This is a genomic window from Inquilinus sp. CA228 (assembly GCF_052078665.1).
In the GTDB taxonomy this organism is placed as follows: Bacteria; Pseudomonadota; Alphaproteobacteria; order DSM-16000; family Inquilinaceae; genus Inquilinus.
In genome coordinates this window covers 1-57029 of sequence record NZ_JBQJIK010000048.1, presented here as the reverse complement: position 1 = coordinate 57029, position 57029 = coordinate 1, and the positions used below count along the sequence as shown (strand labels likewise).

Annotated in this window: 48 protein-coding genes and 1 other RNA gene (1 of these 49 running past the window's edge); 41 read left to right on the top strand and 8 right to left on the bottom strand. The window is 70.2% G+C overall.

Annotated features, from left to right (window positions below; genetic code table 11):
• From ACTOWL_RS23170 to ftsZ, 22 genes are all read left to right on the top strand, one after another.
• Positions 1–537 carry the 3' portion of a DMT family transporter gene (locus ACTOWL_RS23170; protein WP_441323639.1) on the top strand. The gene continues 342 nt to the left of window position 1, outside the view, so the window shows 537 of its 879 coding nt (coding positions 343–879); its start codon lies beyond the left edge, outside the window; its stop codon occupies positions 535–537.
• 10 nt (positions 538–547) lie between these two features.
• On the top strand, positions 548–982 hold the full coding sequence (locus ACTOWL_RS23165) for a TIGR01244 family sulfur transferase (RefSeq protein WP_441323638.1): 435 nt from the start codon (positions 548–550) through the stop codon (positions 980–982).
• Positions 983–986: 4 nt separating this feature from the next.
• Positions 987–2441, top strand: a complete 1455-nt coding sequence (gene pdxR / locus ACTOWL_RS23160) for a MocR-like pyridoxine biosynthesis transcription factor PdxR (RefSeq protein WP_441323637.1) — start codon at positions 987–989, stop codon at positions 2439–2441.
• A gap of 90 nt (positions 2442–2531) precedes the next feature.
• A complete protein-coding gene (locus ACTOWL_RS23155; protein WP_441323636.1) occupies positions 2532–3248 on the top strand; it encodes a pyridoxamine 5'-phosphate oxidase family protein in 717 nt (238 codons plus the stop codon).
• 14 nt (positions 3249–3262) lie between these two features.
• On the top strand, positions 3263–3979 hold the full coding sequence (locus ACTOWL_RS23150) for a GNAT family N-acetyltransferase (protein WP_441323635.1): 717 nt from the start codon (positions 3263–3265) through the stop codon (positions 3977–3979).
• A gap of 76 nt (positions 3980–4055) precedes the next feature.
• Positions 4056–4463, top strand: an RNA gene (rnpB, locus tag ACTOWL_RS23145) — RNase P RNA component class A.
• A 339-nt stretch (positions 4464–4802) separates the two neighbouring features.
• A complete protein-coding gene (locus ACTOWL_RS23140) occupies positions 4803–5300 on the top strand; it encodes a division/cell wall cluster transcriptional repressor MraZ (protein ID WP_441323634.1) in 498 nt (165 codons plus the stop codon).
• On the top strand, positions 5297–6274 hold the full coding sequence (gene rsmH, locus ACTOWL_RS23135) for a 16S rRNA (cytosine(1402)-N(4))-methyltransferase RsmH (protein ID WP_441323633.1): 978 nt from the start codon (positions 5297–5299) through the stop codon (positions 6272–6274). The genes ACTOWL_RS23140 and rsmH overlap by 4 nt, the downstream gene beginning before the upstream one ends.
• Entirely contained in the window at positions 6271–6993 is a 723-nt protein-coding gene (gene ftsL / locus ACTOWL_RS23130) for a cell division protein FtsL (RefSeq protein ID WP_441323632.1), read from the top strand. Before rsmH ends, ftsL begins: the two co-directional genes overlap by 4 nt.
• Complete coding sequence (locus ACTOWL_RS23125) at positions 6990–8735, top strand: peptidoglycan D,D-transpeptidase FtsI family protein (protein WP_441323631.1); 1746 nt, start codon at positions 6990–6992, stop codon at positions 8733–8735. The genes ftsL and ACTOWL_RS23125 overlap by 4 nt, the downstream gene beginning before the upstream one ends.
• A 3-nt stretch (positions 8736–8738) precedes the next feature.
• Entirely contained in the window at positions 8739–10490 is a 1752-nt protein-coding gene (locus tag ACTOWL_RS23120) for a peptidoglycan D,D-transpeptidase FtsI family protein (RefSeq protein WP_441323630.1), read from the top strand.
• Positions 10487–11938, top strand: a complete 1452-nt coding sequence (locus ACTOWL_RS23115) for a UDP-N-acetylmuramoyl-L-alanyl-D-glutamate--2,6-diaminopimelate ligase (RefSeq protein WP_441323629.1) — start codon at positions 10487–10489, stop codon at positions 11936–11938. Before ACTOWL_RS23120 ends, ACTOWL_RS23115 begins: the two co-directional genes overlap by 4 nt.
• Entirely contained in the window at positions 11935–13401 is a 1467-nt protein-coding gene (locus ACTOWL_RS23110) for a UDP-N-acetylmuramoylalanyl-D-glutamyl-2,6-diaminopimelate--D-alanyl-D-alanine ligase (protein WP_441323628.1), read from the top strand. Before ACTOWL_RS23115 ends, ACTOWL_RS23110 begins: the two co-directional genes overlap by 4 nt.
• A 28-nt stretch (positions 13402–13429) precedes the next feature.
• Positions 13430–14515, top strand: coding sequence for a phospho-N-acetylmuramoyl-pentapeptide-transferase (mraY, locus tag ACTOWL_RS23105; RefSeq protein WP_441323627.1), 1086 nt, complete (start codon positions 13430–13432; stop codon positions 14513–14515).
• Positions 14516–14519: 4 nt separating this feature from the next.
• On the top strand, positions 14520–15917 hold the full coding sequence (murD, locus tag ACTOWL_RS23100; RefSeq protein ID WP_441323626.1) for a UDP-N-acetylmuramoyl-L-alanine--D-glutamate ligase: 1398 nt from the start codon (positions 14520–14522) through the stop codon (positions 15915–15917).
• A complete protein-coding gene (locus tag ACTOWL_RS23095; RefSeq protein ID WP_441323625.1) occupies positions 15918–17042 on the top strand; it encodes an FtsW/RodA/SpoVE family cell cycle protein in 1125 nt (374 codons plus the stop codon). It begins immediately after the preceding gene.
• The gene (murG, locus tag ACTOWL_RS23090) at positions 17039–18169 is read left to right on the top strand and encodes an undecaprenyldiphospho-muramoylpentapeptide beta-N-acetylglucosaminyltransferase (protein ID WP_441323624.1); all 1131 of its coding nucleotides are present in this window, start codon (positions 17039–17041) and stop codon (positions 18167–18169) included. Before ACTOWL_RS23095 ends, murG begins: the two co-directional genes overlap by 4 nt.
• A 16-nt stretch (positions 18170–18185) precedes the next feature.
• On the top strand, positions 18186–19622 hold the full coding sequence (gene murC, locus ACTOWL_RS23085) for a UDP-N-acetylmuramate--L-alanine ligase (protein ID WP_441323623.1): 1437 nt from the start codon (positions 18186–18188) through the stop codon (positions 19620–19622).
• Positions 19619–20533: a D-alanine--D-alanine ligase gene (locus ACTOWL_RS23080; RefSeq protein WP_441323622.1), complete on the top strand. Its 915-nt coding sequence runs from the start codon at positions 19619–19621 to the stop codon at positions 20531–20533. Before murC ends, ACTOWL_RS23080 begins: the two co-directional genes overlap by 4 nt.
• Positions 20521–21387, top strand: coding sequence for a cell division protein FtsQ/DivIB (locus ACTOWL_RS23075; protein WP_441323621.1), 867 nt, complete (start codon positions 20521–20523; stop codon positions 21385–21387). The genes ACTOWL_RS23080 and ACTOWL_RS23075 overlap by 13 nt, the downstream gene beginning before the upstream one ends.
• A 36-nt stretch (positions 21388–21423) precedes the next feature.
• The gene (ftsA, locus tag ACTOWL_RS23070; RefSeq protein WP_441323620.1) at positions 21424–22686 is read left to right on the top strand and encodes a cell division protein FtsA; all 1263 of its coding nucleotides are present in this window, start codon (positions 21424–21426) and stop codon (positions 22684–22686) included.
• Positions 22687–22796: 110 nt separating this feature from the next.
• Positions 22797–24446, top strand: a complete 1650-nt coding sequence (gene ftsZ / locus ACTOWL_RS23065; protein ID WP_441323619.1) for a cell division protein FtsZ — start codon at positions 22797–22799, stop codon at positions 24444–24446.
• A 108-nt stretch (positions 24447–24554) separates the two neighbouring features.
• On the opposite strand, the gene ACTOWL_RS23060 is transcribed toward ftsZ, so the two are convergent.
• Positions 24555–25676 (bottom strand): helix-turn-helix transcriptional regulator, encoded by a 1122-nt coding sequence (locus ACTOWL_RS23060; RefSeq protein ID WP_441323618.1) that lies wholly within the window; start codon positions 25674–25676, stop codon positions 24555–24557.
• 692 nt (positions 25677–26368) lie between these two features.
• On the opposite strand from ACTOWL_RS23060, the gene ACTOWL_RS23055 reads away from it, so the two are divergent.
• From ACTOWL_RS23055 to ligA, 6 genes are all read left to right on the top strand, one after another.
• Positions 26369–29398 (top strand): beta strand repeat-containing protein, encoded by a 3030-nt coding sequence (locus tag ACTOWL_RS23055; RefSeq protein ID WP_441323617.1) that lies wholly within the window; start codon positions 26369–26371, stop codon positions 29396–29398.
• Between the two features lie 115 nt (positions 29399–29513).
• A complete protein-coding gene (locus tag ACTOWL_RS23050) occupies positions 29514–29642 on the top strand; it encodes a hypothetical protein (RefSeq protein ID WP_441323616.1) in 129 nt (42 codons plus the stop codon).
• A gap of 171 nt (positions 29643–29813) precedes the next feature.
• Positions 29814–30779, top strand: a complete 966-nt coding sequence (gene lpxC, locus ACTOWL_RS23045) for a UDP-3-O-acyl-N-acetylglucosamine deacetylase (RefSeq protein ID WP_441323615.1) — start codon at positions 29814–29816, stop codon at positions 30777–30779.
• Positions 30780–30918: 139 nt separating this feature from the next.
• Positions 30919–31749: an outer membrane protein assembly factor BamD gene (locus ACTOWL_RS23040; RefSeq protein WP_441323614.1), complete on the top strand. Its 831-nt coding sequence runs from the start codon at positions 30919–30921 to the stop codon at positions 31747–31749.
• A gap of 4 nt (positions 31750–31753) precedes the next feature.
• Positions 31754–33433, top strand: a complete 1680-nt coding sequence (gene recN, locus ACTOWL_RS23035; RefSeq protein ID WP_441323613.1) for a DNA repair protein RecN — start codon at positions 31754–31756, stop codon at positions 33431–33433.
• Entirely contained in the window at positions 33430–35574 is a 2145-nt protein-coding gene (gene ligA, locus ACTOWL_RS23030; protein WP_441323612.1) for an NAD-dependent DNA ligase LigA, read from the top strand. Before recN ends, ligA begins: the two co-directional genes overlap by 4 nt.
• 59 nt (positions 35575–35633) lie before the next feature.
• On the opposite strand, the gene ACTOWL_RS23025 is transcribed toward ligA, so the two are convergent.
• Positions 35634–38471: a M10 family metallopeptidase C-terminal domain-containing protein gene (locus ACTOWL_RS23025; RefSeq protein WP_441323611.1), complete on the bottom strand. Its 2838-nt coding sequence runs from the start codon at positions 38469–38471 to the stop codon at positions 35634–35636.
• Positions 38472–39049: 578 nt separating this feature from the next.
• Between ACTOWL_RS23025 and ACTOWL_RS23020 the strand changes: the two genes are divergently transcribed.
• Complete coding sequence (locus ACTOWL_RS23020; protein ID WP_441323610.1) at positions 39050–39502, top strand: hypothetical protein; 453 nt, start codon at positions 39050–39052, stop codon at positions 39500–39502.
• 3 nt (positions 39503–39505) lie between these two features.
• Here the strand turns inward: ACTOWL_RS23020 and dinB are convergent, their stop codons facing one another.
• On the bottom strand, positions 39506–40765 hold the full coding sequence (dinB, locus tag ACTOWL_RS23015; RefSeq protein ID WP_441323609.1) for a DNA polymerase IV: 1260 nt from the start codon (positions 40763–40765) through the stop codon (positions 39506–39508).
• Positions 40766–40914: 149 nt separating this feature from the next.
• Between dinB and ACTOWL_RS23010 the strand changes: the two genes are divergently transcribed.
• Positions 40915–41523 carry a hypothetical protein gene (locus ACTOWL_RS23010; protein WP_441323608.1) on the top strand — a complete coding sequence of 203 codons (609 nt, stop codon included), beginning with the start codon at positions 40915–40917 and terminating at the stop codon, positions 41521–41523.
• 15 nt (positions 41524–41538) lie between these two features.
• Here ACTOWL_RS23010 and ACTOWL_RS23005 read toward each other — a convergent pair whose 3' ends face one another.
• A complete protein-coding gene (locus ACTOWL_RS23005; RefSeq protein WP_441323607.1) occupies positions 41539–42264 on the bottom strand; it encodes a GntR family transcriptional regulator in 726 nt (241 codons plus the stop codon).
• A gap of 252 nt (positions 42265–42516) precedes the next feature.
• Between ACTOWL_RS23005 and ACTOWL_RS23000 the strand changes: the two genes are divergently transcribed.
• The 5 genes from ACTOWL_RS23000 to ACTOWL_RS22980 are packed head-to-tail and all read left to right on the top strand — an operon-like array spanning position 42517 to position 47497.
• Complete coding sequence (locus ACTOWL_RS23000) at positions 42517–43548, top strand: ABC transporter ATP-binding protein (protein WP_441323606.1); 1032 nt, start codon at positions 42517–42519, stop codon at positions 43546–43548.
• A 12-nt stretch (positions 43549–43560) separates the two neighbouring features.
• Positions 43561–44850, top strand: a complete 1290-nt coding sequence (locus tag ACTOWL_RS22995; protein WP_441323605.1) for an ABC transporter substrate-binding protein — start codon at positions 43561–43563, stop codon at positions 44848–44850.
• A gap of 60 nt (positions 44851–44910) precedes the next feature.
• A complete protein-coding gene (locus ACTOWL_RS22990; RefSeq protein ID WP_441323604.1) occupies positions 44911–45843 on the top strand; it encodes an ABC transporter permease in 933 nt (310 codons plus the stop codon).
• Positions 45843–46745, top strand: coding sequence for an ABC transporter permease (locus ACTOWL_RS22985; RefSeq protein ID WP_441323603.1), 903 nt, complete (start codon positions 45843–45845; stop codon positions 46743–46745). Before ACTOWL_RS22990 ends, ACTOWL_RS22985 begins: the two co-directional genes overlap by 1 nt.
• Positions 46742–47497 carry an aspartate/glutamate racemase family protein gene (locus tag ACTOWL_RS22980; protein WP_441323602.1) on the top strand — a complete coding sequence of 252 codons (756 nt, stop codon included), beginning with the start codon at positions 46742–46744 and terminating at the stop codon, positions 47495–47497. The genes ACTOWL_RS22985 and ACTOWL_RS22980 overlap by 4 nt, the downstream gene beginning before the upstream one ends.
• A 177-nt stretch (positions 47498–47674) precedes the next feature.
• Here ACTOWL_RS22980 and ACTOWL_RS22975 read toward each other — a convergent pair whose 3' ends face one another.
• On the bottom strand, positions 47675–47920 hold the full coding sequence (locus ACTOWL_RS22975) for a type II toxin-antitoxin system ParD family antitoxin (RefSeq protein ID WP_441323601.1): 246 nt from the start codon (positions 47918–47920) through the stop codon (positions 47675–47677).
• A gap of 59 nt (positions 47921–47979) precedes the next feature.
• A complete protein-coding gene (locus tag ACTOWL_RS22970) occupies positions 47980–48585 on the bottom strand; it encodes a DUF1349 domain-containing protein (protein WP_441323600.1) in 606 nt (201 codons plus the stop codon).
• Between the two features lie 214 nt (positions 48586–48799).
• On the opposite strand from ACTOWL_RS22970, the gene ACTOWL_RS22965 reads away from it, so the two are divergent.
• The 5 genes from ACTOWL_RS22965 (at position 48800) to murA (ending at position 54135) form a co-directional block, all read left to right on the top strand.
• A complete protein-coding gene (locus tag ACTOWL_RS22965) occupies positions 48800–49774 on the top strand; it encodes a Bug family tripartite tricarboxylate transporter substrate binding protein (RefSeq protein WP_441323599.1) in 975 nt (324 codons plus the stop codon).
• A 4-nt stretch (positions 49775–49778) separates the two neighbouring features.
• Entirely contained in the window at positions 49779–50225 is a 447-nt protein-coding gene (locus ACTOWL_RS22960) for a tripartite tricarboxylate transporter TctB family protein (RefSeq protein WP_441323598.1), read from the top strand.
• Between the two features lie 19 nt (positions 50226–50244).
• Complete coding sequence (locus tag ACTOWL_RS22955; RefSeq protein WP_441323597.1) at positions 50245–51744, top strand: tripartite tricarboxylate transporter permease; 1500 nt, start codon at positions 50245–50247, stop codon at positions 51742–51744.
• A 61-nt stretch (positions 51745–51805) separates the two neighbouring features.
• Positions 51806–52555 carry a metallophosphoesterase family protein gene (locus tag ACTOWL_RS22950; protein WP_441323596.1) on the top strand — a complete coding sequence of 250 codons (750 nt, stop codon included), beginning with the start codon at positions 51806–51808 and terminating at the stop codon, positions 52553–52555.
• A 248-nt stretch (positions 52556–52803) separates the two neighbouring features.
• Positions 52804–54135, top strand: a complete 1332-nt coding sequence (gene murA, locus ACTOWL_RS22945) for a UDP-N-acetylglucosamine 1-carboxyvinyltransferase (protein WP_441323595.1) — start codon at positions 52804–52806, stop codon at positions 54133–54135.
• Positions 54136–54182: 47 nt separating this feature from the next.
• Here the strand turns inward: murA and ACTOWL_RS22940 are convergent, their stop codons facing one another.
• Both ACTOWL_RS22940 and ACTOWL_RS22935 read right to left on the bottom strand, forming a co-directional pair.
• Complete coding sequence (locus ACTOWL_RS22940) at positions 54183–54605, bottom strand: hypothetical protein (protein ID WP_441323594.1); 423 nt, start codon at positions 54603–54605, stop codon at positions 54183–54185.
• An 84-nt stretch (positions 54606–54689) separates the two neighbouring features.
• Complete coding sequence (locus ACTOWL_RS22935; protein ID WP_441323593.1) at positions 54690–55529, bottom strand: phytanoyl-CoA dioxygenase family protein; 840 nt, start codon at positions 55527–55529, stop codon at positions 54690–54692.
• Positions 55530–55649: 120 nt separating this feature from the next.
• Between ACTOWL_RS22935 and ACTOWL_RS22930 the strand changes: the two genes are divergently transcribed.
• Positions 55650–56888, top strand: coding sequence for an MFS transporter (locus ACTOWL_RS22930; RefSeq protein ID WP_441323592.1), 1239 nt, complete (start codon positions 55650–55652; stop codon positions 56886–56888).
• The last annotated feature ends 141 nt before the right edge of the window (positions 56889–57029 follow it).

Genomic DNA, 57029 nt, shown 5'->3' with positions numbered 1-57029 from the left:
CGCCGCGCGCTCGGCATGGCGGTGGCGATCGGCGGCGTCGCCATCCTGGCGGGCGAGCCGCGGCACAGCTCGGCCTTGTGGGCGATCGGGCTGATCGTGGTGGCGGCGATCGTCTGGGCCGGCGCCAACATCCAGATGAAGCGGATGACGGATCTCGATCCCTCCACCATCAATGGCTGGATGTCGCTGTTCGCCGCGCCGATGCTGCTCGTCGCCTCGCTGCTGATCGAGGACGGCCAGTGGCAGGCGGTCACCCGGGCCAGCGGGTGGGCGTGGATGGCGGTCGCCTTCCAGGCGGTGGTCGTGGTGATCTTCTCCTACGCCATCTGGTACCGCCTGCTGCGCACCTATTCCGTGAACCAGACCATGCCCTATACCCTGCTGGTGCCGGTGTTCGGGGTGCTGTCGGGCGTGCTGTTCCTGGACGAACCGCCGAGCTGGAATCTGCTGCTCGGCGGCATCGCCACGCTGATCGGCGTCGGCATCATCATCCTGCGTCGGCCGAAGGCGGTCGAAGCCCAGGCGCAGGTCACGTGAGAGGAAGATCATGGCCAAGCTGACGGAGATCGCGCCCGACCTGTATGCGGCGGCGCAGGTGGACCGCGCGGCGATCGCGGAGATCGCGGCCTCGGGCGCCCGCACCCTGATCAACAACCGGCCGGACGGCGAGGAGCCGGGCCAGCTGCCGGCCGAGCAGGCGCGGGCCGAGGCCGAGCGGCTGGGCCTGACCTATATCCACATCCCGGTCACCTCCTCCTCGATCGCGCCGGGCGATGTCGAGGCGATGCAGCAGGCCCTCGCGTCAGCGCCGAAGCCGGTGGTGATGCATTGCCGCAGCGGCACCCGCTCGACCCTGCTCTGGGCCGCGGGCGAGGTTCTGGCCGGGCGGGGCGACGCCGGCGCCCTAGTCGCCGAGGCGGCGGAGAAGGGCTTCCAGATCGCCTCCCTGCCCGACCTGGTGGCTCGGCTGCGCCAGGGTTGACCCGATGGCGGGCCGGCCGCCGGTCAAGGACCGCCCGGTCTCCTGGATCGACCTGATCGATCTCGGGCTCGACCCGGACGACAGCCGGCCGCTGTTCCAGCAGCTGCACCTGGCGCTGCGCGACCTGATCGCCCGCCGGGTGGTGCCGGCCGGCACGCGGCTGCCCGCCACCCGGATCCTGGCCGGCCGGCTCGGCGTGTCGCGCACCACCGTGGTCGCCGCCTATGACCAGCTGCAGGCCGAGGGCGTGGTCGCCGGCCGGGTCGGCGCCGGCACCTATGTCGCCGCCGGGATCGAGGCGGAGGACCAGCCGGCGGCGCCGGCCGAACGCCCCGGACCGGCTGCAGCGGCCCCCGCCTGGCGCGGCGAGTCCGTGCCCTTCGCCGCCGGCTTCTGCGGCATGCACCCGGCCACCGAGCGCGCCTGGGGCCGGCTGGTGCAATTGCATCTGCGCGGCATCGGCGTGCGCCAGCGCGGCTATGGCGACCCGATGGGGCACCGGCCGCTGCGCGAGGCCCTGGCCGAGTACCTCCGGGTGTCGCGCTCCGTCGCCTGCGACGCCGACCGCATCGCCATCGTCTCCGGCAGCCAGCAGGGGCTGGACCTGGTGCTGCGCGCCGTGGCGCAGGCCGGCGACCCCGCCTGGATCGAGGATCCGTGCTACCCGGCGGCGCTGGCCTGCCTGCGCCAGCACCGGCTGCGGATCGCCCCGGTGCCGGTCGACGATCAGGGGCTGGACGTTGCCGCCGGCATGGCGCTGGAGCCCGAGGCGCGGGTGCTCTACTGCACCCCGACGCACCACTACCCGCTCGGCGTGGCGATGAGCCTGCCGCGGCGGCTGGTGCTGCTCGACTGGGCGCGCGACGGGCGCTGGGTGATCGAGGACGACTACGACAGCGAGTTCCGCTTCTCCGGTCGGCCGCTCTCGGCGCTGCAGGGCTTGGACCGGCATGGCCGCGTCATCTATATCGGCACCCTCAGCAAGGTGCTGTTCCCGGGGCTGCGCGTCGGCTACGTGGTGCTGCCGCCGGAGCTGGTCGACCGCTTCGCCGTGATCCGCAACGCCGCCGACCGCTTCCCGTCGACCATCCTCGACGACGTCCTGGTCGACTTCATCAACGAAGGCCACTTCACCCGCCACATCCGCCGCATGCGCCAGGAATATGCCGAGCGGCGCGAGCGGCTGACCGCGGCGCTCGCGGCGGAGGCGGGCGACGACCTGACCGTCGCCCCGATCGACCGCGGCATGTATCTCGTCGCCGACCTGCGGCCGGGGCTGGACGATGTCGCGGTGGCCGAGGCGGCGCGTCGGCGCGGCCTGGTGGTCCGACCGCTGTCGCCGATGCACATCGCGGCGCCGCCGCGCCGGGCGCTGATCCTCGGCTTCACCGGCTTCCCGCCCCAGGCCCTCGACGCCGCCGCCCGGACGCTCGGGGCGGTGCTGCGCGGGTTTCGCTAGCGATTGGTCGGGCCGGCCGTTTGAAATTGGACCTTTCAAGTTGCCGGAAAACACGGCATCGAGAAGGCCAATGCCGTTCCGAGGATCGCCATGACCGAGATTCCGTCCGCCCGCGCCAAGCTGAAGCGCCTGGCCAAGCGTGGCGCCTATGACCGCGCCACGGTCCATGCCGTGCTCGACGCCAGCGTGGTCTGCCACATCGCCTATGTCCTCGACGGCCAGCCCTACTGCACCCCGACCGCCTATTGGCGCGAGGGCGACCGGCTGTACTGGCACGGCTCCTCGGTCAGCCGGATGCTGCAGGGGCAGGGCGTGGGCCTGCCGGTCTGCCTCACTGCCACCCATATCGACGGGCTGGTCCTCGCCCGCTCCGGCTTCAACTGCTCGATGAACTACCGCGCGGTGATGGTGTTCGGCACCGCTTCGAAGGTCGAGGACGAGGCGCACAAGCGCGAGGCGCTCGACGCCTATGTCGAGCGGCTGTTCCCCGGCCGGGTGGCGGAGATGCGGCGCCCGACGGTGAAGGAGGTGCGGGCCACCACGCTGATCGGGATGGAGATCGAGGAGGCCAGCGTGAAGATCCGCAGCGGCCCGCCGCATGACGACGAGGACGATCTGGCCGCCGGCATCTGGGCCGGGGTGATCCCGATCGCCGAGACCATCGGCGCGCTGCAGCCCTGCCCGCTGCTGCCGGCCGGCATCGCCCCGGGCGTGGCGACCGATCCCTATGCACGTGGCGCCCGCTTCGACGATATCCTGCGGGCCAATGTCCGGGGCGCCCTGGCCCCGGCCGAAGCCGGCGAGTGACGCGGAGACCGATGATGGCCGACCTCACCAACCCCCTGGGCCAGCCGATCGGCGCCCCCGTTCCCGGCTGGGAGAAGCGGCCGCTGCCGCCGCGCACGCCGATGGAGGGCCGAATTTGCCGGCTCGAGCCGCTCGACCCCGCCCGCCACGCCGAGGAGCTGTTCGAGGCGATGGGCCGCGACCAGGACGGCCGCAACTGGACCTATCTCGGCATCGGTCCGTTCGCCGAGTTCGGCGATTTCCGCGCCTGGCTGGACAAGATGGCGGCCGGCACCGACCCGCTGTTCCACACGGTGATCGACCGCGCCACCGGCCGGGCGGTCGGCGTCGCCTCCTATCTCCGCATCGACCCGGCGAACGGGGCGATCGAGGTCGGGCACATCCACTTCTCGCCGCTGCTGCAGCGCACGCCGATGGCGACCGAGGCGATGTTCCTGATGATGCGCCGGGTGTTCGACGAGCTCGGCTACCGCCGCTACGAATGGAAATGCGACAGCCTGAACGCGCCGTCGCGCGCCGCGGCCGCCCGCCTCGGCTTCCAGTATGAGGGGCTGTTCCGCCAGGCCGTGGTCTACAAGGGCCGCAACCGCGACACCGCTTGGTTCTCGATCATCGACAGCGATTGGCCGCGGCTGCGCGCCGCCTTCGAGCGCTGGCTGAGCCCTGCGAATTTCGACGCCGAGGGCCGGCAGAGGGAGAGCCTGTCGGCGCTGACCAGGCCGGCAGCCTGATCCTCCGTCACCAATCTGTCATGGGACGGCATGGGCCGCCTTGCGGTCCGGCCGCCGGCTCCCTATACCAACGCCGGCAGATGGCCGGATGGCCGCTCTGCCGGGTTTCGGCCCGGCGGGGAGGAAAGTCCGGGCTCCACGGAAACACGGTGCCGGGTAACGCCCGGCGGGGGCGACCCTAGGGACAGTGCCACAGAAAGCAAACCGCCCGGCTCCGGCCGGGTAAGGGTGAAAGGGTGCGGTAAGAGCGCACCGCGCGGCCGGCAACGGTCGCGGCACGGTAAACCCCACCGGGAGCAAGACCGAATAGGGGCGGGGCGACCCATGGGAAACCATGGGTCGACAGGCGTTTCCGCCTGCCGCCCGGGTTGGTCGCGCGAGGCGACGGGCGACCGTCGTCCCAGAGGAATGGCCATCCCCCGGCCCGCCGTCCGCAAGGATACGGGGCTGGGGACAGAACCCGGCTTACAGGCCATCTGCCGCCTTTTCCCAGCTTCACCGCCGAGCGGCCGGACAGCGTCCGGGCCGCATTCCCTTGTCTCAGAATGAGAACAAAAGAAAAACAATCCCAAGATCGGAGTCGAAAGAAGCACGCCAACTTCGGTTTTGTTCCGATGACAGTCGAGGAGTCCCGTCAAAGCGGCCAAAAAGCCACGGATCACAGAAAATCCATTGATTTCCCATGATTTGACCAGCCCGTCCCATTGCGTTCCACCCTTGCCCATGATATCCCATGAACTCCCATCGGATGGGGTCGATCGTCCACTTCCGGGGTGTGGGCGACGGGGGTGTTGAGGCGGCGGATGCGCCGCTGGGGGGATTGATGGCTCGGTTCACGGGCACCTACGTCAACAAGGTCGACAAGAAGGGGCGGGTCAGCGTGCCCGCTCCCTTCCGCACGACCTTGGAGGCGCTGGCGCCGGTGGTGAAGCCGGATGGGCCTGCGGCGAAGCCGGTGCTGATCGTGAACCTGAAGCCCACCCCCGACCGCCGGGCCCTGGACGGGGTGACCGAGGCCTACATGGACGAGGTCCAGCGCCGGCTCGACGCGATGGACTTGTACTCGCCGGAGCGCGAGGCCCTGGAAATCCGCGAATTCTCCGAGACCGAGCACCTGCAGATCGACTCGGACGGGCGGATCATCCTGCCGCGGCAGATGATGGAGCTGGCGGGCATCACCGAGAACGTCGCCTTCATGGGCATGGGCAGCCGCTTCCAGATCTGGGAGCCGGAGGCGCTGAAGGCGCATCAGCAGGCCCGGCTGGCGGCGTCGCGCGACATGACGCTGGCCCGTGCCGGCGCCAACGGAGGCGCGGCATGAGCGGCGCCCACATCCCGGTCCTGCTGAACGAGATCGTGGCGGCGGTGGCGCCGCGTGACGGCGACCTGATCGTCGACGGCACCTTCGGCCGCGGCGGCTATGCCCGCGGCCTGCTGGCGGCGGCCGACTGTCGGGTGGTCGGCATCGACCGCGACCCCGAGGCGGTGGCGGAGGGGCGCCGCCTGGAGGCCGAGCAGCCGGGCCGGTTCCGCATCGTCGAGGGCCGCTTCGGCGCCATGGATGCGCTGGTCGGCGAGCAGGCGGACGGGGTGGTGCTGGATCTCGGCGTGTCGTCGCCGCAGCTCGACGACCCGGCGCGCGGCTTCTCCTTCCGCGCCGACGGGCCGCTGGACATGCGCATGGGACGAGATGGGCAGAGCGCCGCCGACGTCGTCAACGCCATGGCCGAGGATGACCTGGCCAACGTGATCTACGATTTCGGCGAGGAGCGCCTGTCGCGCCGCGTCGCCCGCGCCATCGTCGCGGCCCGCAAGGAGGCGCGGATCGAGCGGACGCTGCAATTGGCCGAGATCGTGCGCCGGGTGGTGCCGCGGTCGAAGGACGGCATCGATCCGGCGACGCGCACCTTCCAGGCGCTGCGTCTGTGGGTGAATGAGGAATTGACGGAACTCGACCACGGCTTGAGCGGGGCCGAACGCCTGCTTCGGCCCGGGGGACGGCTCGCCGTGGTCACTTTCCACAGCCTGGAGGACCGCCGCGTCAAGCGCTTCCTGGCGGAGCGCAGCGGCGTCGGCGGCGGCGTGTCGCGCCATGTCGCGGCGCCCGTCGGCGGTGAGAGCCGGGCGCCGAGCTTCCGCCTGGCGGCCAAGCGGTCGGTCACGGCGGGCGAGACGGAGACCCGCAGCAACCCGCGCGCCCGGTCGGCGCGGCTGCGGGCGGCGATCCGGAGCGAGGCTCCCGCGTGGCCGCCAGTCGGTCATGGGGGCGGGGAGAGGGGGAGGGTGGCAGCATGATCCGCGTCGGAACGATGATCTGGCTCGGCCTCATCGGGGCGTCGAGCGCGTTCCTGTTCAAGACCAGCTACGAGGTGCAGTCGCTGGAAGGCGATCTGCGCGGCCTCAACCGGTCGATCCTGCGGGAACAGGATTCGATCCGGGTGATGCATGCCGAATGGGCGTTCCTGAACCAGCCGTCGCGCTTGCAGGCGCTGACGGACCAGTTTACGAAGCTGCGCCCGATCGCGCCGACGCAGATGGTCGCCAGCGCGGCGGACCTCCCGATGCCGCTGCCGTCGCTCGACGGCGAGCCGATGGCGCCGACGGCGTCGCTGGTCGCCCAGATCGATGCGCTGCCCAGCGTCGGGCCCGTGCCCCTGCCAGGCCACAGACCCGGCGAGGGCGGAATCCTCCTTGCCGCGGCCGCGCCGATGCCCGTCCAGATCCCAGCCGTTTCGCCCCAGGTCGCATCGCTCCCGGCCGCCGCCCCGGTGCAGATGGCCGTCGCCGAGGTCCGGCCGGCGCCGGCGGTGGCCCCGGCACCCGTTTCGGCCCCGCCCGTCGCAAGGGTCGCGACGGGCGACGTCCCGATCCGGCCGGTGGTGGCGCCGCGCCGGCCCGCCGCCGCATCGTTGGAGGCCGTGGCCCAGGCCCTGGCCCCGACCCGGGCCGCCGCGTCGGATGATCCGATCGGTGCCCTGCTCTCCGGCCTCGAGGCGCCACGGGGAATTCGATGACGGCTGACGCGCTGGATGGAACCCCGACCTCACCGCGGCAGACGGAGCCGGCCCTTCGGCCGGCTCAACGGCTTTCCGCGGCCATCGAGACGGGCCGCCAGCGCATCGTCATCAGCGCCCTTGTGTTCAGCGTCACCTTCGGCGCCATCGGCCTCAAGCTGGTCGACCTGATGGCCTTCGGCAGCGATGCCGACAGCGCCCTCGCCACCCATGCCCTGCCCGCCGCCGCGCCGGCCGCCGACCGGGCCGATCTGCGCGACCGTAACGGGCTGATCGTCGCCACCACGCTGCCCTCGGTGTCGCTCTATGCCGACCCGAAGCTGGTGCTGGACCCGATCGAGGCCTCGCTGCGCCTGGCCAAGGTGCTGCCCGATCTCGACCAGGCCAAGGTGCTGGCCGACCTGTCCTCGGACCGGCGCTTCGTCTGGCTGAGGCGCGGCCTGACCCCGGCCCAGCAATACGAGGTCAACCGCCTCGGCCTCCCCGGCCTGGCCTTCCAGAACGAGGAGCGCCGCTACTACCCAGCCGGCAACCTGACCTCGCATGTCGTCGGCTTCACCAACATCGACGCCCAGGGCATCGCCGGGCTGGAGAAGAGCCTCGACGACCGCCTGCAGAACGGCGAGTCGGTGGCGCTGTCGCTCGACCTGCGGCTGCAGGAGATGGTGCGCGACGAGCTGCAGGCAACGGTCGAGCAGTTCCACGCCCAGGGCGGCAACGCCCTGATCATGGACGTCAACACCGGCGAGGTCCTGGCGATGGTGTCGCTGCCGGACTTCAACCCGTACGAGCCGGGCGGCCCGTCCGAGGAGGCGATGTTCAACCGGAACACGCTCGGCGTGTACGAGCCCGGGTCGACGTTCAAGATCTTCAACACGGCGATGGCGCTGGAAAGCGGCACCTCGACCCTGACCAGCCTCTATGACGAGAGCCCGATCCATGTCGGGCGCTTCACCATCCACAATTTCCGCGGCGACCCCGAGTCGGGGATGCTCAGCGTCTACGAGATCTTCCGGCTGTCGCTCAACACCGGCTCGGTGCACATGGAGGAGGCCGCGGGCGTCGACCGGCAGAAGGAGTTCCTGACCCGGCTCGGCCTGACCAGGCCGGCCCCGATCGACCTGCCCGAGGTCGGCGCCCCGATGGTGCCGCATCCCTGGAGCAAGATCAGCGGCATGACCATCGCCTACGGCCACGGCATGGCGGTGTCGCCGCTGTCGCTGGTCACCGCGGTCAGCGCCATCGTCAACGGCGGCATCCTGCATTCGCCGACCCTGTTCAAGCGCGACCCGTCGCAGCCGGTGCCGGGCAAGCGCGTGATCTCGGCCGATCTGTCGCGGACGATGCGGATGCTGATGCGCGCCGTGGTCACCGGCGGCACCGCGACCAAGGCCGAGGTGCCCGGCTACTTCGTCGGCGGCAAGACCGGCACCGCCGACAAGGCGGCGCGCGGCGGCTACAACCGCCGGGCCCGGGTGACCGACTTCGTCGGCGTGTTTCCGATCTACGATCCGAAATACGTCGTCATGACCATGCTGGACGACCCGCAGCCGATCAAGGGCACCTACGGCTTCGCCAGCGCCGGCTGGAACTCGGCGCCGCTGGGCGGCCGGATCATCGCCCGGATGGGGCCGATGCTGGGGGTCGAGCCGGCGAACCCGAAGGACCCGGCGATCCTGCAGATGCTGGCGCCGCCGGCCAACGCGGTGGTCGCCAATGTCTCGGCCGGCAACGAGGACTGAGCGATGGCCATCGCCTCCGACCTCCCCCTCGCGCATCTCGGCCCCCGGGCCATCCAGGCCGAGGCCGGCCGCCCGGGCCGCGCCCTGTCCGCGGCGATCGAGACCGGCCGGCAGCGCGTGGTCGTCACCGCGCTGGTCTTCGGCATGGCCTTCGCCGGCATCGGGCTGGGTCTGGTCCGGCTGATGGCGTTCGCCGAAACCGGGGAGGGCGCGCCGGTCGCCATGGTCGGCCCCGCCGGCGACCGGGCCGATCTGCGCGACCGCAACGGGCTGATCCTGGCCACCACGCTGCCTTCGGTGTCGCTCTATGCCGACCCGAAGCTGGTGCTGGACCCGATCGAGGCCTCGCTGCGGCTGAGCAAGGTGCTGCCGGATCTGAATGCCGACAAGGTGCTGGCCGACCTGTCGTCGGACCGGCGCTTCGTCTGGCTGAAGCGCGGCCTGACCCCGGCCCAGCAATATGAGATCAACCGCCTCGGCATCCCGGGCCTGGCCTTCCAGAACGAGGAGCGCCGCTACTATCCCTCCGGGGGGCTGACGTCGCATGTCGTCGGCTTCACCAACATCGACGCTCAGGGCATCTCCGGGCTGGAGAAGAGCCTCGACGAGCGCCTGCAGAACGGCGAGTCGGTGGTGCTGTCGCTCGACCTGCGGCTGCAGGAGATGGTGCGGAACGAACTGCAGTCGACGATCGCCAAGTTCAGGGCGACCGCCGGTAACGTCGTCATCATGGACGTCAAGACCGGCGAGATCCTGTCGATGGTCTCGCTGCCAGACTTCAACCCCTACGAGCCGACCGCCGCGTCCGAGGACGCCCTGTTCAACCGGAACACGCTCGGCGTGTACGAGATGGGCTCCACCTTCAAGATCTTTAACACCGCGCTGGCGCTGGAAAGCGGCACTTCGACCCTGCAGACCACCTACGACCAGAGCCCGATCCGGGTCGGCCGCTTCACCATCCGCAATTTCCGGGCCGAGCCGCAATCCGGGCGGTGGAGCGTCTACGAGATCTTCCGGCAGTCGATGAACACCGGCTCGGTGCACATGTTCGAGGCGGCGGGACTCCAGCGGCAGAAGGAGTTCATGGCCCGGCTCGGCTTGACCAAGCCCTCGCCGCTCGAGCTGCCGGAGGTCGGAGCGCCGATGGTGCCGCAGCCCTGGAGCCAGGTCAGCGGCATGACCATCGCCTATGGTCACGGCATTGCGGTCACCCCGGTCCAGCTCGTCAGCGCGGTCGCCGCCGTGGTCAATGGTGGCACCCTCCATCCGCCGACGCTGTTCAGGCGCGACCCGTCCCAGCCGGTGCCGGGAAAACGGGTGCTGTCGCCGGAACTGTCCCGAACGATGCGGGCGCTGATGCGCGTCGTGACCGTCAGCGGCACCGCGACCAAGTCGGACGTGCCCGGCTATTTCGTCGGCGCCAAGACCGGCTCGGCCAACAAGGCGGTGCGCGGCGGCTACAACCGCAAGGCCGGCGTGACCGACTTCGTCGGCATCTTCCCGGCCTATGATCCGAAATACATCGTCATGACCATGCTGGAGGATGCCCAGGCGATCGAAGGCACTTACGGCTACAACACCGCAGGCTGGAACGCGGCGCCGCTGGGCGGCCGGATCATCGCCCGCATGGGGCCGATGATGGGGGTCGAGCCGAAGGATCCGAACGACCCGGCGATCCTGCGGGAACTGGCGGTGGAGCCGGCCGGCCGTGCCGCCCCGCAGGTCGCGGTGGCCGCGGAGGAGGAAGAGGGATGAGCGGCGGCACCTCGATCCTGCCCGCCGGGCTGAAGGGGCTGACCGCTGATTCCCGCGCGGTCCGGCCCGGCTTCCTGTTCGCGGCGCTGCCGGGCGCGCGCGCCGATGGCCGCGCCTTCATCGCCGACGCCCTGACCGCCGGCGCCGCCGCGATCCTGGCGCCGGAGGGCACGGTGCTGCCGCCGGGCGCCACGGCGGCGCTGATCACCGCCGCCAATCCGCGGCGCCGCCTGGCGCTGATGGCGGCGGAGTTCTACGGCCGGCAGCCGGCCACCATCGCCGCCGTCACCGGCACCAGCGGCAAGACCTCGACCGTCAACTTCGCCCGCCAGCTCTGGACCCTGCTGGGCCACCAGGCCGCCAGCCTGGGCACGCTCGGGGTGATGGCGCCGGGGCGCGAGCGCTACGGCTCGCTGACCACGCCGGACCCGGTGGCGCTGCATGCCGAGCTGGCCGACCTGGCCGCGGCCGGGGTGACCAAGCTGGCGCTGGAAGCATCGTCGCACGGGCTCGACCAGTTCCGGCTCGACGGGGTGCGGGTGACGCTGGCGGCCTTCACCAACTTCACCCAGGACCATCTCGACTACCACGCCACCATGGCGGAGTACCTGGCGGCCAAGGCGCGGCTGTTCGACCAGGTGCTGCAGCCCGGCGGCACCGCCGTGATCAATGCCGACGTGCCGGAGGCGGCAGGCCTCGTCGCCCGCACCCGCGCCGCCGGGCGCACCGCGCTGACCCTGGGCCGCGAGGGCCGAGAGTTCCGGCTGGACCTGGCCGAGCCGCTGCCGCATGGCATCGACCTGCGCTTCACCGCCGGCGGCCGGTCCTATCGGGCGGAGCTGCCGCTGGTCGGCGGCTTCCAGGCCTACAACGTGCTGACCGCCCTGGCGCTGGTGACGGCCGACGGCGCCGATCTCGACGCCGCCGCCGGGCTGCTGGAGCAGCTCAAGGGCATCCCGGGCCGGGTCGAGCTCGTGGCCAGCCATCCGAACGGCGCCCCGGTCTATGTCGACTACTCGCACAAGCCGGGGGCGCTGGAGACGGTGCTGGCCGCCCTGCGCCCGCACACCAGCGGCGCCCTGGTCGTGGTGTTCGGCTGCGGCGGCGATCGCGACCGCGCCAAGCGCCCGCTGATGGGCGAGATCGCGGCGCGCCTGGCCGACCGCGTGATCGTCACCGACGACAACCCGCGCAGCGAGAATCCGGCCGAGATCCGCCGCCAGGTGCTGGCCGGCTGCCCCGGCGCCGCCGAGATCGGCGACCGGGCCGAGGCGATCCGCGCCGCGGTGGAGGGGCTTGGCCCCGGTGATGTCCTGGTCGTGGCCGGAAAAGGCCATGAGACCGGCCAGATTATCGGCGATGACGTGCGACCGTTCGACGATGCGGAGCAGGCGCGCGCAGCCGTGACCGAAGTGAAGAGCGACCCGCGATGGAGACGAACGCCATGACCAACCCTGCGCTCTGGCCGGCCGCGGAGGCGGCCGCCGCAACCAATGGCATGCAGGTCGGCGAGTGGTCGGCGGCCGGCGTCTCGATCGACAGCCGCTCGGTCGTGGCGGGCGACCTGTTCGTGGCGCTGCGCGGGCCGAACTTCGACGGCCACGACTACGTCAAGGACGCCCTGGCCAAGGGCGCCGCGGCGGTCATGGTCGACCGAGTGCCGCAGGGCGTGCCGCATGACGCGCCGCTGCTGGTGGTCGAGGACACCCTGGACGGGCTGACCGACCTGGCGCGCTTCGCCCGCATGCGCAGCGAGGCGCGGGTCGTCGGGGTCACCGGCTCGGTCGGCAAGACCAGCACCAAGGAGGCGCTGAAGCTGGCCCTGTCGGCCACCGCGCCGGCCTATGCCTCGCAGGGCAACCTGAACAACCAGTGGGGCGCGCCGCTCAGCCTGTCGCGGATGCCGGAGCAGGTCGCCTATGGCGTGTTCGAGCTCGGCATGAACCATGCCGGCGAGATCGCGCCGCTGTCGCGCCTGGTCGAGCCGGATGTCGCCATCATCACCAATGTCGAGGCGGTGCACGCCGCCCATTTCGACTCGGTCGACGGCATCGCCGACGCCAAGGCGGAGATCTTCCGCGGCATGGGGCCGGAAAGCACGGCGATCCTGAACCGCGACAACCCGTTCTTCCCGCGGCTGGTGGCCCATGCCCGGACCCAGGGCGTCGGCCGGATCTGGAGCTTCGGCGAGCATGCCGAGGCCGATGCCCGGCTGGTCGACTGCTCGCTGCACACCGCGGCCAGCGCGGTCAACGCCGTGATCCTGGGCGAGCCGCTGCGCTACACCCTGTCGGCCCCGGGCAAGCACTGGGTGCTGAACAGCCTGTCGGTGCTGCTGGCGGCCAAGGCGATGGGCGCCAACATCGCCGGCGCCGCCCGGGCCATGGGCCGGATCACGCCGCTGCGCGGCCGCGGCGCCCGCGTCACCATCGAGCTGCAGCGCGGCGGCCAGGCCGGCAAGCTGGTGCTGATCGACGAGAGCTACAACGCCAGCCCGGTCTCGGTCGCCGCCAGCCTGGCCGTGCTGGGCGGGGTCGACAGCGGCCCGGACGGGCGCCGCATCGCCGTGCTCGGCGACATGCTGGAGCTCGGGCCCGACGCGCCGGCCCTGCACGCGGGCCTGAAGCAGCACGTGCTGGCCAACGACATCGACCTCGTCTTCACCTGCGGCTCGGACATGAAGCAGCTGCACGATGCCCTGCCGGAAGGCCGGCGCGGCGCCCACGCGGCCGACAGCGCCGCCCTGGCGCCGGTGCTGGCCGAGGCGGTGCGCCCGGGCGACTGCGTCATGGTCAAGGGCTCGCTCGGCAGCCGCATGGCCGTGCTCGTCGAGGCGCTGGAACATCTGCATGTGGCGCGCGAAAGCCGGGCCCCCCAGGCCTCGCCCAAGCGCGTCGCCAACGGCCTCTGACCCACGGCCTCTGAAAGGAACGGTCCCGGTGCTTCCGGCCCTCTTCGCCCCGCTCGCCGACCAGGCGCTGATCTTCAACCTGTTCCGGTACCTGACCTTCCGGACCGGGGCCGCGGTGATGACGGCGCTCGTCATCGCCTTCGTCATCGGCCCGGCGATGATCCGGTGGCTGAAGTCGCGGCAGGGGGCCGGGCAGCCGATCCGCGAGGACGGGCCGGAGGGCCATTTCAAGAAGCGCGGCACGCCGACCATGGGCGGGCTGATGATCCTGATCGCGATCGTGGTCTCGACCCTGCTCTGGGCCGATCTGCGCAACGCCTTCGTCTGGATCACCCTGCTGGTCACGGTCGGCTTCGGCCTGGTCGGCTTCGGCGACGACTACCTGAAGCTGACCAAGCGCAACCCCAAGGGCCTGTCCGGCAGGCTGAAGCTGGTGGTGCAGGCGGCGATCGCGCTGGTCGCGGTGTTCTGGTACCTGCAGGTGACGCCGGAGGTTCGCGAGACCGCGGTCGCGATCCCGTTCCTCAAGGATGTCATGGTCGAGCTCGGCATCCTGTTCTTCCCCTTCGCCATGCTGGTCATGGTCGGCGCCTCGAACGCGGTCAACCTGACCGACGGGCTCGACGGCCTCGCCACCATGCCGGTGATCATCGCCGCCACCTGCTTCGGCCTGATCGCCTACCTCGCCGGCAATGCGGTGTTCGCCGGATATCTGCAGATCCATCATGCCCCGGGCGCCGGCGAGCTGGCGGTGTTCTGCGGCGCCCTGATCGGCGGGGCGCTGGGGTTCCTCTGGTTCAACGCGCCCCCGGCCATGGTGTTCATGGGCGACACCGGGTCGCTGTCGATGGGCGGCGCGCTCGGCGCCATCGCCATGATCACCAAGCACGAGCTGGTGCTGGCGATCATCGGCGGCCTGTTCGTGCTCGAGGCGGTGTCGGTGATCGTCCAGGTCGCCAGCTTCAAGCTGACCGGCAAGCGGGTGTTCCGCATGGCGCCGCTGCACCACCACTACGAGAAGAAGGGCTGGGCCGAACCGACCATCGTGATCCGGTTCTGGATCATCGCCGTGATCCTGGCCCTGATCGGCCTCTCCAGCCTGAAGCTGCGGTGATCGGATGATCGACCTCTCGCATCTCCAGGGCCGCAGCGTCGCCGTCCTCGGCCTCGGCAAGTCGGGCACCGCCGCGATCCGGGCGCTGAAGGCGGCCGGCGTGACGGTGGCCGCCTGGGACGACAAGGTCGCCGGCCGCTCCTTCGCCGAGCGCGAGGGTGTGCTGGTGCGCGACTTCGCCGCCGAAGGCATGGCCGGCATCGATCTGGTGATGCTCAGCCCCGGCATCCCGCGCACCCATCCGCAGCCGCATCCGGCGGTGGCCCGGGCGCTGGAGGCCGGCAGCCGCCTGGTCGGCGACATCGACCTGCTGGCCGAGGCGCTGCCCGAGGCGGGCTTCCTCGGCGTCACCGGCACCAACGGCAAGTCGACCACCACGGCGCTGCTGCAGCACGTGTTCGAGGCGGCCGGCATCGACTCCGAGGCCGGCGGCAATCTCGGCCCCGCCGCGCTCGGCCTCAGGCCCGTCGGGCCCGGCGGCTGGTACGTGCTGGAGGTCTCGTCCTACCAGCTCGAGACCATCACCGAGGTGCCGTGGTCGATCGGCGTCTTCATCAACATCACCCCCGACCATCTCGACCGCTATCCGGACATGGTCGGCTACGTCGCCGCCAAGACCCGGCTGCTCGACGGCATCCGTCCGGGCGGCACCGCGGTGATCGGGGTCGACGACGACTATTCCCGCGCGGTGTTCGCGAAGACCAGGGCGCGGCCGGAGATCCGGGCGATCCCGATCTCGGCCGAGCGCGCGGTCGAAGGCGGCGTCTTCGTCCGCGACTTCGTGCTGCACGACGCCACCGAAGGGCAGGCCCGTCCGGTGCTCGACCTGCGCCAGGCGCCGGCCCTGCCGGGCGCCCATAACGGCCAGAACGCCGCCTGCGTCTGGGCTGCTGCGCGCGCCGCCGGCGTGTCCGCCGAGATTCTGGCCGCGGCGATCCGCACCTTCCCGGGCCTGGCCCACCGCCAGCAGCTGGTCGGCACCATCGCCGGCATCCGCTTCGTCAACGACAGCAAGGGCACCAACCCGGACGCGGCGGCCAAGGCGCTCGGCTCCTACGACACGATCTACTGGATCGCCGGCGGCCGGCCCAAGGAGGGCGGGCTGGAGGCGGTCGACCCCTACCTGCCGCGGGTGGCCCAAGCCTTCCTGATCGGCGAGGGCACGCCCAAATTCGCCGCCCATCTCGAGGGCCGGGTGCCGTATCAGCGCTCGACCGACCTCGACGCCGCCGTCGAGGCCGCCTATCGCGCCGCCGCGGCCGACGGCGCCACCGGTGCCGTGGTGCTGCTGTCGCCGGCCTGCGCCTCCTTCGACCAGTTCGCCAATTTCGAGGCGCGCGGCGAGGCCTTCGCCGCCTCGGTCAAGGGGCTGCAGGTCCGGGTGGAGAGGGGGGAGCTCTAGATGGTGACCCTGGATCGCGCCGACAGCTCGGTCATCGGCCGCTGGTGGTGGACCGTCGACCGCTGGATGCTGCTGCTGCTCGGCATCATCATGGGCATCGGCTCGATCCTGATCCTGGCCGCCAGCCCGGCCGTGGCCCAACGCATCAATCTCGGCGAGTTCTACTTCATCGAACGCCATCTGATGATGCTGCTGCCGGCCATCGTGCTGACCTTCATGGTCTCGCTGATGAGCCCGTCGGCGATCCGGCGCACCGCGGCGATCGTGTTGCTCGTGTCCGTGCTCGGCGTCTTCGCCACGCTGTTCGTCGGGGTCGAGATCAAGGGCGCGACCCGTTGGATCCAGCTGCCCGGCCTGTCGCTGCAGCCCTCGGAATTCGTCAAGCCGGCCTTCGCCGTGGCCGCCGCCTGGCTGTTCGCGCAGCAGAAGACCCGGCCGGGCTTCCCCGGCTACATCGCCTCGACCGTGCTCTACGCCCTGATCGCCTTCCTGCTGCTCTCTCAGCCGGATCTCGGCATGACCGTGGTGGTCACCGCGGTCTGGTTCATCCAGTTCTTCATCGCCGGGCTGCCGATGTTCCTGGTGGTCGGGCTGATCGCCATGGGCACCGGCGGCCTGGTCGGCTCCTACTTCCTGTTCGAGCATGTGCGCAGCCGCATCGACCGCTTCCTCGACCCCTCGACCGGCGACAACTACCAGGTCGACCGGGCGCTCGAGGCCTTCACCAATGGCGGGCTGTTCGGCACCGGCCCGGGCGAGGGCTCGGTCAAGCTGTACCTGCCGGACGCCCATGCCGATTTCATCTTCGCCGTTGGCGGCGAGGAGTTCGGCCTGTTCTTCTGCTTGGCTCTGGTGGCGCTGTTCGCCTTCATCGTCGTCCGCGGCCTGTCGCGGGTGATGAACGAGACCAACCTGTTCATCATGCTGGCGGTGGTCGGGCTGGTCACCCAGTTCGGGCTGCAGGCGGCGATCAACATGGCCTCGACCCTGCACCTGATTCCGACCAAGGGCATGACGCTGCCCTTCGTCTCCTATGGCGGCTCGTCCCTGATCGCGCTCGGCTACGGCATGGGCATGGTGCTGGCCCTGACCCGGCGGCATGCCGGAAGCGGGGGCATGCGGTGAGTGGTGCTCGTCCCATCCTGCTCGCCGCGGGCGGCACCGGCGGCCATGTCTTCCCGGCGGAGGCGCTGGCCCGGACGCTGATCGCCCGCGGCCATGCCGTGCGCCTGGCGACCGACCCCCGCGGCCGCGCCTTCGGCGACCGGCTGCCCGAGGTGCCGGTCGACGCCGTCCGCTCCGCCACCGTGGCGCCGGGGCTGCTCGGCAAGCTCAAGACCGCGACCCTGCTCGGCCTCGGCTATCTCGACGCAAGCGGCGTGCTGCGCCGCCACCGGCCGGCTGCCGTGGTCGGCTTCGGCGGCTACCCCTCGGCCCCGACCGTGCTGGCCGCTTCGCGCGCCGGCATCCCGGTGCTGCTGCACGAGCAGAACGCGCTGCTCGGCCGGGTCAACCGCTGGCTGGCCGGCCGCGCCGCGACCATCGCCACCGGCTTCCCGCTGCAGGCGGCGGCAGGCCAGGAGAACCGTCGAGTCGAGGTCACCGGAAACCCGGTCCGCCCGGCGATCGCGGCCAAGTCCGGCGCGCCTTATCCGGCCCCGGCGGAGGACGGCAGGCTGACCCTGCTGGTTCTCGGCGGCAGCCAGGGCGCGCGGGTGTTCAGCGAACTGATCCCGGCCGCGGTGGCGCTGCTGCCGGAGGCGCTGCGGACCCGGCTGTCGATCGTGCAGCAGTGCCGGCCCGAGGACATCGAGGCCTGCCGTGGCCGCTACGCCGCGATCGGCGCCGACGCCACGCTGTCGACCTTCTTCGACGACGTGCCGGAGCGGCTGGTCGCGGCCCAGCTGGTGATCTGCCGGTCCGGCGCCTCGACCGCCGCCGAGCTTGCGACGATCGGCCGCCCCGCCATCCTGGTGCCCTATCCCTTCGCCATGGACGACCACCAGACCGCCAATGCCAGGGCCATCTCGGCCTCGGGCGGGGGGTGGCTGATGCCGCAGTCGGAGCTCACTCCGGAAGTGCTGGCATCGCGTCTCGAACACCTGTACACCCGCCCCTCCGTTCTGGTGGAGGCTGCCGGCGCCGCGCGCGCCGCAGCCCATCCGGATGCCGCCGACCGACTCGCCGACCTCGTCCTCGCCCTTGCCGGGCAGGAGGCGGGCGCTCGCGCGTCGGCCGCAACTGGAGCGTAAGTTAGGAGTACCGCCGATGAGGCAGATGCCGCTCGACATTGGGATGATCCACTTCGTGGGGATCGGCGGCATCGGCATGAGCGGGATCGCCGAGATCCTGCACAATCTCGGCTATTCGGTGCAGGGCACCGACGTGGCCGAGGGCGCCAATGTCCTGCGCCTGCGCAAGGCCGGCATCGACGTCAAGATCGGCCATGCCGCGGCCCATCTCGGCGACGCCGCGGTGGTCGTGGTCTCATCGGCGGTGAAGAGCGACAATCCCGAGGTCAAGGCCGCCCGCGCCGCTTCGATCCCGGTGGTGCGCCGGGCCGAGATGCTGGCCGAGCTGATGCGGCTGAAATGGTCGATCGCGATCGGCGGCACCCACGGCAAGACCACCACCACCAGCCTGGTGGCGGCGATGATCGACGGCGCCGGCATGGACCCGACCGTGATCAATGGCGGCATCATCAACGCCTACGGCACCAACGCCCGGCTCGGCCAGGGCGACTGGATGGTGGTGGAGGCCGATGAGAGCGACGGCACCTTCACCCGGCTGCCGGCGACCATCGTCGTGGTCACCAACATCGACCCCGAGCATCTCGACTTCTACGGCGATTTCGACTCGGTCAAGGCGGCGTTCGAGCAGTTCGTCACCAACACGCCGTTCTACGGCTTCGCCGTCCTCTGCATCGACCATCCGGAGGTGCAGGCGCTGATCTCGCGGGTCACCGACCGGCGCATCGTCACCTACGGATTCAGCCCGCAGGCCGACGTCCGCGCGATCGATTTTTCGATCGAAACGCGCGGCTCGCGCTTCACCGCCGTGCTCCAGGATCGGCAGTCCGGAAAAAGCCGTCTGATACGCGATATTGTGTTGCCAATGCTCGGGCAACACAATATCCAGAATGCATTGGCCGCAATCGCCGTGGCCCATGAGATGGGAATGGACGACGGGCAGATCATCGAAACGCTTGCGCGCTTCGCCGGGGTCAAGCGCCGGTTCACCAAGACTGGCGAGTCGGGCGGTGTGACGGTGATCGACGATTACGGCCACCATCCGGTGGAGATTGCGGCGGTGCTCAAGGCGGCCCGGGCCGCGACCCAGAAGCACAAGGTGATCGCCGTGGTGCAGCCGCACCGCTACAGCCGGCTGGCCAGCCTGTTCCAGGAATTCTGCACCTGCTTCAACGACGCCGACATCGTCGTGGTCGCGGATGTCTATGCCGCCGGCGAGGCGCCGGTCGAAGGCGCCACCCGCTCGGCCCTGGTCGAGGGGCTGCGCGACAGCGGCCACCGCCGGGTGATCCCGCTGCCGGGGCCGGAGGCGCTGGCCCAGCTCGCCTACGACCTGGCCGAGCCGGGCGATTTCGTGGTCTGCCTCGGCGCCGGCAACATCACCGCCTGGGCCAACGCCCTGCCCACCGAGCTCGACGCACTGCGCGCCAAGCGGACCGCGGGGGCCGCTCGATGAAATCCGTTGCAGTCCTCTACGGCGGCTGGTCGGCGGAGCGCGAGGTCAGCCTCGTCTCCGGCAAGGCCGTCGCCGTGGCGCTGCGGGGGCGCGGCCATCGGGTCGAGCTGATCGATGTCGGCCGCGACCTCGACGCGCTGCTGCGCGCCCTGCGGCCGGCGCCCGACGTGGTGTTCAACGCGCTGCACGGCAAGGGCGGCGAGGACGGCACCATCCAGGGTGTGCTCGACATGCTGGGCCTGCCCTACACCCATTCCGGCGTGCGGCCCTCGGCGATCGCCATGTCCAAGCCGGCGACCAAGCAGGTGGTCGGTGCCGTCGGCATCCGCACCGCCCGCGGCGTGGTCGCGCCGCCGGAGCAGGTGGCCGAGCGCCATCTGATGGAGCCGCCCTATGTGGTCAAGCCGGCGGCCGAGGGCTCCAGCGTCGGCGTCCGCATCGTCCGCGCCAACGACAATGCGCCGCCGATCGACCTCGCCGGCTGGGGCTACGGCGACGCGCTGGTCGAGGAATACGTGCCGGGCCGCGAGCTGACGGTCGGCGTGATGGGCGACCGCGCCCTGACCGTGACCGAGATCGCGCACACCCACGCCTTCTTCGACTACGACGCGAAATACACCGAGGGCCACGCCGTCCACACTTTGCCGGCGCAGGTGCCGGACGCGGTCTTCGCCGAGGCCATGCGCCTGGCGCTGCTGGCGCACCGGACGCTCGGCTGCCGCGGCATCAGCCGCACCGATTTCCGCTGGGACGACACCCGGCCGGGCAGCGAAGGTCTCTACTTCCTCGAGATCAACACCCAGCCGGGCTTCACCCCGATCTCGCTGGTGCCGGAGCAGGCCAAGCATGTCGGCGTCGACTTCGCTGATCTGTGCGAATGGCTGCTGGAGGACGCCGCATGCGGTCGCTGAGCGCCGAGCCCGACGCCGCGCGCCGGCGCGGCAGCGGCGGCACCTCGGTACGCCGCAAGCCGATGGCCCGGCGCCAGGCGGCGGCGCTGCGCCTGGGTGGCATGGCGCTGGGCGGCATCGCCGTGTTCGGCCTGCTGGCCGCGTTGTGGACCAGCGGTACGCTGACCGCGGCCGGGCGCGGCATCCATGGCGCGGTGATGGGCCTGACCGTGGCGGCCGGCTTCTCGGTGCAGGAGGTTCTGGTCGAGGGCCGGCGGTCGGTCGATGGCGGCGCCATCATGGCGGCGCTCGGCGTCGGCCGCGGCGACCCGATCTTCGACCTCGATCCGGGCGCGGCGCAGGCGGCGCTGCTGGACATCCCCTGGATCCGGTCGGCCAGCGTCGAGCGCCGGCTGCCGGACACGGTGTTCGTCCGGATCGAGGAGCGGATGCCGCTGGCGCTGTGGCAGAACAACCAGAGCTTCAGCCTGATCGACCGCGAGGGCCATGTCCTGCCGGTGCCGTCGGTGGCCGATTATCCGGACCTGCCGATGGTGGTCGGCGGCGATGCGGCCGCGACCGCGGCGGTGCTGATCGACGCGCTGTCGAAGACGCCGGACATCGCCCGCCGGATCCGCTCGGCCATGCGGGTCGGCGGCCGGCGCTGGGACCTGGTGCTCGACAACCACGTCACCGTGAGGCTGCCGGACGGCGACGTCGCCCCGGCGCTGGCCCGGCTGGACGAGGCGCAGCGCAAGGAGTCGGTGCTGGACCGCGACATCGTGGCGGTCGATCTGCGCCTGGGCGACCGCATGGTCATCCAGCTCACCCCCGCGGCGGCGGCGCAGCGGGCGCCGACCAAGGACAAGTCGTGATGGGCGGCGCGGATGGCTCTCATGGGATTTAACGCGATGCGCCGCCCCCGCACCCGCGCCAGGGGCTCGATCGTCGCCGCGGTCGATCTCGGCACGACCAAGGTCGTGTGCTTCATCGCCCGCGTGGTCGACGAGGGCAAGGCCCAGGTCATCGGCATCGGCCACCAGGCCAGCCGCGGTGTCCGCGCCGGTTCGATCGTCGAACTCGACGCGGCGGAGAAGACCATCGCCCTGGCGGTGCAGGCGGCCGAGCAGATGGCCGGCGAGACCGTCAACGAGGTGATCGTCAACCTTTCCGGCGGCCATCCGGCGTCGCAGAGCCTGTCGCTCCAGGTGCCGGTCGGCGGCCGCGAGGTCACCGACAACGACCTGCGCCGCGCCGCCCGCGCCTTCAACGGCAGCATCGCCACCGACGCCGAGGTGATCCACGCCGTGCCGATCAGCTACGGCCTCGACGAGGTCCGCGGCGTGCGCGACCCGCGCGGCATGGTCGGCGAGTCCCTGAGCATCGACCTGCACCTGATCACCGCCAACACCGGCGCGGTGCGCAACCTGACCAGCTGTGTCAACCGGGCCCATCTCGAGGTCGAGAGCGTCATCCTCTCGCCCTACGCCTCGGGCCTGGCCTGCCTGGTGCCGGACGAGCGCGAGCTGGGCTGCACCGTGATCGACATGGGCGGCGGCACCACCTCGCTGGCGGTGTTCATCGAGGGCCGGCTGGTGTTCGCCGACTGCCTGCCGGTCGGCGGCGCCCATGTCACCAACGACATCGCCCGCGGCCTGACCACCCCGGTCGTCCACGCCGAGCGAATGAAGACCCTGTACGGCTCGGCCCTGCCCTCGGTCGCCGACGACCGCGAGGTGATCGACGTGCCGCAGGTCGGCGAGGAAGAGGACAGCCAGCCGACCCATGTGCCGAAGAGCCTGCTGACCGGGATCATCCAGCCCCGGATGGAGGAGATCTTCGAGATGGTGCGCTCGCGGCTCGAGGCCAGCGGCTTCGACAAGGCCTTCGGCCGCCGCGTGGTGCTGACCGGCGGCGGCTCGCAGCTGCAGGGCGCGCGCGAGCTGGCGCAATTGGTGCTGGACAAGCAGGTCCGCATGGGCCGCCCGCTGGGCCTCGACGGCCTGGCCGAGGCGACCGCGGGGCCGAGCTTTTCGACGGCGACGGGCCTCCTGGCCTACGCCATTTCGGGGCCTGCCGACCTGGTCGGCTCGGGCCCGGGGTTGGAGGAGACCGGCGCCGCGGGCGGCGGCTTCCTCAGCCGGATCGGAGGGTGGTTCCGTGACAACCTCTGAGCAGAGACCAATAAACCCGGCACGCCCGCCCATCCGGGGCGATGCCGGGAGCACGGATCGGACGGATGGAAGCGGACCGGGTGAATAGGGGACAGTAGGGGAGCATCGACATGATCAATCTCAGCATCCCGCAGGGTGATATCAGCCTCCAGCCGCGGATCACCGTGGTTGGTGTCGGCGGCGCCGGCGGCAACGCCGTCAACAACATGATCCGGGCCAACCTGGCCGGGGTCGAATTCGTGGTGGCCAACACCGACGCGCAGGCGCTGGCCGGCTCCGCGGCGCAGAAGCGGATCCAGCTCGGCGCCGGGCTGACCCAGGGCCTCGGCGCCGGGTCGCGGCCGGACATCGGCCGGGCCTCGGCCGAGGAGGCGATGGAGCTCATCGTCGCCCATCTCGACGGCGCCCACATGGTGTTCATCACCGCCGGCATGGGCGGCGGCACCGGCACCGGTGCGGCACCCGTGATCGCCCGGGCGGCGCGCGAGCAGGGCATCCTGACCGTCGGCGTGGTGACCAAGCCCTTCCACTTCGAGGGCGCGCACCGCATGCGCATGGCCGAGCAGGGGCTGCAGGAGCTGCAGCAGTATGTCGACACCCTGATCATCATCCCGAACCAGAACCTGTTCCGCATCGCCAACGAGAAGACGACCTTCGCGGACGCCTTCCGGATGGCGGACGAGGTGCTGCATTCGGGCGTGCGCGGCGTCACCGACCTGATGGTGCAGCCGGGCCTGATCAATCTCGACTTCGCCGACATCCGCACGGTGATGGCCGAGATGGGCAAGGCGATGATGGGCACCGGCGAGGCCGAGGGCGAGCGTCGCTCGATCAGCGCCGCCGAGGCCGCGATCTCGAACCCGCTGCTCGACGACATCTCGATGAAGGGGGCCAAGGGCGTCCTGATCAACATCACGGGCGGCCTCGACATGACCCTGTACGAGGTCGACGAGGCGACCAACCGCATCCGCGACGAGGTCGACCCCGACGCCAACATCATCTTCGGCTCGACCTTCGACGAGACCATGGAGGGCAAGGTCCGGGTGTCGGTGGTCGCCACCGGCATCGACATGGCGATCAACCAGGCGGCGCGGCCGCAGACCTACAGCACCACCACGCTGCCCGGTGCCGCCAAGCCGCAGCAGCCGGCGGTCGCCCCGGTGGCGCCGCAGCCGATGATGCCCGCCCGCCCGGCGGCGGTGACGCCGCAGCGCTTCGCCATGGCCCAGCCGGCGCCGAAGCCGGTCGCTCCGGCTGCGGTCGAGCCGCAGACCCCGGCGGCGGCCGCCCCGGTCGAGGCGGCACCGGAGCCGGACTACGAGGACGAGGCCGAGCCGGCGGTCGCCGAGATGCAGGAGCCGGCGGTGCAGCAGGCCCGGGCCCCGGCGGCGATGTCGGCGGGGGCGCGCCCGGGCTTCGGCGCGGCGCGTCCGGCCCCGATGGCGGCCCCGCAGGCGGCGGCGCCGCGCCCGGCCGAGGCGGCTCCGGCCGCCCCGGCGGAAGGGCGCAAGAAGCTGGGCCTGTTCCGGCGGGTCACCGGCCTGCTGCGGGAAGAGGAGCAGCCGCAGCCGGAGTCGCATCACGAGCCGACGCTGCGCCAGGAGCTGGCGCCGCGCGCGGCCGAGCCGCCACGGGCCCCCGAGGCGCCGCGTCCGGTGGCGCAGCAGCGCCTGGCGATCGATGCCGGCCGCGCTCCGCTGCCGCGCAGCGACGAGGACGCGCTCGACATCCCGGCCTTCCTCCGCCGCCAGGCGAACTGAGGCCGGTTCGTTCCACCGCTTCCACCGGCCGCAAGCTCCCCTCGCGGCCGGTGGGGATTTTTCTGTGCCTCGGCCGCCCGCCTCGCGTGGGCGGCTTTTTTCTTGGCGTCAGTAGCCGCGCAGCACCAGGCGGACCAGGTCGGCCTGGCTCTCGGCGCCGGTCTTCGAGAACACCGATTTCAGGTACTGCCGCGCCGTCCCGACCGTGATGTCCAGGATCTCCGCCGCTTCCGCCAGACGGACGCCGTCGACGATCAGGGACACCAGCTCGGCCTCGCGCCGGGTCAGCCCGTGCAGCGAGATCAACTGCTCCATCCCGCCGGAATGGGTGATGGACGGGTCGGAGATCAGGATCGCCGCCTCGGCCGGGCGATCCAGGCCCAGCTTCTGCTCCAGGGCATTCGCCGGGATGATGGTGAGGACCAGGGGGCATTTCGGCACGCGGCGGCGGATCGGGACCTGGATCCGCCGGTTGGCGACCCAGCGGATCGTCGAATCCGCCGCCGCGATGCCCGACCGGGTCATCGCCGTGGCGGCGACCGCTTCGTGCAGCATCCTGGTCTCGGCCGCGGTCCCGGCCACCAGGCGCCGTGACGAGACGGAGAGGCCGTCGGCCGCGGCGATGAACGCCTCCGCCTGCGGGTTCATGTGGATCGGCGCCGCCGCGCGATCGACCAGCACCACGCCGATCCCCATCGCATCGACCACCGCCTGCTCCATGGCCAGCCGGCGCGCCAGCCGGCCCGCGGTGGCGAGATGCGGCGTGAGCAGGTCGAGCACCCGCAGATTGTCACGCGTGAATCGGTCGGCGGCCAGCGGCCGGCAGACGATGATGCTCGCCACGTCGCTGCCGTTGCGCCATGGCAGGGCGACGGCGGCCTGGCCGCCCCCGATCGGGCGGACGACGGTGTTGTAGTAGTCGGTCCGGGCGAAGGCTTCCATCGAGATGTAGCTGGTCTGCGCGACCGCGGGGCCGACCGGCAGCCGGTCGATATGGTCGATGAAGAACGGGTCGCTGATGCGGTGCGAGACCTGCTCCATCACCCCGGTCAGACGCTGGCAGCTGACGCTGGTGACCACGGCGCCCTGGACGGTGCGGTGGAAGATGGCGTGCTCCGCGCCCATCAGGTCGCGCACGGCATCCAGGCATTGCGTCCAGGCATCGGGCTCGAAGGCGCTGTCATAGATGCGCTCGACCGTCCGGAGGATGGCCTCGGCCTGCCCGGTCAACGGAAGGGCATCCGCCGGCAAGGCCCGGGTTCGAATTCGTCCCGATTCCCGGTTCTGACCAGCAGTATCGAAGGTCCGCGGGCGGTGACGGCGAAAGATACTTCAAAAAACGAGCGCCGCAGAACCATGATAACAACCCTCCGAACGTATGTTGTCTAGGACTGCTACTTTACCTGTGCCGCATCATTGTGTGCCGATGTCGGCAGTCCGGGGGCATTGGATAACCAAATTTGCGGCAACATTGCGGAATCATCAAGAAAGTTCGATTCCGCGCTTGCGATACTAACATTTGGGACTATTGGCCCAATGACACGCCGGTGTAGGGCCTTAGTCGATCCCACGCAACGGACGGCATGTCATGCCGCGGAGGGCGGTGAAGCAAAGATCAGCGACGGCGTTCTGAACGCTTCGGCGTGTCGGATGCCGGAAAGACGACGGCGGTCCGCCGGCGACCCGGGATGCGACGACATCGCGGGCGACCGGCTGAGGCGCATGTCCCGGACAGCGGGACCCAAGCGAACACCACCGGCGGCATCGGCGGCCCATCCGGCCGTCGCCGCCACCAAGCGCGGCACGGACTCCCGGTCGGGAGACCCGCCGTGCCCGGCCGCGCCGTGCGGGGCGCGGCCGGACCCAACCCCATCGGCGCGGGCCGCAAGGCGAGCCTGCGCGCAGCATTCGAGGAGAGACCCATGGCGGAAATCTTTGGCACACCGGGCAACGACACGCTCAACGGCACCGGCAACAACGACGACATCGTCGGTCTCGGCGGCCACGACACGATCCTGGGCAACGGCGGCCACGACGGGATCGATGGCGGGACCGGAAATGACGATATTTCCGGCGGGCTTGGCGACGATCTGATCCTTGGCGGCGATGGCAACGACGAGATCAGTGGGGGCGAAGGCTATGACCTGATCGTGGCCGGCAGCGGCAACGATGTCATCGATGGCGGCGCCGGCACCGACGGCATCGAGGGCGGCGACGGGGACGACTTCATCAACGGCGGCGACGACGACGACGACATCGGCGGCGACGCCGGAGCCGATTCTCTCGGCGGCAACCTCGGCAATGACACCCTTGCCGGCGGTGCGGGCGCGGACACGCTGTACGGCGACGAAGGCATCGATGACCTGCGTGGCGGTGCCGACAACGACACCATCTATGGCGGCCTCGACCGGGATATCATCAACGGCGATGACGGCAATGATACACTGGAGGGTGAGGACGGCGACGACTCCATCGGCGGCGGGATCGGAGATGACGTGATCCGCGGCGGGACCGGGACCGACGACATGTACGGCGATGTCGGCAGCGACAGGCTCGAAGGCGGCGACGGCGACGACTATCTCGCCGGCCAGGGCGGCGCGGATGTCCTGATCGGCGGCGCCGGCATCGACTGGGCGATCTATCTCGGCAGCGCGGGCGCCGTGACGGTCACGATCGGGCAAACGGGCTCCGGCGGCGACGCCTCGGGCGACACCGTCGGCTCCGACATCGAGCATCTCCAGGGCTCCCAATACAACGACACCCTGACGGGATCGTCGGGGAACAACTGGCTCAAGGGCGAGGGCGGCAACGACACTCTCCTCGGTGGAGACGGCAATGACGGCCTGAACGGCGGCAACGACAACGATAATCTGTGGGGCGGGGCCGGCGCCGACAATCTGCACGGCGATGCCGGCATCGACACGGCACACTATGAAAACAGTGGCGCCGGGGTCACGGTCAATCTGCTGGCCGGCACCGGAGCTGGTGGTGAAGCACAGGGCGACCAGCTGCTCGGGATCGAGAATGTCATCGGCAGCCAGTTCGACGACACGCTGACCGGTGATATCGCGGCCAACACGCTGACGGGCGGCGACGGCAACGACACGCTCAATGGCGGTGACGGCGCGGACCTGCTCTTTGACGAAGATCTCAATGTCATCAGCGATGAAGGCGCCAATGATCGGCTGAACGGCGGCGCCGGCGACGACCTGATCTTGACCACCGGCGGGATCGACATCGTCGATGGTGGTTCCGGCAATGACTTTCTGAGAATGAATCGCTATTACTCCTCGGCCGATCTCCGCTTCACCCTGAACGGCGCGGCCGCCAGCGACGGCTCGCGGGCGATCAACATCGAGGCAATGTACTTCAGCGCCGGCTCCGGAGACGACGTCATCACCGGCGCCGGCGGTGGGGACGACATCATCGGCAACGACGGAAACGACATCCTCGTCGGCGCCGGCGGCCTTGACGATCTGTTCGGTGAGGCCGGCGACGACGCCCTCAGCGGCGGTGACGCGGATGACGATCTCTACGGCGGAACCGGCGATGATACGCTCGAAGGCGGGGCCGGCGCCGACAGCCTGTATGGCGAGGATGGCGACGATGTGCTGCGCGGTGGCACCGGAGCCGACGGGTTGAGCGGCGGCAACGGCATCGACACGATGACCTACAGCGAGGACACGGCCGGCGTCTCGATCAATCTGGGGACGGGCAGCGCCAGCGGCGGCAATGCCGAGGGCGACGAGTTCGAGTTCGTCGAGAATGCGACCGGCGGCTGGGGCAGCGATGCCCTGATCGGTTCGGACATCACCAATATCCTCCGCGGCAATGCCGGCAACGACCGGCTCGATGGCGATGCCGGCAATGACGTGCTCGATGGCGGTACCGGGGCCGACCAGCTGGTCGGCGGCGCCGGGGTCGACATCGCCACCTATTACGGCCTGGCCGGCGCGGTGACGGTCAACCTGACGACCGGGACGGGCAGCGGCGGCGAGGCCCAGGGCGACAGCTATTCCGGCATCGAGAACGTCAATGGCGGGCTGGGGGGCGACACCCTCACCGGCAATGCCTCGAACAATGTCCTGAGCGGCTACGAGGGCAACGACGTGCTCCGCGGCGCGGGCGGGATCGACCGGCTGGACGGCGGGACGGGCAGCGACACCGCCAGCTACTATGCTGCCACCACCGGGGTCACGGTCGACCTGACCGCGGGCACCGGCGTCGGCGGCGAGGCCCAGGGCGATGTCCTGATCGGCATCGAGAACGTCAACGGCAGCAATCTGGGCGGCGACACGCTGATCGGCTCGTCCGGGGCGAACCTGCTGTCCGGATTTGGCGGCAACGACGTGCTCCGCGGTGGGGCGGGAGCGGACCGGCTGGATGGCGGGGTGGGCATCGACACCGCCACCTACTACACCGCCGCCGCCGGCGTGACGGTCAACCTGACCGCGGGCACCGGCGTCGGCGGTGAGGCCCAGGGCGATGTCCTGACCGGCATCGAGAACGTCAATGGCAGCAACCTGGGCGCCGACACGCTGACCGGTTCGTCCGGGGCGAACCTGCTGTCCGGATATGGCGGCAACGACGTGCTCCGCGGCGCCGCCGGGCTCGACACCCTGAGCGGCGGCACCGGGGCGGATCGCTTCATCTACGCGGCGATCGCGGAGAGCGCCGTCGGGGCGAATGCGGACCGGATCACCGATTTCAGCCACGCCCAGGCCGACCGCATCGACCTGGCGGCGATCGACGCCAACACCGCCGCGGCCGGCAACCAGGCCTTCAGCTTCATCGGCGCCGGGCTCTACACCGGCGTCGCCGGGCAGCTGCGCTACTCCCAGGTGAGCGGCGTCACCACCATCGCCGGCGACGTCAACGGCGACAAGGTGTCCGACTTCCACATCCAGCTCACCGGCAACGTCGCTCTCGTGGCCGGCGACTTCGTGCTCTGACGGACCGGTCCGGCATCGGGAGGCGGGCCTCGACGGCCCGTCTCTCCGGTGCCGGGCCCGGACCTCGGCGGGCACTGCGAGACCTGGACAGTGTGTATAGACACGGAGGGGAGGGATGATTCCAGTAGTGGCGGTGACCTTCGGCACGATCGCGGTGCTGCTGTGGAGCTCCGGGCTCGGCTTCACCCTGGTGGTGGGCGGGGCGACCATCTCGGCCACCGTGCTGATGGTGACGCTGCCCTGACCGCACCGGCGCGCAATCTTCTGCGGCACGAGCGAACGTAACAGTCCGAAACAAAGTGTGATTTTTTCTGGCGCGTCGGGAGGTCTAGGGTGCCTTCGTCCCGAAAGGGAAGCTTTGTCAGCACTTTGTGCTGCGAAGCGCATGTTAAGCGAAGCGAAGGACACCCCAATCGTGGCTCATCTCTCGGCGGAATCGGGTGCGGCAACGCAGAAGACGCTGAAGACCGCGATCAAGTGCACCGGCGTCGGCCTGCATGGCGGCCAGGACGTCACCATGGTGCTGCGCCCCGGTGAGATCAACACCGGCATCGTCTTCGTGCGCACCGACGTCCCCCAGGGCCGGCGCAGCATCACTGCGCGCTGGGACAAGGTGACCGACACCCGGCTGTGCACCGTCATCAGCAACACCCAAGGCATCACCGTCGGCACCATCGAGCATCTGATGGCGGCGCTGCGCGGCTGCGGCGTCGACAATGCGGTGGTCGAGCTGAACGGCCCGGAAGTGCCGATCATGGACGGCAGCGCCGCCCCCTTCGTGTTCCTGATCGAATGCGCCGGGCTGGTCAGCCAGCCGGCACTGCGCCGCTGCATCCGCGTGCTGCGCCCGGTCGAGGTCACGGCCGAGGACCGCTGGGCCCGGCTGACGCCGTCGGCCAGCACCACCTTCAGCTTCGAGATCGACTTCCCGAGCCGCGCGATCGCGCATCAGGAAGGCCTGATCCGGCTGGCGAACGGCAACTTCAAGACCGAGATCGCCCGCGCCCGCACCTTCGGCTTCGCCCAGGAGGTCGAGGCGCTGCGCCGCCACGGCCTCGCGCTCGGCGGGTCGCTGGAGAACGCGATCGTGGTCAGCGGCGACCGGGTGATGAACGCCGAGGGCCTGCGCTACGAAGACGAGTTCGTGCGCCACAAGATCCTCGATTCGATCGGCGACCTGTATCTCGCCGGCGCCCCGATCCTCGGCCATTTCCACGGCTACAAGGCCGGCCACGCGCTGAACAACCAACTGCTGCGGGCGCTGTTCGCCGACGACACCGCCTGGTGCTACGACACCAGCTTCGGCGCCGAGACCGCGGCGGAGCCCTGGGCCCGGTCCGCGCCGGCCGCCGCTGCGCTGCCCACCGCCAACGCCGCCTGATCCCGTTCCGCTTGCCGCCGTCGCCCCTCCTCGGTTTGCCGTCGAGGGGCGACGTGCGTCTGCCCGCGGGAAGGCGTCTCGCCATTCGCGTTCGGGGTGGGTATATAGGGGCCCGGACAGAACCGAAGGCGATGATCGAGTGAACAAGCGTCTGCAGTTTCGCCACCTGGCGCGGGTCGGGCTCGTCCTGCCGGCCGTTCTTCTCACCGCCTGCGGCGGTTCCTCCTCCGACACCGCCAAGCCGGCCGCGGACCAGCCGCCGGAGGCGCTGTATTCCCAGGCGCAGCAGGCCTTCGACGAACGGGACTTCAAGACGGCATCGACCCGGTTCGACGAGGTCGAGCGGCAGCACCCCTATTCGACGTGGGCGACCAAGGCCCAGCTGATGTCGGCCTATGCCAGCTACCAGCGCGGCGACTATGACGGCGCGATCGTGGCGCTGGACCGCTTCATCAGCCTGCATCCGGGCAGCGAGGAGCTGTCCTACGCCTATTACCTGAAGGCGCTGTGCTACTACGACCGGATCTCGGATGTGGAGCGCGACCAGCGCATCACCCAGCTGGCGACGAATGCGCTGAACGACGTCATCACCCGCTTCCCGAGCAGCGACTACGCCCGCGACGCCAAGCTGAAGCTGGACCTGACCTACGACCAGCTCGCCGGCAAGGACATGGCGATCGGCCGCTTCTACCTGAAGCGCGGCGAGTACAACGCGGCGATCAACCGCTTCCGCAGCGTGGTCAAGACCTGGCAGACCACCAGCCAGGTGCCGGAGGCGCTGGAGCGGCTGGTCGAGGCCTATGTCGCGCTCGGGCTGAAGGAGGAGGCGCGGCACGTCGCGGCGGTGCTCGGCCACAACTATCCTGGCGACCCCTGGTACCAGGACGCCTATGTGCTGCTGACCGGATCCGGCATCCGCCCGCCCGACGACAAGGACTTCTTCGACCGCACCCTCGAATCGATATTCTGATCCCATGCTGGCCGGACTTTCGATCAGGAATGTGGTTCTGATCGAACAGCTCTCGCTTGGCTTTGCCGAAGGCCTGTCGGCGCTGACCGGCGAGACCGGGGCCGGCAAGTCGATCCTGCTCGACGCGCTCGGCCTCGCCCTCGGCGGCCGCAGCGACTCCGGGCTGGTGCGGCACGGCGCCGAGGCCGCGACCGTCAGCGCCGAGTTCCTGCTGCCCGACGGCCATCCGGTGAAGGCGCTGCTGGCCGGGCAGGAGCTGCCGGTCGACGACACGCTGGTGCTGCGCCGCAGCGTCGGCGCCGACGGGCGCAGCCGGGCCTTCGTCAACGACCAGCCGGTGTCGATCGGCCTGCTGCGCCAGATCGGCGCCGGGCTGGTCGAGGTGCACGGCCAGTTCGAGACCCAGGGCCTGCTCGACCCCCGGACCCATCGCGATGTGCTCGACGCCTATGCCGGCGCCGAAGCGCTGGCGGCGGGCTGCGCCACCGCCTGGGATTCCTGGCGCGCGGCCCAGCGGCGGCAGCAGGAGGCGCTGGCCGAGGCCGAGCGGGCCCAGGCCGAGGAGGGTTTCCTGCGCCATTCGGTCGAGGAGCTGGAGGCGCTGGCGCCCGAGCCGGGGGAGGAGGCGCAGTTGGCCGAGCGCCGCGCCCTGCTGCAGCATCGCGAGAAGGTGATGGAGGGCGTCACCGCCGCGCTCTCCGAGCTGTCCGGCGACCGCGGCGCCGAGCGGGCGCTGGTGGCGGCGCAGCGAGCGCTGCAGCGCATCGCCGACCGCGCCGCCGGCCGCCTCGACCCGATCCTGGACCAGCTCGGCCGCGCCCTGGACGAGGCCGCCGAGGCCGTCACGGCGATCGAGCGCTTCTCCGCCGACATCGACCTCGACGCCGGCGAACTGGAACGGCTCGAGGACCGGCTCTACGCGTTGCGCTCCCTGGCCCGCAAGCACGGGGTGGAGACCGAGGCGCTGCCCGAGCTGCGCCGGCAGTTCGCCGAGCGGCTGGCGCTGGTCGAGGACCGGGCGGCGGTGCTGGCGCGGCTGGCCGCGGCGGCCGCCGCGAGCCGCACCGCCTATGTCCAGGCCGGCGAGGCGCTGTCCAAGGCCCGGCGCAAGGCGGCGTCGAAGCTGGATGCGGCGGTGAAGGCCGAGCTGCCGCCCCTGAAGATGGAGCGCGCCCGCTTCGTCACCGAGGTCGAGCGGCTGGCGGAATCGGACTGGGGCCCGGCCGGGCTCGACCGCGTCACCTTCCTGGTCGCGGCCAATCCCGGCAGCCCGCCGGGGCCGATCGGCAAGATCGCCTCGGGCGGCGAGCTCGCCCGCTTCATGCTGGCGATCAAGGTGGTGCTGGTGCATCAGCGCGGCACGCCCGGCACCCTGCCGTCGATGATCTTCGACGAGGTCGATGCCGGCATCGGCGGCGCCGTGGCCGACGCGGTGGGCGAGCGGCTGAAGCGCCTCGGGCAGCAGGTGCAGGTGCTGGTGGTGACCCACAGCCCGCAGGTGGCGGCCCGTGCCGACCACCATTGGCAGGTGCGCAAGGCCGATCGCGGCGGGGCCGTGGTCACCCAGGTGGCGGGATTGACGGCGGAGGAGCGGCGTGAGGAGATCGCCCGGATGCTGTCCGGGGCGAAGATCACGGCAGAGGCGCGTGCGGCGGCCGACAGCCTGCTGGGGAGGCGGGGATGAGCGACCAGGATCTGCGCGGCCGGCCGGTCGATGCGCTGACGCCGGAAGAGGCGGCAGCGGAGCTGGCGGCCCTGGCGGCGGAGATCGCCGGCCATGACGTCGCCTACCACCAGCACGACGCGCCGACGGTCTCGGACGCCGAATACGACGCGCTGCGCCGGCGCAACGCCGATCTGGAGGTGCTGTATCCCGAGCTGATCCGGCCGGACAGCCCGTCGGCCAAGGTCGGCGCGGCACCGGCCGGTGGCTTCCGGAAGATCCGCCACGCCATCCCGATGCTGTCGCTCGGCAACGCCTTCACGCCGGAGGATGTGCACGACTTCCTCAGCTCGGTCCGCTCTTTCATCAAGGAGCTGCGCGATGATCCGGACCTTCCGGTCGCGATCATGGCCGAGCCGAAGATCGACGGCCTGTCCTGCTCGCTGCGCTACGAGAAGGGGCGCTTCGTCCAGGCCGCGACCCGCGGCGACGGCAGCGAGGGTGAGGACGTCACCGCCAACGTCAAGACCATCAAGGACGTGCCGCAGCGGCTGAAGGGTGATGCGCCCGACGTGCTGGAGATCCGCGGCGAGGTCTATATGGACCGCAGCGACTTCGCGGCGCTGAACGCCCGAAGGGCCGAGGGCGGCGAGCCGATCTTCGCCAATCCGCGCAACTCCGCCGCCGGCAGCCTGCGCCAGCTCGACCCCGCGATCACCGCGTCGCGGCCGCTGCGCTTCTTCGGCTATACCTGGGGCGAGGTGTCGGCGCCGCTGGGCAAGACCATCGGCGAGATCCGCCGGCGCTTCGCCGGCTGGGGCTTCCGCCTGAACGAGCCGTCGCGGCTGTGCCACAGCGCCGAGGAGCTGCTGGCCTATTACGACGAGATCGCGGCGCTGCGGGCGGAGCTGCCCTTCGATATCGACGGCGTGGTCTACAAGGTCGACCGGCTGGACTGGCAGGAGCGGCTGGGCTTCGTCAGCCGGGCGCCGCGCTGGGCCACGGCGCACAAATTCAAGGCCGAGCAGGCGCAGACCGTGCTGAAGGCGATCGACATCCAGGTCGGCCGCACCGGGGCGCTGACCCCGGTGGCGCGGCTGGAGCCGATCACCGTCGGCGGCGTCGTCGTCTCCAACGCCACGCTGCACAATGAGGACGAGATCAAGCGCAAGGATGTCCGCATCGGCGACACGGTGGTGGTGCAGCGCGCCGGCGACGTCATCCCGCAGATCGTCCAGGTGATCCTGGAGCGGCGGCCGGAGGGGACGGTGGAATACGTCTTCCCCGACCGCTGCCCGGAATGCGACAGCCTGGCGGTGCGGGAGGAGGGCGAGGTCGTGCGCCGCTGCACCGGCGGCCTGATCTGCCCGGCCCAGGCGGTGGAGCGGCTGCGCCATTTCGTCTCCCGCAACGCCTTCGACATCGAGGGGCTGGGCGACAAGCACATCCGCGCCTTCCATGCCGGCGGGCTGATCCGGACGCCGGGCGACATCTTCCGGCTGGAGGAGCAGGACAAGGCCAGCCTGACGCCGCTGCGCAACCGCGAGGGCTGGGGGCCGAAGAGCGCGCAGAAGCTGTTCGAGGCGATCGAGACCCGGCGGACCATCCCGCTCGACCGCGCCATCTACGCCCTCGGCATCCGCCAGGTGGGCGAGGCGACGGCCAAGCTGCTGGCCCGGCACTATGGCAGCTTCGCGGCCTGGCGGGCCGGCATGGAGGCGGCGCAGGACCGCGAGGCCGAGGCCTGGCGCGACCTGACCGCGATCGACCAGATCGGCCCGTCGGTGGCCGACGACCTGCTGGCCTTCTTCGCCGAGGAGCACAATCGCGCGGTGCTGGACGATCTCGCGGCGCAGCTGACGATCGAGGATTTCGTGCGGCCGCGCGCGGCATCCAGCGCCGTGGCCGGCAAGACCGTGGTGTTCACCGGCACGCTGGAGACGATGACGCGGCCGGAGGCGAAGGCGCGGGCGGAATCGCTCGGCGCCAAGGTCGCCGGCTCGGTCTCGGGCAAGACCGACTATCTGGTGGTCGGCGCCGATGCCGGCTCCAAGGCCGCCAAGGCCCGCGAGCTCGGGGTCACCACCCTGACCGAGCAGGAATGGCTCGACCTGATCGGCGGGGCGGGGGAAGAGAGGGCGCCGGACAAGAACGAGGCCTGAGGGGATGCCCCCTCAGGCCTCGCAGGTTACCGACGTTTGCTAGACGTCTTCAGCTTGGTTCACAGCACGAAGTCGGACCCCACCAGGGCGATCGCGCCGGTCAGCCGGATGTGGAACTCCGAGCTGCCGTCGCCGTTGGTGTCGCCGCCGATCGTGGTGACACCGCCGGAGATCGAGTAGATCAGCTGGCCGGCGACACCGGTGTACGGGCCCGCACCGACGAAGGTGAAGGCCTGGTCGCCGGCGAGGCCGCTGTTGGCGTCGATCGCCGACAGGTCGATGCGGTCGACCTGGGCATGGCTGAAGTCGGTGATCAGGTCGGCATTGACCCCGACCGCGCTGTCCGTGGTCGCCTGATAGACGAAGCGGTCGGCCCCGGCGCCGCCGGTCAGCGTATCCGTGCCGCCCGCGCCGACGAGGACGTCGTTGCCGTTCCAGCCCTGCAGCGTGTTGGCTCCGGCGTTCCCGGCCAAGCCATCATTGCCGTCGCTGCCGGAGACATTCTCGATCCCGATCAGGGTGTCGCCCGCGGCGTCGCCGCCGCCGGCCGTGCTGGCGGCGAGATTGATCGAGATCCCGACCACGCTGCCGAAGTAGCTGGCGGTGTCGGTGCCGGAGCCGCCAAAGAGCACCTCTCTCGTATACACAACAGACGCTGCCGACGAGACCACCCGTCCCTGCAGGTTGTTGACGCCGGCGGTCCCGACCAGGATGTCGTCGGCCTGGCTGCCGGACATGTTCTCCATGCCGATCAGCGTGTCGCCCTGCGCTTCACCGCCGAGGCCGACGCCGGTGGCGAGGCTGACGTTGATCCCGACCGCGCTTTCAAAGTAGCTGGCGACGTCGGTGCCGGCGCCGCCATTGAGCACGTCGGCCCCGGCCCCGCCGCGAAGCACGTCGTCGCCGGCCTCACCCACCAGGGTATCGTTGCCGCCCAGCCCCCACGCCGTGTCGTTGCCGGCGCCGAGGGTCAGGACGTTGTTCTCGCCGGAGCCGGTGATCTGGTCGTCCCCGTCGTTGCCGATGGCGTTCTCGACGCTCGACAGCCCGATCTGGCCGGCCCCGGAGCCCAGGATGTAGAAGAGGCCGTCCTGCAGGCTGACATAGGCGGCGAAGGCGGCCGCCACGGTCGAGGCGTCGAAGGTGTCGACCCCGGCGCCGCCGAAGAAGGCCTCGCCGACCCCGCCGGTCCAGCCGATCTCGATGTAGTAGCGGTCATTGCCCGCATCGCCGTAGACCAGGTCCAGTCCGGAGCCGCCGTTCAGCGTGTCATTTCCGTCGCCGCCCTGGATCAGGTCGTCGCCGTTATTGCCGAGGATCGTGTTGCTGCTGCCGTCGCCGATGATCGTGTCATCGAGCTGGGTACCGCTGACGTTCTCGACCCCGGTGAGGGTGTAGGGGCCGCCGAAGGAGGGAGAGAAGTTGTAGGTCCCGCCGGCCAGGTTCACGATCGAGCCGTAAGTCGTCGTGTAGTTGCTGAGATCGAGGGTGTCGATGCCCGCGCCGCCGGTGGTGTGGTCGCCGAACTCGCCCTGGCGCACATAGAAGGTGTCGTTGCCGTCGCCGCCATTGACGGTGTCGGCGTTGAAACCGCCTTCGATCCAGTCGTCGCCGGCGCCGCCGTTGATCGTCTCGGTGCCCGACCCGCCATACAGGAAATCGTTCCCGGCGTTGCCGTTCAGCACGTTGTCGACGGCGTTGCCCCGGATGGTGTCATGGCCGGACCCGCCATTGGCGTTCTCGATGTAGGACCGGGAATCCCCGCTGAACAGCAGCGCGTTGAAGATGTTGCCGCGGGCATAGCCGCCGTTCGGGCCGCCGCCGAGATAGGCAAGCTGGCCCGACGAGAAGACGGAATGGCCGCCGGGGTTCAGGTCCAGGGTCAGGTTGGTGGTGTAGTTCGACAGGTCGTAGGTGTCGACGCCGCCGCCGTCCCAGACCGTCGCGAAGATGCGGTTGGCGCCCGGAGCGATGGCGATATTGCCGTTGACGAAGGTATCGCCGTCGGTCGGGCTCCAAGTATAGACGGTGTTGCCGCTGTTGGTGGTGAAGTCCGCGCCGTACATGTATTGCAGGGCGGCGATGTCCAGCATCATGAAGGTCTGGGGCGCGCCCCAGGTCTCGTAATTGTAGCCGCTGGTGTCGTCGCCGATGAAAGTGCGGTACGTCATCACCGTGTATTCTTGCGAATCGACATTGGCCGGCAGGGCGCCGTAGACGCCGGCCTCGTGGCCGTGCTTCAGGCCCAGCGCATGGCCGAGCTCATGGATCACGGTGTGCCAGTCGTAGTTGCCGGCCGTCGGCGCGTCGCCGCTGGGTCCGAAGAAGGCGTCGCCGCCATAGACCTGGTTGGCCGGGTAGTAGGCGTAGGCCGTGCTGGGGTTGGTGGTGTTGACGACGCGGATCGTGCCGGTCCCCGAACCGCTGCCGGCATAGTCGATGCCGAGATTGGTGAAGCCTTCGACGCCGAATCCGGAGGCCCCGACGGGCTGTGTGAAGATCGCGGAGTTGAGCGCGAAATGCACGGCGATCATCTGCTGCGCCGTCATCTGCGCGAAGCCGCTGAAGGCTTCGGGATGGCCGGCCTGATAGTCGCTGACCGCATTCGGATCGCTGTAGGTGATGAAGCCATCCGCCCAGCGGACGCCGCTCAGCAGCCCGTCGATGTTCTGGTTGCCGGACGCGGCCACGGCCGCGGTGGTGTCGCCCGAGCCGTTCTCCTCCGGCTTCGGCGCGCCGGTCGCAGCCGACGTGCGGACCATGGCGCCGTCGGACCGGTCGCCGATCGCCGCGCGAACGGCGTCCGCAAGAGCGCCGCCATTGGCCAGCACCGCGTCCAGGTGCGACGCGTCGGCGAATGTGTGGTGGAACAGCAGGTCGTTCGACAATTTCCGCATCGACGTCCATGCCATCGGATCGGTGAGCAGATCACCGTCGGAAGACAAGATGCCGTATTCAAGGATGTCTGACGAAATCATATCGGGTCTCCCCTACGTGGTGAAGATCCGCAACCCTTTGAGTGAAGCTCCGCAACTTCTTGTTGATTATTGTTGGTTGGCAGAAGGCACGATCGCTCAGGGTCCGAACGCGTCATTCGCTCGCGCATTTCGGCCCAGATTGAACATGTCGGGAGATTGTGTCGCGAAGATGTTGCAATCCCGCCCTGGTGCGTAAGATTGTTCCCGCCGGTCCTATTGCATCGCAAGATGTCCCAAGACAAACGGTCTTTTCCTATTCAGTCAATTATACATAAAATTATTTCTAGTGTCAATCTGGCGTCGGGAAACCTCCGATCGGAAATTGTATGAGCAAATTGACGTGGCACCGGGCGAGGGGTGATGATTTAATTCCTGAATACTGACGTTCGAGTGAACTCATGCATTTGCCATATTCCTGGGGGAAAAGGGTCGCTATCGCCCTGACGGCCTTGCGCAGTACCAAGCATATCTGCGCGCCCGGGAAGGAGCCGGGATCGATGAACGTCCAGATCTGGCCCTCCATTTGCCTCGCGCTGTCCGTGCTGCTTGCGGCGTTGCCCGGGTGGGCGCAGGGGGCCGTCGCTCCCCGGGACAGCGGCGCCCTGCAGGAGGGGAGGGTGGTGGCGCAGGCCGGCATGGCGCGGCCGCCGGACGACGCGGCGGTGCTCGCCCAGGAGTTCCGCGGGGCGGTCGACGACGGCTCGAATGCGGCGCTGATCCGCTTCATCGCGCGGCATCCGGAGACGGCCCTGGCGGACGAGGCGCGGCGCCGGCTGCAGCAGCGGCCTGCGCCGGACGCGTACCCCCTGGCCAACGACCCGGACGCCGCGGTCTATGCCGCGTTCGACGCCGCCCGCCGCACCGGCACGGCCGAGGCCTGGCGCGACTTCGCCCGGACCTACGCCAACCACCCGCTTGCCGCCGAGGCGACCCGGCTGGCGTCGCCGTAGCGGTCAGAGGTCCTTCTCGGCGAGCTCGCGGAACGCGTCGGGGACGGATCGCGACGGTCCCAGCGCGACCGAGCCGTAACCGACCGCCTGCCATCCGAACCGCGCGCGGATCGCGTCGATCGCCCGGTCGGCCTGCCCGCGCGCCATGCCTCTGCGGGTGCCGGGCCGGCGCCGCTCGTCGGCGAGCCCGAGCGGCAGCTCCAGCTGCAGCTGCGGCCGGTCCTCGAGATGCGACACCGAGATCGCCAGCAGCGAGATCGTCTTCTCCCCGGGATGCTGCGCCAAGACCCCGCGCACCAGCTCCTCGGCGATCTCGGCCAGGATCGCGGTCGCCGAGACCGGCGCGTCGAGCGTCACGGCGCGCGTGACCGAGCGCAGGTCGGCGAAGCGGACGCGGACCGTCACCGTCCGGCCGGGCCGGGACTTGGCCCGCAGCCGGGTGGCGACCCGGTCCGCCAGATGGCGCAGCGCCGGCACGAACACCCGCTCCTCGGCCGGCTTCCGGCCGAGCGCGGATTGCGCCCCGGCCGAATGCGACCGCCGCCGCGTCTCGATCGCCCGCGGATCGCGGTTCCAGGCCAGCGCCGACAGCTTCTCCCCGGCCGCGCGGCCGAGCAGCCGCTCCAGCGACCATCCCGGCATCTCCGCCAGCTGGCCGATGGTGTGCACGCCGCTCTCCGCCAGCCGCGCCTTGCTGACCGGGCCGACGCCCCACATCAGCTCGACCGGAAGGTCGTGCAGGAACGCCAGCTCGGCCTCCGGGTCGACCACCACCAGCCCGTCCGGCTTGGCCACCTGCGAGGCGATCTTGGCCAGGTGCTTGGTGCGGGCCACGCCGATCGAGATCGGCAGGCCGAGCTCGGCCCGCACCCGCTGCCGGATCGTCCGGGCGATCTCGGCCGGCGGGCCGAACAGATGGGTGCAGCCGGCGACATCGGCGAAGGCCTCGTCGATCGAGATCCGCTCGACCAGCGGCGTGAAGTCGCCGAGCACCTCGATGGCGGCGTCGCCCAGCCGCTGGTATTCCTTGAAATGCCCGCCGACGAAGATCAGCCCCGGGCACAGCTCGCGCGCCCGCCGGCCCGGCATGCCGCCGCGCACGCCGAAGGCCTTGGCCTCGTAGGAGGCGGCCAGCACCACCCCGCCGCCGACCGCGATCGGCCGGCCGCGCAGCGACGGATCCAGCAACTGCTCGACCGACGCGTAGAAGGCGTCCAGATCCGCATGGAGGATGGTGGCTGTCGTGTCGGTCCCAACCGTCACCTGTCGGCTCCGAGGCGGATGTTCGGAACAAATAGGGAACAATTCGATCAAATTGTCAAGCCGCCGGCATCACGATCTGGCACCCAACCCCTTGCATTCCCGTGGAAATGGCGCACCATCCTCAAATGTGGCCAAGGAGGAGGGCTGCGATGGGAAACGCTCATCTGGAGAAGTGGCGGTCCCTGGTCGACGAGTTCAGGCAGAAAGCCGGCGAACTCGAGCGGGAGGAGCGCGACACCTGTCTCGCCTGCACCGCGGCCGACCGGGCCAAGGTTGCCGAGGCGCAGCAATTCATGGAGGGCAGCGGCATCGGCGAGGCGCTGTGCGTGCTGGTCTGGGACGTCCGCCGCTTCGCCGCCTGGTCGTGCCACGCCAAGCCGGTCCCGCCGGACTTCACCAGACTCGACATGGTCGTCGACCATATGAAGGACTTCGCCGTCGACTTCGCCTATCGGGGGCGACGCTACGGCATCACCTTCAAGGAGCGGTCGCTCCATCGGGACCCGCGCGGCGACAGCCATGGCGAGGCCCATCTGTCGTCGGCTGGCGAGCCGGTGTTCGGCGTGTCGATGGTGAACCGGGCGGGCGCCGCTTATGACGACTGGCGCCCGACGACGGTCGAGGCCTTCCGCCCGGGCGGCTGGATCGCCGATTTGCTCGAGATGCACCGGGAGCACAGGCGCGCCAAGGCGGCATCCGAGGCCAGGGCGCGGGACCAGGTCACCAGCCGGCGGGCCGCGATGATCTCGCTGGAGTGAGGCGGCCGCCTCTCCTCAGCGCTGCCGGAGCACTGCGGCGAGATCGACCGGCCTGGCTTCGGCCGGGGCCAGGTCGAGGTCCTGCTCGATATGGGTCAGATGGGCCAGCATGGCGGCGCCGGCGCGGTCCGCGTCGTGCCGCGCCAGGGCCTGCAGGATCGCTTCATGCTCAGTGTTGCCGCAGGCCGAGGCGCCGCTGCGGCCGTACAGGGCGATGACCAGCGAGGCGCGCGACACCAGCTCGCGCAGGAAGCGCTCCATCACCCGCTGCCGGGCGATCTCGGCGATGCCGAGATGGAACAGGCCGGACAGCTGGATGGCGCGCGGCCGGTCGCCCCGGCGCAGCGCCTCCGCCTCCTCGGCCAGGTGCCGCTCCAGCCGCCCGATGTCGGCCGGCACGGTGCGCTCGGCGGCGCGGCGGGCGATCGCGGCCTCCAGCGTGCGGCGCGCCTCGAACACCTCGCGCGCCTCCTCGACCGTGGGCGCCGCGACGAAGGCGCCGCGGTTCTTCTCGATCACCACCATGTGCTGATGCGCCAGCGCCTGCAGGGCGGAGCGGACGATGGTCCGGCTGACGCCGAAGGCGGTGCCGATCTCGTCCTCCGACAGCTTGGTGCGCGGCGGCAGCCGGTGCTCGACGATCGCGTCCAGGATCGCGCGGTAGATCGCCGCCGCCCGCGCGCCGCGGTCGGGGATGTCGCGGGTTCCGGCCAGGGTGCCGACGGTCTCGATCGTGTCCATTCCTGCGCTCCGGCGACGTCCCGCGGCGAAGCGGCCGCGATTCGTCCTGGGCCACCATCCCATGCACGCGGAAGCCGCTCAAGATTGTATTCTTGTTGATCCAGGATTGTGCACAATCTTCGGTCCTTCCGTATGCACATGCCCAAAGCATAGGCGGCCGCCGGGGTGCGACGCGCCTTTCGGGCGGCGGAATCGCCCCATCGGCCGCTTGGCACGGCGCTTGCTCCTTCGACGCCCGAAAGGGAGAGCGGGATGCGCGGCGCAGATCTCGAGCTGGTGAAGGTGACCAAGCGCTACGGCGGCACCATCGCCGTGGACGGCATCGACCTGAGGATCCCGGCCGGCACCTATTGCTGCCTGCTGGGCCCGTCCGGCTGCGGCAAGACCTCGACCCTGCGCATGGTCGCGGGACACGAGGCGGTGTCGGACGGCGACATCATCCTCGGCCCCACCAACGTCACCGACCGGCCGCCGGCCCGGCGCGGCACGGCGATGATGTTCCAGTCCTACGCCCTGTTCCCGCATCTCTCGGTTACCGACAACGTCGCCTTCAGCCTGAAGATGCGCGGCGTGGCGAAGGCCGAGCGCCGGGCCAAGGCGGCGGAGCTCTTGGCCCTGGTGGCGATGGAGGCCTATGGCGAGCGGCTGCCGGCGCAGCTGTCGGGCGGGCAGCAGCAGCGCGTGGCCCTGGCCCGGGCCTTGATCACCCAGCCGCAGATCCTGCTGCTGGACGAGCCGCTGTCGGCCCTCGACCCCTTCCTCCGCATCAAGATGCGGGCCGAGCTGAAGCGGCTGCAGGCCGAGCTCGGCATCAGCTTCATCCATGTCACCCACAGCCAGGAGGAGGCGATGGCGCTGGCCGACCTCGCCGTGGTGATGAAGGGCGGCCGGATCGAGCAGGCGGGTCCGCCGCGGGACCTGTTCGCCCGGCCGGCCACCGAATTCGTCGCCCGCTTCATCGGCGGCCACAACGTCGTGACCCTCGGCGGCCGCCTGGCGACGCTGCGCGCCGACCGGCTGAAGCTCGCCCGGATCAACGGCGCCGGCGTGCCGCCGGGCCAGGTCGAGGCGGTGGTGCAGGGGGTCGAGTACCAGGGCGCCACCGTCCATGTCGCCTTCGCCTGCGAGCTGGCGCCGGACATGCTGGCCTGGCTGCCCGAGGCCGCCTTCTTCGCCGACCCGGTGGCGCCGGGCGACCGCGTCGCCGTCGCCTGGGCCGACCAGGACATCCACCCCCTTCTCCCTGATGCCGCGGGGCGCGGCGACCATCGCCCCCAACCCTAAGGAGGCTCCACCATGGCGGATACCAAGGACACCAAGCGCGGCCTCTCCCGCCGCACCCTGCTGAAGACCACGGCGGCGACGGCCGGCGCGCTGGTCGGCAGCCGCGCCATCACCGGCTTCCCGGCGATCATCGCGGCCGAGCCGGTGACGCTGCGCTATCTCGGCACCGCGGTGAACCAGAGCGCCGACATCGCCAGGAAGGCGAAGGAGGATCTCGGCATCATCATCGAATACGTGCCGGTGACCACCGACGAGGTGACCAAGCGCATCGTCACCCAGCCGAACTCGTTCGATCTCGTGGACAGCGAGTACTTCTCGCTGAAGAAGCTGCTGCCCTCCGGCAACCTGCAGGGCATGGATGCCAGGCGGATCAAGTATGTCGACCAGATCTCGACCGTCTTCACCAAGGGCGAGCTGAACGGCCGGAAGATCGGCGATCAGGGCACCGCGCCGAAGAAGGTGTTCTACCTGACCGAGAAGACCTCGAAGACCTTCGCCACCGAGGCGACCGAGTGGATCACCCTGATCCCGACCACCTACAACGCCGACACGCTCGGCATCCGGCCCGACCTGATCGGCCGGCCGATCGAGAGCTGGAAGGAGCTGTTGAACCCCGAGTTCAAGGGCAAGGCCTCGATCCTGAACATCCCGTCGATCGGCATCATGGACGCGGCGATGGTGGTGGAGTCGGCCGGCCTCCACACCTATGCCGACAAGGGCAACATGACGAAGGAGGAGATCGACCTGACCATGAAGCTGCTGACCGAGGCCAAGCAGGCCGGCCAGTTCCGCGCCTTCTGGCAGGATTTCAACGAGAGCGTGAACCTGATGGCCTCGGGCGAGACGGTGATCCAGTCGATGTGGTCGCCGGCCGTGACCAAGGTCCGCTCGATGGGCATCGCCTGCACCTTCCAGCCGCTGAAGGAAGGCTACCGCGCCTGGGCCTCCGGCTTCGGCCTGCCGAAGACGCTGAAGGACCGGAAGCTCGACGCCGCCTACGAGTTCGTCAACTGGTTCCTGTCCGGCTGGGCCGGCGCCTATCTCAACCGCCAGGGCTACTACTCGGCGGTGCTGGAGACGGCCAAGGCCAATATGGAGCCCTATGAATGGGCCTATTGGATGGAGGGCAAGCCGGCGGCCCAGGACATCAGGGCGCCGGACGGCACGGTGATGGAGAAGGCCGGCGCGGTGCGCGACGGCGGCTCCTACGACCAGCGCATGGGCGGCGTCGCCTGCTGGAACGCGGTGATGGACGAGAACGACTACATGGTCCGCAAATGGAACGCCTTCATCGCCGCCTAGCATGATCGCCTGCGCAGGTCGGGTTCGGAACCCGACCTGCGCCGCTGAAAGATCTCGACCATGACCGCCATCCCCGCGGAAGACGCATCCGTCCGCCCCGTCGCGGCGCCCCGGGCCGAGGCGAGCGGCCGCTTCACGGCGTTCCTGCAGGCGGCGCCGATGATGCTTGTGTTCCTGCTGTTCTTCGTGCTGCCGCTGGCGGTGACGATGGTGGTCAGCTTCTGGGACTACACCGAATACTCGATCGTGCCGGACTTCACGCTGCGCAACTATGTCGAGGCCTTCGACGGCTGCCTGACCTCGCTGCCGGAGCTGTGCACCACCTTCAAGACCTATCTCTCGACGCTGAAGATCGGGGCGATGGTGTGGGCCATCACCCTCGGCCTCGGCTTCACCATCGCCTATTTCCTGGTGTTCCATGTCCGGACCACGGCGATGCAGATCGTGCTGTGCCTGCTCTGCACCATCCCGTTCTGGACCTCGAACGTGATCCGGATGATCTCCTGGATCCCGCTGCTCGGCCGCAACGGGCTGGTCAACCAGGGGCTGCTCGGCCTCGGCGTGATCGACCGGCCGATCGACGGGCTGCTCTATTCCGAATTCTCGGTGGTGCTGGCCTTCGTCCACCTGTTCACCGTGTTCATGATCGTGCCGATCCTGAACTCGATGCTGCGCATCGACCGGTCGCTGATCGAGGCCGCGACCGACGCCGGCGCCAGCGGCTGGCAGATCCTGTGGAACGTGATCGTGCCGCTGTGCAAGCCGGGCATCGTCATCGGCTCGATCTTCGTCGTCACCATCGTGATGGGCGACTTCGTCACCATCGGCGTGATGGGCGGGCAGCAGATCGCCTCGGTCGGCAAGGTGATCCAGGTCCAGCTCAGCTACCTGCAGTTCCCGGCCGCCGCGGCCAACGCCGTGATCCTGCTGGCCGTCGTCATCATGATCATCGTCGCCCTGACCCGGCTGGTCGACATCCGGAAGGAGCTGTGATGCGCGAGGGCCGTCCTCTCTCTTTCTACGTCCTCGCCGCCGTGTTCGCCCTGTTCGTGCTGTTCCTGTACGGCCCGACGCTGACCATCTTCGTGCTGTCCTTCCAGGGGCCGCAGGGCGGGCTGACCTTCCCGATGAACGGCGTCTCGACCTTCTGGTTCGAGAAGCTGTGGGCCGGGGTGGGCGTGGTCGACATCGGCGCCGCCTTCTGGCGCTCGCTCAAGCTCGGCCTCGTGGTCATGGTGCTGACCATGGCCTTCTCGGTGATGGCCGGCCTGGCCTTCCGCCGCCGCTTCCCGGGCCAGTCGGCGCTGTTCTACACCGCCATCGCCAGCCTGATCATGCCGTCGATCGTGGTCTCGCTCGGCATCGCGCTGGAATTCCGCCTGCTCGACGAGGCGATCAAGAGCCTGGGCGAAAGCTGGGACATCGCCTGGATCAACGACGAGTTCACCACCACCATGGGCCTGTTCCGCTCCGGCCTCGGCGCGCATCTGACCTGGACGATGCCCTTCGGCCTGCTGATCATGTTCGCGGTGTTCAACCGCTTCGACCGCCGCTACGAGGAGGCCGCGCGAGATCTCGGCGCGTCGTCCTGGCAGAGCTTCCGCCATGTCGTGCTGCCGATCATCGGCGCCAGCGTGGTCGGCGTCGGGCTGTTCGGCTTCACCCTGTCCTGGGATGAGATCGCCCGGTCGTCGCAGGCGATCGGCGAGCAGAACACTTTGCCGCTGGAGCTGCAGGGCCTGACCACCACGGTGACGACGCCGGAGATCTATGCCCTCGGCACGGTGACCACGGCGGTGTCGCTGGCGGTGGTGCTGACCGCGCTCGGCCTGATGGCGCTCTTGCGCCGCCGCCGCACCCGCCACGGTACCGACGCCGGGAAGGGGCTGGTGTGATCGTGGAGATCCTCGTCGTCAACCCGAACACCACGGCCGGCATGACCGCCAGGATCGGCGCCGCCGCCGCGGCTGCTGCGGCGCCGGGCACCCGGATCACCGCGGTGAATCCGGAGATCGGGCCGGCCTCGATCGAGGGCTGGGTCGACGGCGCCCTGGCCGTGCCCGGCCTGCTGCAGGAGATCGCCCGCGGCGAGGCGCGCGGCGTCGCCGGGCACGTCATCGCCTGCTTCGACGACACCGGGCTGGACGCCGCCCGCAGCCTCGCGACGGCGCCGGTGGTCGGCATCGGCGAGGCCGGCTTCCACGTCGCCGCGCTGCTGGCCGGCCGCTTCTCGGTGGTGACCACGCTGGCGTGCTCGATCCCGGTGATCGAGGCGAACCTCCAGCGTTATGGCATGGCCGCCCGCTGCGCCCGGGTGCGGGCGGCGGAGATCCCGGTCCTCGACCTGGAGCGTCCGGACTCGGATGCCGAGGCGCGGATCTCGGCCGAGATCGCGGCGGCGCTGGAGAGCGACCGGGCCGAGGCGATCGTGCTGGGTTGCGCCGGCATGGCCGACCTGGCCGCACGGCTCTCGGCCCGCCACTGCGTGCCGGTGGTCGACGGCGTCGCCGCCGCGGTCACGCTGGTCGAAGCCCTGGCCCGGCTCGGCCTGCGCACCGCCAAGACCGGCGGCTACGCCCCGCCGCGGCCGAAGCCTTATGCGGGCGGCTTCGCGCCCGTCACGTCGGGAAGCACCTCGATGACATAGCGGCTCAGCTTGTGCCGCTTTGGCAGGTGATACCAGCGGCCCGAAATATTAATCCGTCATGGCGAGCCCCGAAGGGGCGTGGCCATCCAGCGGCACCGGACCCTGGATGGCCACGTCGCTACGCTCCTCGCCATGACGGGGAAGGGATCGAAGATCTCAAGGTCACTGATATAAGGTTTACCTCGCATGCTTTGCCCGCATCCGGGTTAGAAAGGCCTCACTGTCGAAGGGCTGCGGTTCGCCCAACTCCTCGCCCGCGACCAGCGCATCCTGCAACGCCTTCACTCTCGCTTCATGCTCTTCCAGCAGGCGCAGCCCGGCGCGAACAACGTCGCTGGCCGAGTCATACCGACCGCCCTGCACCTGCGCGTCGATGAAGTCGGCGAAGTGATCGTCGAGCGAAATCGATGTGTTGCGCGACACCTAGAAACTCCCCGGAAGCGGGCGACCAGCGTAACCATAAAGCAGTTTCTGAGCCGAAATCAGCGCCGCGTGATCCGCAGATGGGCGAACTGCGCCTCGTAGCCCGCGTCCTTCGGGCTGCAGGCGTAGAGGCCGGCGAGGACCGGGCCCGCGCCGTCATCGGCGTGCAGCCGGGCGATGCGCAGCTGCACCCAGCGGTCCTCGCCCTCCGGCGCGGCCTCGATGATGTAATCGGCGCCGGTGCGGCGGATGCGGAAGCCGATCGAGCCGCCCGGCCGGGTCGGCACGTCCTGGGTCGACCAGTCGGACCAGCCGGCATTGGTGACCACGGCGCCGAGGCGGCTGTGCGTCGCCGTCTCGAACTCGACCGAGGTCTTGATCCAGCTCTCCGGCGACAGGCGCACGATCAGCCCGGCCTGGTCGTACTGGTGCACGGGATTGCCGCGCACCGACGTCTCCATCACGAAGTCGCCGGCGACCGGCAGCGCCAGCACATGGCCGTTGTCGATCCGGAAGCCGTAATGCGTGCCCTGCCAGAAATCGGTCTCCGCCGCGGTGCGCAGTCGCAGCCCCTCCGGCCCGATCGACCAGTCGGGCGGCGGGTTGGTCCAGGCCAGGCGCGGGTCGAGGGCAGGGGACAGGAAGGTCTCGTCCAGAATGTCCACAGCGTCTCTCCGCTTGCCCATTTGCCGTCATCAGACGCGAGCCCGGCCGGCCGGGCAAGGGACATCGCGCCAGGACAATAATCTCGATCGATGCGTATCGCGCATCAATCGATGCCGTATCGGACCTGGAGTCGGATCGGTGTCCTCCGTACCGTCCGCATAAGCGCGCTGCAAGACGAGCGACCGAGACGAACCATCAGGGGGAGGACCAACCATGATCACCAGACGCAGCGCGCTGGCGCTCGCCGTCGGTTTTGCGATGCTCGGGGCTGCCGGCTCGGTGTCCGCGCAGGATTTCGAACGCACCGTCCGCATCATCGTTCCCTACGCGCCGGGCGGCACCTCCGACACGTTGGCGCGGATCATCGCGCCGCAGCTCTCCGAGGCCATCGGCCAGACCGTGGTGGTCGAGAACAAGCCGGGCGCCGCCGGCAATATCGGCGCCGACGCCGTGGCCAAGGCCGACCCGGACGCGCACACGCTGCTGCTCACCGATGTCGGCTCGATCGCCACCGCGCCGGGGCTGTTCAGCGAGCTGTCCTACGATCCGCTGAAGGACCTTGCGCCGGTCGGCATGGTCATGTTCGTGCCCTATGTGCTGGCGGTGAACAAGGAGCTGCCGGTGACCAATGCGGCCGAGCTGGTCGACTACGCCAAGGCCAATCCGGGCAAGCTGGCGGTGGCCAATTCCGGCATCGGCGGCGTCAACCACATCACCGCCGTCGCCATGGCCAAGGATCTCGGCATCCAGTGGAAGACGGTGCCCTATCGCGGCGGCTCCGCGGCCACCCAGGCCGTGGTGTCGGGCGAGAGCAAGGTCATCATCAACGGCGCCACCGCGACCCTGCCCTTCGTCGCCAACGGCCAGCTCCGCGGCATTGCGGTGACCGGCCAGGACCGGATCGCCAGCGCGCCGGACATCCCGACCTTCACCGAGGCCAAGCTGCCCTCCGCCGATGTCGGGTCCTGGCAGGGCCTGCTGACCACCGCCGGCTCCCCGCCCGCTTTGGTCGACAAGCTGAACCAGGCGCTCGGCGACATCCTCAAAAAGCCGGAGGTGGCGGAGCGGATCGCCCAGCAGGGCGGCCGGGTGGTCGCCGGCCCGCCGGCGGATCTCGGCTCCTGGTTGGCCACCAACACCGAAGCCTGGGGCAAGGTCATTGCCGACGCCGGCATCAAGGGCGAGTGACGGGGTGACGCGCATCAACTGGCCGGACCTGCTGTTCGGCCTCTTCCTCTGCGTTGTGGCGGCCGTCGTCCTGGTCGCCACCCGCAAGCTCAGCTTCGGCAGCCCGGCGGAGATGGGGGCCGGCTTCATGCCGCGGGTGCTGTCGATCGGCGCCGCCGGCTTCGGCCTGGTCTTCGCCCTGCGCAGCCTGGCGATCGGCGGGGAAGGGGTCGAGGCGCCGAAGCTGCGGCCGATCCTCGGCATCCTCGCCGCCGTCGCCGTCTTCGCCCTGCTCGCCGCCAAGGCCGGGCTGGCGGTCGCCGCCGTCGCCACGGTCGTCGTCGCCGGCCTCGCCAGCCGGGAGACGCGGCTGCGCGAGACCGTCGTCTTCGCCGTCGGGCTCAGCGCCGCTGCGGTGATCCTGTTCGTGCTGCTGCTGGACCTGCCGGTGCCGGTCTGGCCGCGCTTCTAGGCCGTATGTCAGGGGCTCCATGGACCTGTTCGACAACCTGCTGCTCGGCCTGACCACGGCGCTGCAGTGGCAGAACCTGCTGTACTGCCTGTTCGGCGTGCTGATCGGCACGGCGATCGGCGTGCTGCCGGGCATCGGGCCGATCCCCACCGTGGCCCTGCTGCTGCCCTTCACCTTCGGGCTCGAGCCGGAATCGGCCTTCATCATGCTCGCCGGCATCTTCTACGGCGCACAATATGGCGGCTCGACCACCGCGATCCTGGTCAACGTGCCGGGAGAGACCTCATCGGTCGTCACCTGCCTCGACGGCCACCAGATGGCGCGCCAGGGCAAGGCCGGCCTCGCCCTGGCCATCGCCGCCATCTCCTCCTTCTTCGCCGGCACGGTGGCGACGGTGGTGATCGCGCTGCTGGCCCTGCCGCTCGCCGCCCTGGCGCTGCAGTTCACCGCGGTCGAGTATTTCAGCCTGCTGGTGCTCGGCCTGATCGCGGCGGTGATCCTGGCGCATGGCTCGGTGGCCAAGGCGCTGGCGATGGTGGTGGTCGGGCTCCTGCTCGGCATCGTCGGCATCGACGTCTCCTCCGGCGCCTCGCGCCTGACCTTCGGCATTCCGGAGCTGGGCGACGGGCTCGACTTCGTGCCGATCGCCATGGGCCTGTTCGGCCTCGGCGAGATCATGGCCAATCTCGACCGGCCGCAGCCGCGCCAGCTGGTCAGCCGCAAGGTGCGCGACCTGATGCCAAGCTGGGCCGATCTGCGCCAGGCCTTCCCGGCGATGGTCCGCGGCACCGCCATCGGCTCCTTCCTCGGCGTGCTGCCGGGCGGCGGGGCCGCGCTGCCGCCCTTCACTGCCTATGCCGTGGAGAAGAAGCTGGCCCGGGACCCGAGCCGCTTCGGCAAGGGCGCGATCGAGGGCGTGGCCGGGCCAGAGGCGGCGAACAATGCTGGGGCGCAGACCAGCTTCATCCCGCTGCTGACGCTGGGCATCCCGTCCAACGCCCTGATGGCGCTGATGATCGGGGCGCTGATGATGCACGGCATCCAGCCCGGCCCGCAGATCATGACCGAGCAGCCGCAGCTGGTGTGGGGCGTGGTCGCCAGCATGTGGGTCGGCAACCTGATGCTGCTGGTGATCAACCTGCCGCTGATCGGCATCTGGATCTCGATGCTGCGGATCCCCTACCGGCTGATGTTCCCGGCGATCGTGCTGTTCTGCTGCATCGGCACCTACGGCATCGCCAACAGCATGTTCAATGTCTGGCTGATGCTGGGCTTCGCTGTGGTCGGCTACTTCTTCGTCAAGGTGAAGGCCGAGCCGGCGCCGCTGCTGCTCGGGCTGGTGCTGGGGCCGCAGCTGGAGGAGAACTTCCGCCGCGCCATGCTGCTGTCCGACGGCGACTTCACCGTGTTCCTGACCCACCCGATCAGCGCGGTGCTGCTGGCGGTCGTGGCGATCCTGCTGCTGGCGATGCTGGTGCCGGCGATCACGCGCAAGCGGCAGCAGGCGCTGGCGGAGTAGGCTTCCCATCGGCGCGGCGGGGCGGCATCGTGGCCGTCCCGCCCTCCGCCGCAGGTCCCGCATGCGCCTCGCCGTCCTCGCCGACATCCACGGCAACCTTCCGGCCCTCGAGGCCGTGCTGGCCGATCTCGGCCGCCGCGGCGCCGACGCCGTCGTCCATCTCGGCGACTGCGTCTCCGGCCCGCTGTGGCCGCGCGAGACCCTGGACCTGCTGATGGCCAAGGACTGGCCGACCGTGCGCGGCAACCACGACCGCTGGGTCTGGGAAGACCGGGACGAGCCGCCGAGCACCTCCGACGGCTATGCCCGCCACGCGCTCGACGCCGCCGGCCGGGCCTGGCTGGGCGCCCTGCCGATGCAGCTGGACCTGCCGGGCGGCATCACCGCCTTCCACGCCCGGCCGGAGGACGACAACGCCTATCTGCTGGAGGATATCGAGGTCGGCCGGCTGGTGCGGGCCCCGGCCGACGCCATCGCCGCGCGGCTCGATGGCATCGCGGCCCCGATCGTGCTGTGCGGCCACAGCCACCTGCCGTGGCTGCTGCGCCTGCCGGACGGGCGCTGGGTTCTCAACCCCGGCAGCATCGGCGCGCCGGCCTATGACGACCCGACGCCGCCGGCCCATGTCTCCGAATCGGGTTCGCCCGCCGCCCGCTACGCGATGCTGGAGCTGGACGGTGGCCGGGTGGCGGCGGAGCTGATCGCCATCCCCTACGACCACGACCGCGCGGTCCGAAGGGCGGCGGAGAACGGCCGTCCCGACTGGGCGCATCAGCTGGCGACCGGCTTCTCCCGCCCGCCCGGCTCGTGACCTCGCGACCGCGTTGTTGCGTTGCCTCTCCCGCCTGGCGGGAGAGGTCGGGCTCGCGCAGCGAGACCGGGTGAGGGCGGGCCCCGGCCTCGACAAAGGGCCCTCACCCGGAGCCGCTTCGCGTCTCCGACCTCTCCCGTAAACGGGAGAGGCAATGCGTTTTGCCGGACTGCACTGTCCCCTGACGCGATCGATCGTGCTATCCCGGCACCGATGCTGTCCTGATCAGGTTGCGGAGCCGAGTGCCCATGTCGCGTGCAAATGTCGTGTCGTTCCGCCGGGCGGCGCCGTGGTGGACCGCATCCGCGGCCGGCCGGCTGGAGATCGATGGCGGCGTGCCCCTCAAGGGCGAGATCGCCGTCGCCGGCGCCAAGAACGCGGCGCTGCCGCTGATGGTCTGCGCCGCGCTGACCGACGAGCGGCTGACGCTGCGCAACCTGCCGCGCATCCTCGACGTCGCCATCCTGGCCGGGATCCTGGCCGAGCTCGGCGTCGACGTGTCCTGGGACGAGGCCGGCCCGGCCCTGTCCGGCACCCTGGGCGGCGCCGGCTTCGGCACCGGCCGGGTCGACTCGGCTCTGGTCGCCCGCATGCGCGCCTCCTTCCTGATCGCCGGCGCGGCGCTGGCCCGGCTGGGCCGGATCGCCCTGCCGCTACCGGGCGGCGACGCCATCGGCCTGCGGCCGGTCGACTTCCACCTCGCCGGCTTCCGCCAGATGGGTGCTGTCGCCGAGATCGAGGGCGGCGAGGTGGTGCTGAGCGCGCCCGGCGGCCTGCGCGGCGCCGCCATCGTGCTGCCGTTCCCCTCGGTCGGCGCCACCCAGAACCTGATGCTGGCGGCGACGCTGGCGAAGGGCGAGACCAGCATCACCAACGCCGCGCGGGAGCCCGAGGTCACCGACCTCGCCCGCTGCCTCGCGGCGATGGGCGCCCGCATCGACGGCATCGGCACCGACACGCTGCACATCACCGGCGTCGACCGGCTGCACGGCGCCACCTACGACGTGCTGCCGGACCGGATCGAGCTCGGCACGCTGATCTGCGCCGCCGCGGCCACCGGCGGCGAGCTGCGCCTGGCCGGCGCCTCCACCGAGCTGCTCAGCGCGGCGCTGCCGGTGTTCGAAGACGCCGGGATCGAGATCGAATCGGCCGATGGCGTGATCGCCGCCCGGCGCGGCGCCGGCGGGCTCGTGGGCGTCGACATCATGACCCAGCCCTATCCCGGCTTCGCCACCGACCTGCAGCCCCAGGCCATGGCGCTGCTGTCCTGCGCCGAGGGCGCGGCGATGGTCACCGAGACCCTGTTCGAGAATCGCTTCCGCCATGTGCCGGAGCTGCAGCGCATGGGCGCCAACATCCGGGTGGTGCGCAACCACGCCGTGATCCGCGGCGTGCCGGCGCTGCATGGGGCGGAGGTGACGGCGACCGACATCCGCGCCGGCGCCGGCCTGCTGATCGCGGCGCTGGGCGCCCAGGGCACCAGCACGCTGCACGGCGTCGAGCATGTCGACCGCGGCTACGACACCCTGGTCGAACGGCTGCGCCGCTGCGGCGCCCGGATCCGGCGGGTCGACGACTGATAGAAGGACGTGGGTTCGCTCCCGCGAACCCAACCTTGCTCCTGTCTTCAGGAACCGACCGGCTTCGCCCGTTCCGGCCGCGCGGCGTTGACCCGCCGCAGCACCAGGTCGCGCTCCTCGCGCACCTGGATCTCGCGGCCGCGGGCCAGCAGCACCGTGCGCGCCCTCGGATGGTGCCAGCTCTGCGGCGCCCGCACGCCCTCGACCCGCGCGGCGACGACATGCACCGGCGTGCCCGACGGCGTGGTCAGCCGGGCGACCACGACACCGTTGCCGAGCTTCTTCAGCACCGTCGTCAGGGAATCGACCAGATAGGCCTCCTGCTCCGTCGCGGCGGTGCCGAAGTCGATCTTGGTGCGGCCGGGGATCTCGCCCGACCGGTAGGATTCGCGGATGAAGACGATGTCGCCCTTCGGGATCGACACGGCGCCGCCCTGGTCGTCCGTCCCGGTCAACACGGCCTTGACCATGGGTCCCTCCCAGCTTGCGGTTGGTTCCAACCTGTTGCCGGCAGGATGGTATCAACCCGCGGCGGGATGCAAGGCTTTGTGGCTTCAGGCAAAACCCCGCACCGGCAGGTCCGGCCCACGGCGCAGCCAGTTGCGCGGCGAATAGGCGGTGCGGCCGCAGGTCGCGTGCAGCGTGTAGGCGTGGCGCGACACCGGCGACCGGTTCGGCGCGCTGTAATGCGGCAGCCGGCCGTGGAAGCAGACCAGCGCGCCGGCCTTGACCTCGACCGGCACCGCGGTGGCGTCGGTCGGCCAGGGCATGGCGTCCAGCTTCTCCATCCGCGTCGCGCCGTCCTCCAGCAGGAAGCGCTCGCGCAGCGGGCCGTGATGCCCGCCGGGCTCGACCCACAGGCAGCCGTTGGAGCGGTCGGCATCCTCCAGCGCGAACCAGAAGGTGGTGACGCTGATCGGCGTGGTCTCGAAGAAGCTGGCGTCCTGGTGCCAGCGCACCTCGCCGCCGATGCCGGGCTGCTTGAAGATGTACATCGACTGCCAGATCTGCGGCTCGGCCAGGCCGAGATCGGCGGCCAGCGCCGCCAGATTCGGGTCGCGCGAGAAGCGGTCGAACACCGGGTCGAGGTCGTGCAGCGCGTGGCCGATCTTGTTGATCGACAGCGCCTTGGCCTGGCGCAGCCGGCCGTCCGCGTCGAATGCCTCCTCCTCGAAGAAGCAGCGCACCTTGTCGCCCGAGGTCAGGAAGTATTCGTCGGATTTCCGCTCCTGCTCCTTGGTGGTGAAGATCGACACCGTGTCGCCGGGGTCGAAGGCCTCGACGATCGCCTCGGCCCGGGCGCGGACGGCGCGGATCTCCTCGATCGGCTTGAAGCCTTCCAGCACCAGGTAGCCGTCGCGTCCGTACTGCGCCGTCTGCATCTCGCTCAGCATCGCCGTCCTCGCTCCGATTCCGTGCGCAGTCTAGCGCGATCGCCGTCGCTGGCACCGCTCTTGCTTGCAATCGAACTGAAACAATGCTCGGACGGTTCGGGGAACAGGCGGGGGATGGCGATGGCGACGACCGAAATCGGGATGGCGGCAGGGGGCACGGCGGCGGACCGGCCCGATGCGACGGCAAAGCGGGCGCTGGTGGCCTCGACGGTCGGCTACGCCATGGACGGGTTCGACTTGCTGATCCTCGGCTTCATGCTCTCGGCCGTCGCCGCCGGGCTGAGCCTGACCCCGGCCGAATCGGGGTCGCTGGTGACCGCGACGCTGATCGGCGCGGTGGCCGGCGGCATCCTGTTCGGCATGCTCAGCGACCGTCTCGGCCGGGTGCGGGTGCTGACCTGGACCATCCTGCTCTTCGCCGTCTTCACCGGCCTCTGCGCCCTGGCCCAGGGCTATTGGGACCTGCTGGCCTACCGCACCATCGCCGGGCTCGGCCTCGGCGGCGAGTTCGGCATCGGCATGGCGCTGGTGGCGGAGACCTGGCCGGCCCGCTACCGGGCGCGCGCCTCCTCCTATGTCGGGCTCGGCTGGCAGGCCGGCGTGCTGGCGGCGGCGCTGGCCACGCCGCTGCTGCTGCCGGTGATCGGCTGGCGCGGCATGTTCGCGATCGGCCTGCTGCCGGCCGTGGTGTCCTTCGTCGTCCGCCGCACCATCGGCGAGCCGGCGCTGTTCCTCGATCGCGCCGCCCGGCCACGCCAGGGCAATGCGCTGCGGCTGCTGGTCAAGGATGCCCGCACCACCCGGATCAGCTTCGCCGTCTTCATCCTCTGCTCGGTGCAGAACTTCGGCTATTACGGGCTGATGATCTGGCTGCCGACCTACCTGTCGACGGCCATGGGCTATTCCCTGACCAAATCGGCGCTGTGGACCGTGGTGACCATCCTCGGCATGTGCGTCGGCATCGGCGCCTTCGGCCATCTGGCCGACCGGATCGGCCGGCGCCCGACCTTCATCCTGTTCCAGGCCGGCGCCGCGATCATGGTCGTGGTCTACGCCCAGCTCGACTCGCCGACGGCGCTGCTGCTCGGCGGCGCGGCGATGGGGCTGTTCGTCAACGGCATGATCGGCGGCTACGGCGCGCTGATGTCGGAGCTGTACCCGACCGAGGCGCGGGCGACGGCGCAGAGCGTGCTGTTCAACCTCGGCCGCGGCGTCGGCGGCTTCGGCCCGCTGGTGGTCGGCGCCCTGGCCTCGCAATACTCCTTCAGCCTGGCGATCGGGCTGCTGGCGGTGATCTATGTGCTCGACATCGGCGCCACGCTGATGCTGCCGGAAACGCGGGGGATCGAGCTCGAGTAGGTTGGGTTCGCGGCACGCGAACCCAACAGGTTCCGGTCGTCGAGATGTTGGGTTAGCCGCGGCGTACCCAACCTACGGTGTGCCGAGGATGATAGACAGGTTGGTTGTGGAAGTACTCTGTCCATCCTGTTGGGGGTGTAG

What these genes read in the sequence shown, in the direction of transcription:
- ACTOWL_RS23165 (WP_441323638.1), top strand. Translation starts at nt 548, where the DNA reads ATGGCCAAGCTGACGGAGATCGCGCCCGACCTGTATGCGGCGGCGCAG.
- pdxR (WP_441323637.1), top strand. Translation starts at nt 987, where the DNA reads ATGGCGGGCCGGCCGCCGGTCAAGGACCGCCCGGTCTCCTGGATCGAC.
- ACTOWL_RS23155 (WP_441323636.1), top strand. Translation starts at nt 2,532, where the DNA reads ATGACCGAGATTCCGTCCGCCCGCGCCAAGCTGAAGCGCCTGGCCAAG.
- ACTOWL_RS23150 (WP_441323635.1), top strand. Translation starts at nt 3,263, where the DNA reads ATGGCCGACCTCACCAACCCCCTGGGCCAGCCGATCGGCGCCCCCGTT.
- ACTOWL_RS23140 (WP_441323634.1), top strand. Translation starts at nt 4,803, where the DNA reads ATGGCTCGGTTCACGGGCACCTACGTCAACAAGGTCGACAAGAAGGGG.
- rsmH (WP_441323633.1), top strand. Translation starts at nt 5,297, where the DNA reads ATGAGCGGCGCCCACATCCCGGTCCTGCTGAACGAGATCGTGGCGGCG.
- ftsL (WP_441323632.1), top strand. Translation starts at nt 6,271, where the DNA reads ATGATCCGCGTCGGAACGATGATCTGGCTCGGCCTCATCGGGGCGTCG.
- ACTOWL_RS23125 (WP_441323631.1), top strand. Translation starts at nt 6,990, where the DNA reads ATGACGGCTGACGCGCTGGATGGAACCCCGACCTCACCGCGGCAGACG.
- ACTOWL_RS23120 (WP_441323630.1), top strand. Translation starts at nt 8,739, where the DNA reads ATGGCCATCGCCTCCGACCTCCCCCTCGCGCATCTCGGCCCCCGGGCC.
- ACTOWL_RS23115 (WP_441323629.1), top strand. Translation starts at nt 10,487, where the DNA reads ATGAGCGGCGGCACCTCGATCCTGCCCGCCGGGCTGAAGGGGCTGACC.
- ACTOWL_RS23110 (WP_441323628.1), top strand. Translation starts at nt 11,935, where the DNA reads ATGACCAACCCTGCGCTCTGGCCGGCCGCGGAGGCGGCCGCCGCAACC.
- murD (WP_441323626.1), top strand. Translation starts at nt 14,520, where the DNA reads ATGATCGACCTCTCGCATCTCCAGGGCCGCAGCGTCGCCGTCCTCGGC.
- ACTOWL_RS23095 (WP_441323625.1), top strand. Translation starts at nt 15,918, where the DNA reads ATGGTGACCCTGGATCGCGCCGACAGCTCGGTCATCGGCCGCTGGTGG.
- murC (WP_441323623.1), top strand. Translation starts at nt 18,186, where the DNA reads ATGAGGCAGATGCCGCTCGACATTGGGATGATCCACTTCGTGGGGATC.
- ACTOWL_RS23080 (WP_441323622.1), top strand. Translation starts at nt 19,619, where the DNA reads ATGAAATCCGTTGCAGTCCTCTACGGCGGCTGGTCGGCGGAGCGCGAG.
- ACTOWL_RS23075 (WP_441323621.1), top strand. Translation starts at nt 20,521, where the DNA reads ATGCGGTCGCTGAGCGCCGAGCCCGACGCCGCGCGCCGGCGCGGCAGC.
- ftsA (WP_441323620.1), top strand. Translation starts at nt 21,424, where the DNA reads ATGCGCCGCCCCCGCACCCGCGCCAGGGGCTCGATCGTCGCCGCGGTC.
- ftsZ (WP_441323619.1), top strand. Translation starts at nt 22,797, where the DNA reads ATGATCAATCTCAGCATCCCGCAGGGTGATATCAGCCTCCAGCCGCGG.
- ACTOWL_RS23055 (WP_441323617.1), top strand. Translation starts at nt 26,369, where the DNA reads ATGGCGGAAATCTTTGGCACACCGGGCAACGACACGCTCAACGGCACC.
- ACTOWL_RS23050 (WP_441323616.1), top strand. Translation starts at nt 29,514, where the DNA reads ATGATTCCAGTAGTGGCGGTGACCTTCGGCACGATCGCGGTGCTGCTG.
- recN (WP_441323613.1), top strand. Translation starts at nt 31,754, where the DNA reads ATGCTGGCCGGACTTTCGATCAGGAATGTGGTTCTGATCGAACAGCTC.
- ligA (WP_441323612.1), top strand. Translation starts at nt 33,430, where the DNA reads ATGAGCGACCAGGATCTGCGCGGCCGGCCGGTCGATGCGCTGACGCCG.
- ACTOWL_RS23025 (WP_441323611.1), bottom strand. Translation starts at nt 38,471, where the DNA reads ATGCGGAAATTGTCGAACGACCTGCTGTTCCACCACACATTCGCCGAC.
- ACTOWL_RS23020 (WP_441323610.1), top strand. Translation starts at nt 39,050, where the DNA reads ATGAACGTCCAGATCTGGCCCTCCATTTGCCTCGCGCTGTCCGTGCTG.
- ACTOWL_RS23010 (WP_441323608.1), top strand. Translation starts at nt 40,915, where the DNA reads ATGGGAAACGCTCATCTGGAGAAGTGGCGGTCCCTGGTCGACGAGTTC.
- ACTOWL_RS23005 (WP_441323607.1), bottom strand. Translation starts at nt 42,264, where the DNA reads ATGGACACGATCGAGACCGTCGGCACCCTGGCCGGAACCCGCGACATC.
- ACTOWL_RS23000 (WP_441323606.1), top strand. Translation starts at nt 42,517, where the DNA reads ATGCGCGGCGCAGATCTCGAGCTGGTGAAGGTGACCAAGCGCTACGGC.
- ACTOWL_RS22995 (WP_441323605.1), top strand. Translation starts at nt 43,561, where the DNA reads ATGGCGGATACCAAGGACACCAAGCGCGGCCTCTCCCGCCGCACCCTG.
- ACTOWL_RS22990 (WP_441323604.1), top strand. Translation starts at nt 44,911, where the DNA reads ATGACCGCCATCCCCGCGGAAGACGCATCCGTCCGCCCCGTCGCGGCG.
- ACTOWL_RS22985 (WP_441323603.1), top strand. Translation starts at nt 45,843, where the DNA reads ATGCGCGAGGGCCGTCCTCTCTCTTTCTACGTCCTCGCCGCCGTGTTC.
- ACTOWL_RS22965 (WP_441323599.1), top strand. Translation starts at nt 48,800, where the DNA reads ATGATCACCAGACGCAGCGCGCTGGCGCTCGCCGTCGGTTTTGCGATG.
- ACTOWL_RS22955 (WP_441323597.1), top strand. Translation starts at nt 50,245, where the DNA reads ATGGACCTGTTCGACAACCTGCTGCTCGGCCTGACCACGGCGCTGCAG.
- ACTOWL_RS22950 (WP_441323596.1), top strand. Translation starts at nt 51,806, where the DNA reads ATGCGCCTCGCCGTCCTCGCCGACATCCACGGCAACCTTCCGGCCCTC.
- murA (WP_441323595.1), top strand. Translation starts at nt 52,804, where the DNA reads ATGTCGCGTGCAAATGTCGTGTCGTTCCGCCGGGCGGCGCCGTGGTGG.
- ACTOWL_RS22940 (WP_441323594.1), bottom strand. Translation starts at nt 54,605, where the DNA reads ATGGTCAAGGCCGTGTTGACCGGGACGGACGACCAGGGCGGCGCCGTG.
- ACTOWL_RS22935 (WP_441323593.1), bottom strand. Translation starts at nt 55,529, where the DNA reads ATGCTGAGCGAGATGCAGACGGCGCAGTACGGACGCGACGGCTACCTG.
- ACTOWL_RS22930 (WP_441323592.1), top strand. Translation starts at nt 55,650, where the DNA reads ATGGCGACGACCGAAATCGGGATGGCGGCAGGGGGCACGGCGGCGGAC.